At 40.6% G+C, this 57,671-nt stretch carries 47 protein-coding genes (2 of these 47 cut by a window edge); 30 read left to right on the top strand and 17 right to left on the bottom strand.

Going from position 1 to position 57,671, the window contains the following annotated elements; all coding sequences use genetic code 11:
* A protein-coding gene (locus NSTC731_RS21415) for a DEAD/DEAH box helicase (RefSeq protein WP_445626704.1) crosses the window boundary here: on the top strand, positions 1-5,426 show its 3' portion. 166 nt of this gene lie to the left of the window's left edge; only the last 5,426 of its 5,592 coding nucleotides appear in the window; its start codon lies off the left edge, out of view; the stop codon is at positions 5,424-5,426.
* Here the strand turns inward: NSTC731_RS21415 and NSTC731_RS21410 are convergent.
* The 4 genes from NSTC731_RS21410 to NSTC731_RS21395 form a co-directional block, all read right to left on the bottom strand.
* Positions 5,417-5,557, bottom strand: coding sequence for a hypothetical protein (locus tag NSTC731_RS21410; RefSeq protein WP_445626703.1), 141 nt, complete (start codon positions 5,555-5,557; stop codon positions 5,417-5,419). The genes NSTC731_RS21415 and NSTC731_RS21410 overlap by 10 nt on opposite strands.
* 66 nt (positions 5,558-5,623) lie before the next feature.
* Positions 5,624-6,133 carry a TniQ family protein gene (locus tag NSTC731_RS21405; protein ID WP_445626702.1) on the bottom strand — a complete coding sequence of 170 codons (510 nt, stop codon included), beginning with the start codon at positions 6,131-6,133 and terminating at the stop codon, positions 5,624-5,626.
* A gap of 29 nt (positions 6,134-6,162) precedes the next feature.
* On the bottom strand, positions 6,163-6,969 hold the full coding sequence (locus tag NSTC731_RS21400) for a TniB family NTP-binding protein (protein WP_445626701.1): 807 nt from the start codon (positions 6,967-6,969) through the stop codon (positions 6,163-6,165).
* A 3-nt stretch (positions 6,970-6,972) separates the two neighbouring features.
* A complete protein-coding gene (locus tag NSTC731_RS21395) occupies positions 6,973-8,934 on the bottom strand; it encodes a Mu transposase C-terminal domain-containing protein (RefSeq protein WP_445626700.1) in 1,962 nt (653 codons plus the stop codon).
* Between the two features lie 649 nt (positions 8,935-9,583).
* Here NSTC731_RS21395 and NSTC731_RS21390 point away from each other — a divergent pair.
* Positions 9,584-10,891: a recombinase family protein gene (locus NSTC731_RS21390; protein ID WP_445626699.1), complete on the top strand. Its 1,308-nt coding sequence runs from the start codon at positions 9,584-9,586 to the stop codon at positions 10,889-10,891.
* A gap of 13 nt (positions 10,892-10,904) precedes the next feature.
* Here the strand turns inward: NSTC731_RS21390 and NSTC731_RS21385 are convergent, their stop codons facing one another.
* A complete protein-coding gene (locus NSTC731_RS21385) occupies positions 10,905-12,074 on the bottom strand; it encodes a hypothetical protein (RefSeq protein WP_445626698.1) in 1,170 nt (389 codons plus the stop codon).
* 762 nt (positions 12,075-12,836) lie between these two features.
* On the opposite strand from NSTC731_RS21385, the gene NSTC731_RS21380 reads away from it, so the two are divergent.
* Both NSTC731_RS21380 and NSTC731_RS21375 read left to right on the top strand, forming a co-directional pair.
* Positions 12,837-14,453 (top strand): ArnT family glycosyltransferase, encoded by a 1,617-nt coding sequence (locus tag NSTC731_RS21380; RefSeq protein ID WP_445626697.1) that lies wholly within the window; start codon positions 12,837-12,839, stop codon positions 14,451-14,453.
* A gap of 337 nt (positions 14,454-14,790) precedes the next feature.
* Positions 14,791-15,786: a hypothetical protein gene (locus NSTC731_RS21375; protein WP_445626696.1), complete on the top strand. Its 996-nt coding sequence runs from the start codon at positions 14,791-14,793 to the stop codon at positions 15,784-15,786.
* A gap of 268 nt (positions 15,787-16,054) precedes the next feature.
* Here the strand turns inward: NSTC731_RS21375 and NSTC731_RS21370 are convergent, their stop codons facing one another.
* A complete protein-coding gene (locus tag NSTC731_RS21370; protein ID WP_322673143.1) occupies positions 16,055-16,441 on the bottom strand; it encodes a hypothetical protein in 387 nt (128 codons plus the stop codon).
* 168 nt (positions 16,442-16,609) lie between these two features.
* Between NSTC731_RS21370 and NSTC731_RS21365 the strand changes: the two genes are divergently transcribed.
* Both NSTC731_RS21365 and NSTC731_RS21360 read left to right on the top strand, forming a co-directional pair.
* Positions 16,610-16,738, top strand: coding sequence for a hypothetical protein (locus tag NSTC731_RS21365; RefSeq protein WP_445626695.1), 129 nt, complete (start codon positions 16,610-16,612; stop codon positions 16,736-16,738).
* A gap of 179 nt (positions 16,739-16,917) precedes the next feature.
* Positions 16,918-18,822 carry a chloride channel protein gene (locus NSTC731_RS21360; RefSeq protein ID WP_445626694.1) on the top strand — a complete coding sequence of 635 codons (1,905 nt, stop codon included), beginning with the start codon at positions 16,918-16,920 and terminating at the stop codon, positions 18,820-18,822.
* A 179-nt stretch (positions 18,823-19,001) separates the two neighbouring features.
* Here the strand turns inward: NSTC731_RS21360 and NSTC731_RS21355 are convergent, their stop codons facing one another.
* Positions 19,002-19,415: an AbrB family transcriptional regulator gene (locus NSTC731_RS21355; protein ID WP_322696373.1), complete on the bottom strand. Its 414-nt coding sequence runs from the start codon at positions 19,413-19,415 to the stop codon at positions 19,002-19,004.
* A 473-nt stretch (positions 19,416-19,888) separates the two neighbouring features.
* On the opposite strand from NSTC731_RS21355, the gene NSTC731_RS21350 reads away from it, so the two are divergent.
* From NSTC731_RS21350 to NSTC731_RS21335, 4 genes are all read left to right on the top strand, one after another.
* Complete coding sequence (locus NSTC731_RS21350) at positions 19,889-20,329, top strand: Rrf2 family transcriptional regulator (protein ID WP_445626693.1); 441 nt, start codon at positions 19,889-19,891, stop codon at positions 20,327-20,329.
* A 362-nt stretch (positions 20,330-20,691) separates the two neighbouring features.
* Positions 20,692-21,663 (top strand): adenosylcobinamide-phosphate synthase CbiB, encoded by a 972-nt coding sequence (gene cbiB / locus NSTC731_RS21345; RefSeq protein WP_445626692.1) that lies wholly within the window; start codon positions 20,692-20,694, stop codon positions 21,661-21,663.
* Between the two features lie 109 nt (positions 21,664-21,772).
* Positions 21,773-22,309 carry a bifunctional pyr operon transcriptional regulator/uracil phosphoribosyltransferase PyrR gene (gene pyrR / locus NSTC731_RS21340; protein ID WP_445626691.1) on the top strand — a complete coding sequence of 179 codons (537 nt, stop codon included), beginning with the start codon at positions 21,773-21,775 and terminating at the stop codon, positions 22,307-22,309.
* A 579-nt stretch (positions 22,310-22,888) separates the two neighbouring features.
* Positions 22,889-25,477 (top strand): GAF domain-containing protein, encoded by a 2,589-nt coding sequence (locus NSTC731_RS21335; RefSeq protein WP_445626690.1) that lies wholly within the window; start codon positions 22,889-22,891, stop codon positions 25,475-25,477.
* 45 nt (positions 25,478-25,522) lie between these two features.
* On the opposite strand, the gene purN is transcribed toward NSTC731_RS21335, so the two are convergent.
* Positions 25,523-26,182: a phosphoribosylglycinamide formyltransferase gene (gene purN, locus NSTC731_RS21330; RefSeq protein ID WP_445632138.1), complete on the bottom strand. Its 660-nt coding sequence runs from the start codon at positions 26,180-26,182 to the stop codon at positions 25,523-25,525.
* Positions 26,183-26,343: 161 nt separating this feature from the next.
* Between purN and NSTC731_RS21325 the strand changes: the two genes are divergently transcribed.
* The 3 genes from NSTC731_RS21325 to NSTC731_RS21315 all read left to right on the top strand — a co-directional run bounded on the left by NSTC731_RS21325 (position 26,344) and on the right by NSTC731_RS21315 (position 27,950).
* A complete protein-coding gene (locus tag NSTC731_RS21325) occupies positions 26,344-26,568 on the top strand; it encodes a ribbon-helix-helix domain-containing protein (protein ID WP_322686507.1) in 225 nt (74 codons plus the stop codon).
* The gene (locus NSTC731_RS21320; RefSeq protein WP_322686508.1) at positions 26,555-26,893 is read left to right on the top strand and encodes a type II toxin-antitoxin system PemK/MazF family toxin; all 339 of its coding nucleotides are present in this window, start codon (positions 26,555-26,557) and stop codon (positions 26,891-26,893) included. Before NSTC731_RS21325 ends, NSTC731_RS21320 begins: the two co-directional genes overlap by 14 nt.
* A gap of 175 nt (positions 26,894-27,068) precedes the next feature.
* Complete coding sequence (locus tag NSTC731_RS21315; RefSeq protein WP_445626689.1) at positions 27,069-27,950, top strand: carbohydrate ABC transporter permease; 882 nt, start codon at positions 27,069-27,071, stop codon at positions 27,948-27,950.
* Between the two features lie 97 nt (positions 27,951-28,047).
* Here the strand turns inward: NSTC731_RS21315 and NSTC731_RS21310 are convergent, their stop codons facing one another.
* A complete protein-coding gene (locus NSTC731_RS21310) occupies positions 28,048-28,614 on the bottom strand; it encodes a thermonuclease family protein (RefSeq protein WP_445626688.1) in 567 nt (188 codons plus the stop codon).
* Positions 28,615-28,792: 178 nt separating this feature from the next.
* Between NSTC731_RS21310 and NSTC731_RS21305 the strand changes: the two genes are divergently transcribed.
* Positions 28,793-29,536: a ferritin-like domain-containing protein gene (locus tag NSTC731_RS21305; protein ID WP_445626687.1), complete on the top strand. Its 744-nt coding sequence runs from the start codon at positions 28,793-28,795 to the stop codon at positions 29,534-29,536.
* A 472-nt stretch (positions 29,537-30,008) separates the two neighbouring features.
* Positions 30,009-30,368, top strand: coding sequence for a winged helix-turn-helix transcriptional regulator (locus NSTC731_RS21300; RefSeq protein ID WP_445626686.1), 360 nt, complete (start codon positions 30,009-30,011; stop codon positions 30,366-30,368).
* 305 nt (positions 30,369-30,673) lie between these two features.
* Here the strand turns inward: NSTC731_RS21300 and NSTC731_RS21295 are convergent, their stop codons facing one another.
* Genes NSTC731_RS21295 through NSTC731_RS21285 form a run of 3 tightly spaced genes read right to left on the bottom strand, consistent with a single transcriptional unit; the run spans position 30,674 to position 32,364 of the window.
* A complete protein-coding gene (locus NSTC731_RS21295) occupies positions 30,674-31,066 on the bottom strand; it encodes a salt stress protein, Slr1339 family (protein WP_445626685.1) in 393 nt (130 codons plus the stop codon).
* 27 nt (positions 31,067-31,093) lie between these two features.
* Positions 31,094-31,699: a vWA domain-containing protein gene (locus tag NSTC731_RS21290; RefSeq protein WP_104909152.1), complete on the bottom strand. Its 606-nt coding sequence runs from the start codon at positions 31,697-31,699 to the stop codon at positions 31,094-31,096.
* A gap of 59 nt (positions 31,700-31,758) precedes the next feature.
* The gene (locus NSTC731_RS21285) at positions 31,759-32,364 is read right to left on the bottom strand and encodes a vWA domain-containing protein (RefSeq protein ID WP_322686512.1); all 606 of its coding nucleotides are present in this window, start codon (positions 32,362-32,364) and stop codon (positions 31,759-31,761) included.
* 266 nt (positions 32,365-32,630) lie between these two features.
* Between NSTC731_RS21285 and NSTC731_RS21280 the strand changes: the two genes are divergently transcribed.
* The 3 genes from NSTC731_RS21280 to NSTC731_RS21270 all read left to right on the top strand — a co-directional run bounded on the left by NSTC731_RS21280 (position 32,631) and on the right by NSTC731_RS21270 (position 35,956).
* Positions 32,631-34,346, top strand: coding sequence for a ShlB/FhaC/HecB family hemolysin secretion/activation protein (locus NSTC731_RS21280; protein WP_445626684.1), 1,716 nt, complete (start codon positions 32,631-32,633; stop codon positions 34,344-34,346).
* Positions 34,347-34,618: 272 nt separating this feature from the next.
* Positions 34,619-35,455, top strand: coding sequence for a hypothetical protein (locus tag NSTC731_RS21275; RefSeq protein WP_445626683.1), 837 nt, complete (start codon positions 34,619-34,621; stop codon positions 35,453-35,455).
* A 60-nt stretch (positions 35,456-35,515) separates the two neighbouring features.
* Entirely contained in the window at positions 35,516-35,956 is a 441-nt protein-coding gene (locus tag NSTC731_RS21270) for a hypothetical protein (RefSeq protein WP_445626682.1), read from the top strand.
* A gap of 162 nt (positions 35,957-36,118) precedes the next feature.
* Here NSTC731_RS21270 and NSTC731_RS21265 read toward each other — a convergent pair whose 3' ends face one another.
* A complete protein-coding gene (locus NSTC731_RS21265; RefSeq protein ID WP_445626681.1) occupies positions 36,119-39,766 on the bottom strand; it encodes a two-partner secretion domain-containing protein in 3,648 nt (1,215 codons plus the stop codon).
* 440 nt (positions 39,767-40,206) lie between these two features.
* Between NSTC731_RS21265 and NSTC731_RS21260 the strand changes: the two genes are divergently transcribed.
* The 3 genes from NSTC731_RS21260 to NSTC731_RS21250 all read left to right on the top strand — a co-directional run bounded on the left by NSTC731_RS21260 (position 40,207) and on the right by NSTC731_RS21250 (position 44,412).
* Positions 40,207-40,512, top strand: coding sequence for a hypothetical protein (locus NSTC731_RS21260; protein WP_445626680.1), 306 nt, complete (start codon positions 40,207-40,209; stop codon positions 40,510-40,512).
* 706 nt (positions 40,513-41,218) lie between these two features.
* Positions 41,219-41,443, top strand: coding sequence for a hypothetical protein (locus NSTC731_RS21255; protein ID WP_445626679.1), 225 nt, complete (start codon positions 41,219-41,221; stop codon positions 41,441-41,443).
* A 260-nt stretch (positions 41,444-41,703) separates the two neighbouring features.
* Entirely contained in the window at positions 41,704-44,412 is a 2,709-nt protein-coding gene (locus tag NSTC731_RS21250; protein ID WP_445626678.1) for a CHAT domain-containing protein, read from the top strand.
* A 77-nt stretch (positions 44,413-44,489) separates the two neighbouring features.
* On the opposite strand, the gene NSTC731_RS21245 is transcribed toward NSTC731_RS21250, so the two are convergent.
* From NSTC731_RS21245 to NSTC731_RS21235, 3 genes are all read right to left on the bottom strand, one after another.
* A complete protein-coding gene (locus NSTC731_RS21245; RefSeq protein WP_445626677.1) occupies positions 44,490-45,245 on the bottom strand; it encodes a DUF928 domain-containing protein in 756 nt (251 codons plus the stop codon).
* Positions 45,246-45,321: 76 nt separating this feature from the next.
* Positions 45,322-47,277, bottom strand: a complete 1,956-nt coding sequence (locus tag NSTC731_RS21240; protein ID WP_445626676.1) for a CHASE2 domain-containing protein — start codon at positions 47,275-47,277, stop codon at positions 45,322-45,324.
* 13 nt (positions 47,278-47,290) lie between these two features.
* The gene (locus NSTC731_RS21235; RefSeq protein WP_445626675.1) at positions 47,291-48,046 is read right to left on the bottom strand and encodes a DNA-binding response regulator; all 756 of its coding nucleotides are present in this window, start codon (positions 48,044-48,046) and stop codon (positions 47,291-47,293) included.
* A 725-nt stretch (positions 48,047-48,771) separates the two neighbouring features.
* On the opposite strand from NSTC731_RS21235, the gene NSTC731_RS21230 reads away from it, so the two are divergent.
* From NSTC731_RS21230 to NSTC731_RS21195, 8 genes are all read left to right on the top strand, one after another.
* Positions 48,772-48,930 carry a hypothetical protein gene (locus tag NSTC731_RS21230; RefSeq protein ID WP_445626674.1) on the top strand — a complete coding sequence of 53 codons (159 nt, stop codon included), beginning with the start codon at positions 48,772-48,774 and terminating at the stop codon, positions 48,928-48,930.
* 6 nt (positions 48,931-48,936) lie between these two features.
* On the top strand, positions 48,937-50,175 hold the full coding sequence (locus tag NSTC731_RS21225; protein ID WP_445626673.1) for an acyl-CoA dehydrogenase: 1,239 nt from the start codon (positions 48,937-48,939) through the stop codon (positions 50,173-50,175).
* A gap of 216 nt (positions 50,176-50,391) precedes the next feature.
* Positions 50,392-50,817, top strand: a complete 426-nt coding sequence (locus NSTC731_RS21220) for a hypothetical protein (protein ID WP_445626672.1) — start codon at positions 50,392-50,394, stop codon at positions 50,815-50,817.
* A gap of 209 nt (positions 50,818-51,026) precedes the next feature.
* Positions 51,027-52,100: an aliphatic sulfonate ABC transporter substrate-binding protein gene (locus tag NSTC731_RS21215; protein WP_445626671.1), complete on the top strand. Its 1,074-nt coding sequence runs from the start codon at positions 51,027-51,029 to the stop codon at positions 52,098-52,100.
* Positions 52,101-52,241: 141 nt separating this feature from the next.
* The gene (locus NSTC731_RS21210; protein WP_445626670.1) at positions 52,242-53,003 is read left to right on the top strand and encodes a class II aldolase/adducin family protein; all 762 of its coding nucleotides are present in this window, start codon (positions 52,242-52,244) and stop codon (positions 53,001-53,003) included.
* A 46-nt stretch (positions 53,004-53,049) separates the two neighbouring features.
* Positions 53,050-54,081, top strand: a complete 1,032-nt coding sequence (locus NSTC731_RS21205; RefSeq protein ID WP_445626669.1) for an ABC transporter substrate-binding protein — start codon at positions 53,050-53,052, stop codon at positions 54,079-54,081.
* A gap of 61 nt (positions 54,082-54,142) precedes the next feature.
* Positions 54,143-54,382 carry a hypothetical protein gene (locus tag NSTC731_RS21200; protein ID WP_445626668.1) on the top strand — a complete coding sequence of 80 codons (240 nt, stop codon included), beginning with the start codon at positions 54,143-54,145 and terminating at the stop codon, positions 54,380-54,382.
* 245 nt (positions 54,383-54,627) lie between these two features.
* A complete protein-coding gene (locus tag NSTC731_RS21195) occupies positions 54,628-56,070 on the top strand; it encodes an NAD(P)-binding domain-containing protein (RefSeq protein ID WP_445626667.1) in 1,443 nt (480 codons plus the stop codon).
* A gap of 58 nt (positions 56,071-56,128) precedes the next feature.
* Here the strand turns inward: NSTC731_RS21195 and obgE are convergent, their stop codons facing one another.
* Positions 56,129-57,157: a GTPase ObgE gene (gene obgE, locus NSTC731_RS21190; RefSeq protein WP_445626666.1), complete on the bottom strand. Its 1,029-nt coding sequence runs from the start codon at positions 57,155-57,157 to the stop codon at positions 56,129-56,131.
* A 194-nt stretch (positions 57,158-57,351) separates the two neighbouring features.
* On the opposite strand from obgE, the gene aroA reads away from it, so the two are divergent.
* Positions 57,352-57,671, top strand: the start of a protein-coding gene (gene aroA / locus NSTC731_RS21185; protein ID WP_445626665.1) for a 3-phosphoshikimate 1-carboxyvinyltransferase. Its footprint extends 961 nt past the window's final position; 320 of the gene's 1,281 nt are visible here — the first part of the coding sequence; its start codon is at positions 57,352-57,354; its stop codon lies off the right edge, out of view.

Raw genomic sequence — 57,671 nt, 5'->3', positions numbered from 1 at the left:
ATCTACCTTCAGGTTTTACTATTGCCGAAGCCTGTCAACATTTTGGGATTAATTCAGCCGTTGCCAACTTTATTAATGGGGGTTTATTTTCTCCCCAGCGCCAAATTTATCAGCATCAGTTTCAGGCTTGGGAACTATCTCGGCAAGGACGAGCAGTAGTCATTACATCAGGTACGGGTTCGGGAAAAACCGAATGTTACTTAATTCCCATTTTTGCTTATCTAGCCGAAGAAGCACTTGGGGATTTAACCCCAGGATTACCCGCATGGGGCTCCTCAAATGGTACTTCACAAAAATGGTGGAGGCAACTAAGACAACAATGGGTTTCTCAACGACAGCATGAATCTCCAGAAAGACCATCTGCTGTCCGCGCTTTATTACTTTACCCACTCAACGCACTTATTGAAGACCAATTAACTCGCATTCGTAGAGCTTGCGATAACCCGCATGTTCAACAGTGGCGGGAAGACAATATGAATGGAAATCGGTTTTGGTTTGGGCGATATAACGGAGCGACACCTGTAGCGGGATTACGCATGAAAGATGGGAATGTTAATTCTCAAAAGCAGGGAAAGCTTAAAAAACAGCTTTTAAAAATGGATAATGAGTGGTCAGATCAAGTTTCTGATGAGGAACTCATTTACTATTTTCAAAATCCTGATGGTTCTGAAATGTGGTCTCGTTGGGATATGCAGGATAAAGCTCCCGATATCCTAATTACCAACTACAGTATGTTAAATATTATGCTGATGCGTAGTGTTGAAAATGACATATTTGAACAAACCAAGCAATGGTTGGAGCAAGATCGGCAGCATCATGTTTTCCACCTTGTCATAGATGAACTTCACACATACCGAGGAACACCCGGAACCGAGGTTGGCTATCTTTTGCGGGCTTTACTCAATCGGATTGGCTTGGAGCCGGATTCGCCACAATTACGAATTATCGCTACTAGTGCATCTATTAGTGACGACGATGACGAAAGTCTCGATTATCTCGAACAATTTTTTGGACGCGATCGCAATACATTTTCGATTCTTCCTGGGGAACAACAAAATTTCCCGACCTCAGAACATCAGCCAAACCCACTAGAACCTTACAAAGAGACATTTGCACAAATCGACAACATCCTTAACCAAAGCCAAAATAATGATGAGGATGCGGTTATTGAGGAAGCAGCAACAACGTTAGCGAATACGCTTCATCTTCCTAACGTAGATGCTCCACCAAGGCAAGTTTTAACTGAGGGCTTAAATCACATCCAAGCGTTTGGGGCTGTACAAACCTCAGCCAGCCAATATCCATTGACAGTCAAAGAATTGGCAGAAGCAGTTTTTGGCGATGTGTCGTTAAGCGGACAAGCTGCGGCTCGCGGATTAGCTCGAACTATTGTTTTAGCAAGAAACTCTGATAATGAAGCCCTTCTCCCCCTACGTTCGCACTACTTTTTCCATAATGCAGGCAGGATTTGGGCTTGTGTAAATCCTAATTGCTCCGGGCGATCGGGGGTAACTCCATCAGGAGAACAAACACCGCCTGTTGGTAAGCTCTTCTTAGATCCTAAACCAAAATGCGATCGCTGTAATTCGAGAGTTATTGAGCTTCTTTACTGCCAATCATGTGGCGAAGTATTTCTTGGTGGGTTTAAACGTGAAGATCAGGATTCATCAAATGCTTGGTATTTATCTCCAGATTACCCTTATCTTGAAAACGTTCCAGATAAGGCAGCATCGTTAAGCCGCACCTTCGGGGAATTTTTGGTATTTTGGCCTGCAAACGGAAGGCCATTAATAAAACAAACCCACACTCGTATTCCACGATGGCAGTGGCAGGAAAAGGAGAAGGTTTATGAATGGAGACCTGCGTTACTCAATCATCTCTTAGGACGTTTAACATTACCTGCTTCTCCAAATACTGCTTCAAGTGGTTCTACTGCTGGCTATGTTTTTATAGCACCAAAAAATGAGGCAAACGCTTTTCCATCAAAATGTCCTCATTGTGAAGCTGACTGGCGTGGTAGGCGAGTCAGTTCTTCGATTCGTGACCTTGGCTCTGGTTTTCAACGAGTAGTACAAGTATTATCTGATGCTTTAATGCGGCAGATGTCACCCGAAATAGGTCGGAAACTGGTTTTATTTTCAGATAGCCGTCAAGATGCTGCCAAACTATCTACAGGTATTAAACGCGATCATTATCTTGATACAGTCCGTCAAATTGCTTACGAAAGGCTTCTGCGTCAAGCACAGGAATCAGAAACACAGTATTTGCAGGCTCAAACTCAGTATGAACTAGCTTTGGAGTTTTTTAGCTTACAAAGCCAGTTGATACAACAAAACCAAGCCAATATTGACATGGCTCGGTTACAACACTTATATACTTTACTGTCTCCGGGAACGTTAAGTAGCATTGCAGCTTATGTAATTAGTGGTAGTACAGGAAATCCACCTCTAGCATTAACACCTGCAACACCTCCTAGAGGCTTTATTTCGCTTCCATTTAATTCTTTGTTGAATGCTGTTAGAGAAGGTTTACTTTCAATTGGTTTAAACCCTGGTGGTTCAAGTCCTTCCTTAGCAAAATATAAATTTTCTAATAATGATGAGCGTTCGTGGACTGATTTAGTTGATTGGAATTCAACGCCAAGATGTTACCTAGATTTACAGCCCACACAACGAGATGCAATGAGACAAATTGAAACCGCTTTATTAGAGTCGGTTGTAAAAGCTGTCTTATTTGCTAGTGGCGCTCGTGATTTCGAGTCTCTCAAGCTTGGTTTTTTGTGGATTGACGATTCTCCACCTTCTAGCTTAGAAGAGCAAGTTGCTGCTTCTGTCATCCGGCTTTTGGCACAAAGAAGACGTTGGAACGGCTCAGGTTATCCCGGACAAGATAACCCTCCTGGTTACATTAATCAGTACCTTAACCGCGTGGCTGAAATCAGGGGCTACAATCTAGAAGAATTAGAGCAAGCAACTTTAAACATCATTAATTCAGTTTTAGACCAATGGCGAGTTGTTCCCCAATCTTTACAGGTTCTTAGTCCACGTCCTAACGAAAATAACCAAATAGATATTTACGCCTGCGGGCAATGCGGACGAATTCACCTACATGCTTCAGGAGGAATCTGTACCAGTTGTAACAGTCCTTTACCGAACATTCCAGGTACTTACAACTTAAGTGATGATTTGGAAGATTGCGATTATTATGAATATTTAGCACGTTCTAACGAACCAATATTTTCGCTTAATTCTGAAGAACTCACAGGTCAAACTGATCCTGGTGTTCGACGTGTGCGACAACGCCTTTTCCAAGATGTTTTTAAACCATCCGAACAACCCGATCCTTCTAGAATTAACCTCTTAAGTGTCACAACCACTATGGAGGCTGGAGTTGACATTGGTTCACTTCAAGCTATCGGTATGGCAAATATGCCTCCAATCCGTTTTAATTATCAGCAACGCGTGGGAAGGGCTGGTCGTCGTCGCGGTTTAGGTATGTCTGTTGCTTTAACATTATGCCGTGGGCGTAGTCATGATGATTACTATTTTGAACGTCCCCGACTTATTACTGCCGAACCTCCACCAAAACCTTACGTTGACGTTAGGCGTGAAGAAATTGCCAAGCGAGTTATAAACAAAGAAATTCTCTATAGAGCATTTCAAAATGTCCTTCTTGAATACACGGGAGATAATGTTCACGGTGAATTTGGTCAAATCTGGCAATGGTTACAACATAGACCAATCATTGAAGAATGGATACAAAATCACCCATCAGAAATTGAAGAAATATGTGAAGTAATTTTACGCCGTACTTCAATAAATGAAGCAGAAATGGTTGATTACATCTGTAATAAACTGCTACAAGATATTGATGCAGTTGTTGATGACTCTACGGACTTTCAACACTTAGCCTTAAGTCAGCGTTTAGCATCGCGTGGCATTCTTCCCATGTTTGGATTTCCTACCCGCAGCCGTTATCTGTACCATGAACGCCCAACAATGCAAGCAGGGGAATGGCCTCCAAAAACAGGTGTTGTGGAGAGAGAATTAGATATTGCAATTAGTCAATTCGCTCCAGGTGCCCAAACTGTAAAAGATGATATGCTCCTTACCGCAGTAGGAATTATCGATCCTATCCCTTCGGGGAATAAAACTGTATTCCAAGCAAATCCCTTGGGGCAAGGTGTCCGTGTTGGTGTTTGTCGCCAATGTCAAGCTTTAGTCGACGAGAATCCGTTAGAAGAAAGGGGTTGCCCTTATTGCTCGGCTCCTAGAGATGAAAAGGGATACCGAACGGTTGATATTAGCGAACCACCAGGATTTAATACATGGTGGGCAATTAACGCCGAGTATAATGGAGCGTTTGAATTTACTCCACGGGCACTCAAGACACGTTTGGGTACACCTTCTGAGGAATATAGTTTTGAAACTCGTCAAAACTTTGATATTAGATGTATTCCACAAGCTTTGGTTTATCGCATTAATGATAACAACGGCAAAGACTTTGAATTTTTCAAAGTCTCTAACCAGCACATTTGGATAACTAGGGAAGCATTTGAACAAGCTTTGTTGGATTTATCACGAGAAGAACGTGATAGGGTTACTGAGCCTGTTAACGATCCCTCTGTCCAACCGATTGTTAGAGCTTTGGCTGCCATTTCTACAACCGATATATTAATTGCAGGCATCCCCAGTGGCGGTTTCGGACTCAATTTAAATCCAGCACTAGCGGAAGCAAGAGCTGCTTGGTACTCATTTGGTTTTCTTATTAGGCGGGCTGCTGCTGTCAGCTTAGATGTTGCAGAATCTGAGCTTGATGTTGGTATTCAGCCCTTTACAGACCTTAGCAGCCCTTTTGCCCCACCATCCGCTCGGATATTTTTGTCTGATAGCCTAGAAAATGGAGCGGGTTATAGCTCACATTTAGCGGAGCCAGAGCGTTTTGAAAACCTCCTGCATTTTATTCTCGGTGACGAACATTCTTCAAGTCAAACTTTTGCTGTTCCATTACTTTCTACCGCACATCAAGAAGAATGTTCTACATCTTGCCATCGATGTTTGCGGGAGTTTGGTAATATGGCTTACCACTCAATTTTAGACTGGCGGCTTGGTTACGATATGGTGCGTCTTGCACTAAATCCCAATGCACAAATTGATTTAAATTATGATTACTGGGTGGATTTGGTATCCAATACAGCTAATTCCTACTTCTCAGGGCTGGGTTTGGAGCAAACGACTTTCGGTAGTTTATTAGCAGGTATCGATAATTTTAATAGCGAAGCCATAATCCTCATACATCCTCTTTGGGACATAAACCCTGAAAATTTACGACCAGAAATCGTGCAAGGCTACACAGAAGCACAGGAACAAGGCTTAACTCCCAAGTTAAAATCAATTTTTACCGCTATTCGCTTCCCCTATGAATGATGTTTGCTTGGTTCGGTGCTAAAGATTGTTTGAGCGATCGCCATTATTAATACAGGAAAATACCGATAGGGCGATCCGCTCAACTTTTGGGTGACACAATAGAAAATAATTAGCCCAGGAACCCAGTTCACAGCGAGGCTGTCGCGTAAGCATTTCCAAGAGAAAGTATCGTTTTCAAAAAACTACAGTAGCCAAATTTAACAACTCTTTTGACGTTTCGCCATCGTCGCAAATGGTAAAAAACAATGTGGACACTCCCCTTGCACCCAATCTGCTGGAATCGGGAAAGGTGTCTCGCAGTTAGTGCATTTTGTGAGTAAGCGTAATTGATGGCGATCGCACTTCATTTTTTCCTTATACTGCCACTCAATGCGGTGACAAGGAACTTCTGCGTAGCAAGCAGCACATAATTTAATTGGCCGGGGCTTCATTGTGATACCCTTTAAGGGCAAAGTTTGCGTGATTTTTTCAACTTCCACTTCAACAAACTTTGCTAATGCCTCTAATTCTTGTTGAGTCGGGAATGGATTGAGGTAAAGTTTTTTCCATCTTGTTACTATCGCACCGACTCCTGCTTCCTTACCAATTTGATACCCAGTAAGCAAATTAGCCCTTTCAAAGCGACCTAAAAAGTGACTTATACTTTCCCCTGGTAATGGTTCAACTGTATTTATCCAAGCTTCAAAATTATAGATTTCGTTTGACATCTGAGTTTATAATTTTGACGATGTATATTTTAGCTTGCTACTAATGAATAATCTCCTTCAATACTCTCTAAAAGTGATTTATCTATTTTGTTAACGCCAGATTCTAATGCTTTAACTGCTGCATCTCTAAGAATTTGATCTAATAATCTAATTTGACCATCTGTTTTTCCCTGTAAAAGAGTTATGATTTCCTGATTATTAGCTAAATTCGATGGCTCAGGTAGTCTCAGAATTTGCTGTTCCCAAATCTTTACCGTTTTTGTAAAGTTGGCTCCTAAAAGTTTTTCAAAACTAAAGTAAGATGCAAAACGCCCAGCAACCTGCTCATCTTTACTAATTAAAGTGTCCAGTCTACTACTAGTCCCTACCAATATAGGGACAATTTTCACTTTATCAAATAAGTCTCTAACATCTGGCAGTGTTTTAAATTGAAGACGATGAGCTTCATCAATAATCAATATTTCTACTTTACATTGTTTAATAAAATACCATGCTCTTTCTCTTAGCTGACTTTCATTGCCACCTTTTGCCTTAAATTTTAGAGTTTCAATAATATTTTTAAATAAAAGCGATGGACTACAAGAACTACCTGTTAACTCTACATACAATACAGGAATAACTGGATTTTGGTTTGGGGTTTTTACGGCTCTATTTTGGTAGGTATAAAAAAGAGAAGCTGTAGTTTTGCCCAGTCCTGACTCTCCGACTGCTCTACCAGGTTTTCCTAACTTTCGCCTTTCATCTAACCAAGCACTGAATCTTTTCACTTGTTCAATGTTTAAAATATCTGGATGTCTAAGTCGTTCGATTTCTAGCTGTATTTCTTCGTTTGTCATAGTTTACAACCCTAGCTCTTCACGCAATAGTTTTAAATCCACTTTTTCTATTGGCTCATCTGCTTCAGGTTTAGTAATTAATATCTCAACCTGTTCATTTTTTTCCTTTTCATATCTTTGTGGTATTGGCTCTGTCCTTTCTTGTTCAGAACGGCGGCGTTCAGCTTTAGTCTTACTTTTTTTATGTTTTAAAAAGTTTCTACGTCTAATGGCCTCTTCTAAAATCGAAATATTATTGATGCCTTTACCACTAGTTTCTACTTTTTTCCGTGCATATTTAACTTCCTCAACTGACAGCCTTTCTGCTTCTAAACCAACAGCATAAGCACGGGCTAAAAATATTTCTTTATTATTTTTGCGACCATACACTAACATCATAGTGATGTCTCTGGGGTCAAATCTTAAGATAACTTTTTCGCCTGCGTAAGCTCCCAAATTCTCTCCCCTGTAACGAAGACCAGAAAAATTTAGATAGCCATTGTCATATATAACCCGTTCTGCTGCCTTCATTAAGCAAATGTCAAGTTCTCTATCATTCAGCAAAGTAGGAGACATTTGCAGTCCTTTTTCCCAACGCTCAATCCGACTTTGCTTTGGAGTTAGAGGGTTGGCTTGACTTCGGGCATCAGGCTTTTGGTTATAGCTATCGACGATGTAACCAATAATTAGTTTTTCTAGTTCAGGAAGACTTATACAAGCTTTTTCTTCAGCTCCCTCTGGACGGTCTTTAACGCTTGACCCCGTGTAACCTGGCATTTCAGCAAGCAGCCCACTAATGGTTCTAAAAGGTCGTTCTACAATGCCACCATCTGAAGGTTGGCTTCGCAGAATTGGTTCAAAATCTAATTCATTCGCAATCCATTCCACTAAATGTTTTGACCGAAAATCTTTACCACCATCTGTATAAACATATTTAGGTACACCATAAGCACTCCACTTACATCTGAGTTCATACTCCGAACCGTAGCGTTTTGGCATAATTGCATTCCGTAGCGCCAAAGCCACAACTTGAGAGCTTGGCGCGGCAAAACCTAAACGGAAACCAACTATGCAACGAGAGTAACAATCTATTACTGTTGTCAATTGAGGACGGCCTATCTCCTCACCATCCTCATCCACTAATAAGATGTCAGCTTTAGTATGGTCAATTTGCCAAACCTGATTACTGTACTTAATAGATATTTCTTGACCATCACGGGTTTTAATTATATGTTCGGAACCGTGCCATCCTGGGCTACGGCTAATGCGAGATTTATGCCTTTTCTCCTCAACTGGTTTGAGCCATCTTTCTACTGTCCTAGTGCTGGGAGGTTTTCCATACTTTGACCAATACTTAAAGCCTTCTGCCTTTTCCTTGATTTTTATCAGCTTCTTTAACTCCCAATCTAAGTCTTCTCCCCAAAATCCCTGACTTTCTAACCTTGATATTTCTACTTCTAATTCTTTTTTAGCGAATTCGTAAGCTTTAGCCGCAATCTTCTCGGCGACCTGAGTGCGAGTCATGCGATCGCTTCCTTTATTCCCTTGTTTATAAAACTTGAGACTCAAGTTATACCAATATTCACTTTTTCGCACCTGTCCTTTGTCTGCTCTGGGAACTTCCGCTAAAGCAGCCATACCTTTTTCTTCCCAAGACTTAATCAAACGTCTAACGGTTCGTTCAGATTTACCAAGCTTTTTGGCTGCTTCCTCCAACCTTTTGCCGTAAGTTAGGCGATCGCAGGGTTCACGTAAACTCCGAATGATTTCTAATTTAAGCCGTTGCTCACCTGAAAGCCTGAGTTCCGAATCCTCTAAAAATCTCTGATCCAAAAACTCAACCGATTCGTCTTCTTCGGCAGAATTGTAAGTTTCATTTACAGATATTACATCTGATGAGTCATCAAAGAGTTCTGCATCTTCATCACTCAATAGGTAAGTATCTTCTTCCAAGTCAAACTCGTTATCTACATCTAAAGCACTCATAGATGTAATTTTTTTGTGAAAAACTAGTGTACATTTATACTACTATAAAGTCGTGAAGAATTGACATTTAATTTTTCGGTAAATCAACAAAAGACATTTAATATGTCGCTTTACCGAAGAATTGACATATAATTTGTCGCAGCTAACCTAAACAGCTTCTTTAGCTATCAAATGATGAAAAGTATTGATATATAAGGATTGTTCGCTAACACAGAAGTGTGACAAATAATTTGTCGATGTGGTCAAATAATATGTCGCTCTACATGGGTACATTTATACTACTATGAAGCTGCGAAGAATTGACATTTAATTCATCGCTAAATTAAGAATTGTCATCTAATTAGTCGTAAAGCTTAAAAAAAGACGCTTAATTTGTCGCCAAAGCCGGAATTAGCTTTTTACGGGTTTAATTCCTGAAAGCCTTGATATATAATGATTCGTAGTTAAGAAAGTCTTTTGACAAATAATTTGTCGCTGTGGTCAAATAATCTGTCGCTCTACAACTTCCTTTTAATCATCCGTGTAATCTAGTAATCCGTATCAATCCGTGATTCAGACAATGGGGAAAATGTGATGAACCAAGTCGGACAACCAGAACGCTAAACTCAAAACAACTGATACCATTTCTTTGTGATGCGGCGCTAAACCTTTGAAAATAATTGCTTACTCTTACACCGATCCGCTATTAGAATCTTCTCCCGATCAAGCCGATTGGGGATGGGAGGTGGATCGGGTTTATGAAGATTTGGGCAAGCCAAACTCTTCTGAACGATCGCAATTACAACAATTATTTAGCGATTGCCAAACTGAACCAGCAGATTATCTCCTGATTCGTCGGTTGGAAGAATTGGGAGATACTGTAGAGGAAATTAGCGATCGCCTCAATCAACTCGAAGTCATGGGAATCGCAGTAATCGCCACTGAACAGCCCTACACTTCCGAAAATTACCCTCTGGGCGCTGACTTGCTGAATTTGCTACACGCAATCCAACGTCAGCAACGCAGCCGCCGCATCCGCCAAGGACACGCCCGTAATCGTCTTGAAGTTGCACCACCACCGGGCAAAGTTCCCTACGGCTATCGTAGAGGTAAGGGAAAATATACCATTGACCGCAGTACTTCACCAGTCGTAAAAGATTTTTTTGAACACTTTTTACTTTATGGTTCCCTGCGGGGTTCAGTGCGTTACTTGGCGAAAAAATACGGCAAGAAAATCTCTGTCACTACAGGAAGACGCTGGCTGACTAATCCAGTTTATCGCGGCAATACAGCTTACCAAAATGGTGAAATTATCTCCAATACCCATATTCCGATAATTTCTAAGGAAGAAGCAGCCCAAGTTGACCGACTTTTGCGCCGTAACAGCCGTTTACCATCCCGAACTGCTAGCGCACCGCGTTCTCTGGCTGGGTTGGTTGTCTGTGCTGAGTGTCAGTCGCATCTGACAGTTACCCGTGTTACTCAACGCAACCAAGATAAGGAGTATCTTTATTTACGTTCTACTAGCTGTCCCCAAAGCCCCAAGTGTAAGGCTATTCCCTATCAAGAGGTGTTGGAATATACCATTGAAACCGTTTGCCGTGATTTACCTCTGGCGGTAGCAGGAATGAATTTTCCTCAGTTGGATGCATTCAAGAATAGCTTAGGGCAAGCGATCGCTCGTCAGCAAGAAATACTTGCTCAGTTACCCGCTTTAATTGAAACTGGAATTTTAGATGCCGAAACAGCAAAGTTAAGGGCTTACAAACTTCGCACAGAAATTTCTGCACTCGAAGCAAAGTTGGCAATTCTCCCTCCAGTTAACTTGCGTTCTGTTGCTCAAGCTGTTTCGATACCACAATTTTGGTTAGATTTATCGGAAACAGAACGAAGATTTTACTTTCGAGAATTTATTAGACAAATTGAGATTGTTTGTCAGAATAAAGAATTAAAACTCCAAGTTATTTTTATTTTTTGATTTAATTGAAACACTATTTTTGAGACGGTTGATCTTTAGTATACGCAACAGGTTTTGGCCCTGCATTCCGCACATTGATAACTTTATTCAGGATATCAAACCAAAAAGGCGCACCCATAGCAATAGCAAAACCACTCACTATCCAACCGCAAATTAATTTAAAAACCTGTGAAATCCTGATGTAAATGAGATTCGATTTATTCGTATCTAATAACTCAAACTGTTGATTAATATTTTGCCATCCAATTGGTATAGAAGAATTTCCTAATAGTTTTTCAATATTTTTTCTGGCTGCTTCATCATTGATATAATCGATTCGTTGACTTGCACTTTGAGTAATAGTAGAGCGGATAACCGAATCCTCCGATAGTCTTCTAACCAAGTGGAATGTATCAGTATTAGTTAAAAAAGCGACTAATATTCCAATTAAAATAGCAACTCCTTTGGCATTTCGCTTATAAACACCGCTTGCTCGATCCATCGAGCGATCGAACCATGTTTCTACTTCATTTTTAAATTGATTTACTTCTTCGTTGAGATCGCCAATCTTTATTCTACTACGTTGAGCAATTACACTAAGGCTCTTAATTAAATTATTAGGAACTTCATCAGGTAACTCATTATTAACAAAATCTATAAATTTCTGGTCAATCTCTCCATAAATTTCTTGAATTTTTGTGTAACTTGCACTATTGGGATTATTAATACCTTTTTTAAGTTCTTTGTAAGAACTTAATATCATTTGCAAGTTAGTTTTTGTTTCTTCACTAGGATGTTTAACGTAATTAATTAGCTGAGGAATTTTTAAGGTATCTAATAAAGTTACTGCAAATGTTTCAGAAGGTAGATAGGAAGGGCCGCTTTGTTTTTCTAGCACTATTTTATCAGGTTTTTTAGTAATTTCCTGGAAATGCTTTTCTAATTTACCCTTAGCTTGTTGATTCAAAGTATTAATCAAAGGATCGTTATAAAGTTTCTGTACTAGATGCATTGCATTAATAATATCTGATTTTTCACTTTCACTACCACCTGATAAAAGTAATTCAATTGAAGTTCTTAAATGTTTAACTCTCCATTGTAATAACGTGGCAATTAGTTCTTGGATTTCCGAAGCTAGCAAGCTCAAAATCAAGTAAATAAAAACCAAACCAAGAGTAATATCTACAACTACAGGTAAATTCATTGATATCTCCAATATTTTTTAGCTATTTATTGTTATAGAAAGCGTTAAAAAAATTGTATATCATAGATATCTCAATTAAAGAGTTGCTTAATTAAAGTTAAAAAATCAAATTAGTTTATTTAGATAGTTTGACTATAGATTATTTTAATTAATAATTAGTAAATTTGCTTTATTGAAAAATAAATATATTTTTCGTAAAATTAATCTTCGGAAAATTTACAGACAATTTATTGAACTATTCAGCATATAATTTAATTGGTGTAACAATCAGTTACAAAAATTATGTACTTAGCCAGATAAACCTCGTCTACCTTGAAAACCGTAGGTAGTTTTGTAGGTTGGGTGCAGCGATAGCGTAACCCAACATAAAATTTGGTGGTAATGTTGGGTTGCGTTTCACTCCACCCAACCTACAAAAATATATTTTTTAAAAAACTCTAGGTTTCAACATAGATGAGGTTTAAAAAGTAAATAGATAAAATTTAAACTAAGCATCACCTTCAAAAGAAAATACAAGTTTATTTACGGACTATCTGACAGGTAATAAATAATTAGTTGTATTATTTTTATCATTTATTCGCTAAAATGTGATTTAAATAACCAATATAAATTTTCAAAAAATAGCGCTAATTAGAAAAAATTGAGTTAATCTTGGAAACTAGCAATTGTTAAAAACATACGTTGTTACTGGGTGGCAACATTGGAGATTCGCTAGATGTCTCTATGTAATCAAACCAGCAAGTAAAATGATTACCAGAGAATATGCAAGAAGGAAGCTTTATTTGGAGTCATCTGGAAAGACAGCATCGCACGGTTGGAAAATGGATTGATTGGGTATGGCTAATAGTATTGCTGTTGGCAGCAGTATTACTGTTTAGCATCAATCTGGGAGGATTGCCACTGCGAGATTGGGATGAAGGTACTGTGGCACAGGTTGCTCGTGAAATTTGGCACGCCCCAGCAGGTTCAATGCGTTGGCTTTACCCAACGTTAGGAGGCGAACCATATCACAACAAGCCGCCTTTGATGCATTTGCTGATAGCTTGGGCTTATTCTCTAGGAGGCGAAAATGAGTTGACAACGCGCTTACCTGGAGCAATTTTAACAGCAACATCTGTACCTTTACTGTATTGCATTGCTCGAGAGATATTTCGCCAACGTTGGGCTGCTATTTATAGCGCCTTGATTTATCTAACAATGCTACCTGTGGTGCGTCATGGGCGGCTGGCAATGTTGGATGGGGCGATTGTAAGTTTTTTGATGGTGATGATGTTGTGCGTGTTGCGATCGCGCCGAGATTTACGTTATTGTCTTGGTGTTGGCATTAGCTTTGGGTTTATTTGTTTAACTCAAGGACTGCTAGGCGTATTACTCGGTGCGATCGCAATTGTATTTCTATTTTGGGATACGCCACGATTGCTCACTTGTTACTATCTCTGGATCGCAATCTTAATTGGCATTCTACCTGTAGCTGGTTGGTATGGTGCGCAACTAATTCACTATGGTTATACTTTCGCTCAAATTGGTATTGCCAATCCATCACTAGGCCGAGGCTCTGTTGTAGAAGGTAATTCTGAACCACCTTGGTACTATGTAATTGAACTTCTCAAATACACATGGCCGTGGTTATTATTCTTACCACAAACTGTCCGCTTAACCTGGGAAAATCGCAACCTTAGCTGGGCAAAACTAGTAATGGCGTGGAGTGGGGTTTATCTACTGGTAATTTCCTTGATGATTACCAAAGTTCCCTGGTATCTATTCCCGATTTACCCTAGTTTAGCTTTAGCTTTTGGTATCCAGTTATCAGATACGGAAAATTCGCCTTTACTATCATCTTATCCCCGTGCTTGGGTTGCTGGTTTGGCAATACTTGCTGTGGCTGCTTCTGCTGGTAGTATTTATTTCAGTTCGGGTACAACACCAAAAACAGACTTACAACTGATTTTTGCCGCCGTAGCTTTAACTATGACTTTAGCAGCTATTTTGGCAGAACGAGGTGACGGACAATTTCTGAAAATTTTGTTTTGGGGAAGTTATATTTCGCTGCTGCTGTTAATGAAATCTAACTACTGGGTTTGGGAATTATCTGAAGCTTATCCAGTTAAACCAGTAGCCGCCATGATTGTCCGGGCAAATCCAGCCACGAGGAAGATTTACACATCTTTTCCTTACCATCGTCCCTCGTTGGATTATTATAGCGATCGCACCATCATTCCCGCTTCTGTTGGTGAACTAGAATATTATTGGCACTACAACGGCCAACCCTACTTCCTGCTGAATCTATCTGATTTCAACAATCTTCAACTAGAGTCGATGAAGCTAATTGACCAAGCTGAAGGTTGGAAATTAGTCACAAAAGATATCAATAGATTGTAAGTATGGGGCATTGGGGAAGAGGCAGAGGGGCAGGGGGAAGGGTGCAGAGGGGAAAGACTTACTGCAACTTCTCCCCTGCTCCCTGCTCCCTGCTCCTCTGCTCCTCTGCTCCCCTGCTTGTCTCCTTATCAGGAAAAAATCAGATCGTTGCCCAAAAGGTAACGATCATCTTATAGCGATCGCGTTCTTCCAAAAAGTGTAAAAAACCTGCGACTTACTTTGAAGAAATGATAAACTGCGTAATTTTGCGGTTTTGCTGGCGAGATTGATTTCTCTATGCTTGAAATATTTATTACGAAATATTTCATTCATTAAATTTAGCAATTGGGTGTTTATAGTGCCGCAAAATCTTTCATCGTTACCAGAACCAATCAGAAGGATTGAGACAGAAGCAAATCAACCATTTTCAGAAGCGTGGGCGAAGAAGTATTTGCGAAATTTAGCTGAACAGGATAATCGCATCGAGGTTCTGAAAGTCAGTGAAATTGCAAATGAGGTTGCAAAAACGTTAACGCAGGCACTGCGAACCACAAGTCTTCAAGCGTGGGGAAGAACAGAAGCGCTTTTGTCTCAAGAGGTGATTCGGCATCAAATTGACCCTGAATTAATCGATCCGTGGGAAGTTGCAAAAGATACCCACCAGATTTATCAAACTGCCCTCTCAGCCTATGCTGAACAGATTTCCCCAGCAAAGTTTTCTACATGGATTGCTAGGGATTTGGGGAAAATTCGACACAAATACACAGTAGACGATCCTAGAGTAATTGGGTTCATTAGTATGCAGTTTCACTACAGCGGACAAATACTACTGAACTTAACACCACCAGTGCAGCAAGCATCGCTGAGGGATTACTTCAAAGTGATTGACGATCATCTCTATATGCCGCTCCAGCGTGCTTACCAGGCAGCAGCAGAATATGCTTACGACGCGCCACCATTACAAGCTGTCCAGCAACTTTTGCCCTTGTGCAGCGAGATTGCGACCAAGATTGCAGAACGAGTGATGCAGATGTATCCCAATTATCAATGCCATACAGGTCGCTTAAGCGATACTAACATTAACATTTCTAGTGTCCGTGATATAGAGATGTTCCAGGTATATCTATGGGTTTGTATTTTGGAGAACAACATTAGTGCTATACAACAAGAGCTATTTCCCTTGTGTGTCATGTTATATCCTCGATTAAAGGTGCGCTGGGAATTGGTGCGGCAATTAATTTACTTGCTCGGTACTGAAATCCGCTCTCGTTTGCAACCAGAACAGGCTGCTTATTTTTTCGTTTACTATGAGTCGTTGCAGGCAATGTTTTCACCCCAAGTTTTGCCGGACTAGTAAATCTTAGATTTTGTAGTGTCCCGATTCTCAAATCGATATGATAATTAGATAAGCATAAATAAACAATAGTTTGTAGTTAGCACTTTAGTGCTGAAAATAGGTATCTTGGGTACTAAAGTACTTACTTAATCAGCGATCGCTCTGGAAGCGGACATAATATAAAACCGCGTCCTATTTGGGGCAAGAAGACACGGTTTGCTCGAAGTATTTAGTTATAATATTACAAAAATCAAAGTAGAATTTGATTTATACCAAAGCAATCGATTTACTGGGATTTGTTTCCTGGTTCATTAACTTTCTCTGTTGTGGGAAGAATTTGGCGGTCGTAACTTGTCTTTTCTTGGGTCAGAGCGATCGCACCAAAGAAAATCGCACTACCTACAGCCAAGGCTACCATCGGACGCTTGAGTAGGATAAAATCTCTGAGAATCCTCGCTAAAGGTCGGCTTTGACGACGTAGCGATGAAGACATCATCAATTGTCTCCAAGTAAACGGATCGCGGACATAATGACCACTTTGGCAAACTACTAGCCTTTCCTGGCAATAGGGACAGCAAAACAAACCCATGCGTGTTTTAACTGGTTTTGGCGTGGCATTTCTTTGGCAAATTGGGCAAGTAACATAATGATTATCAAAAGTGTGTATATTCATTTACCTCATCCGCCTAGTCCATTTACTCGCTCTATAACAATAGCTATATTGAATTGGGGTCAATGTCCGATCTGACATCAGGCATCAATCATACATACATTCTATTACTACCAAGGATGCCTCAATAGTCGCAACACGAGTATAGCTAGATTTAAACAAGGATGACTCATGGTTAATGTTTACGGATATGTCCACCCAATCGAAAAAACTTTGTTGTCTCTAGAAAAAATAGTGTTGGTGCTCGTTCGCACTCTATTAGCCGCAGCTACGCCCAACTTAGGCATTGCTGACCCCTAAATAATAATTCTCTCTCATTTAACCGTTCTCCCCACACAAATTTTGCACAATGACATTTTTCGCTAAAGCTTTGTAAGTTAAGCAAATAAAGTCTACTTGTCCGGTTGCTAAATAATGGCTCACAATGATAAATAACAGATAAAAATTTAAATTTTTTCTTACATTTACCCCGCCTCTCAATGACTCTCTTGCCTCCCACTCAACTGAGGAAGGTAACGGAACAACCTGCCTTTCCTACACCTTCCGCTCGTTTAGCTCACTTAATTAATCGTTTTCAACCATCCCCAGAAACAGTTGTGCTGTTTTTAGCCATGCTCATTGGCGGTGGTACTGGTATGGGTGTAGTCACCTTTCACTATTTAATCCAGTTGGTTCACCAGTTGATGCTGGAAAATTTAATGGGTCAAATTGGGGCCTGGGGTGCATGGACTTTAGCCTGCGTTCCCACCCTTGGCGGATTAATTGTTGGCTTGATGCGCTGGCGTACTCAAGACTTTGGGCCTGGACTTTCATCTCTCATCGCCGCTTCTCAGGGAACAGAGATTAAGCGACCACTAAGACCAGTTACCAAAATGCTGGCTGCATCTGTTACTTTGGGGAGCGGTGCTTCTTTGGGGCCAGAAGGGCCGAGTGTCGAAATTGGCGCAAATTTTGGGATGTTGTTATCTGTGATCCTAAATGTATCTCAGGAACGACAACGTTTGCTGTTGGGTGCTGGCGCGGCGGCGGGGCTGGCGGCGGGATTTAATGCTCCCATCGCTGGAGTATTTTTTGCTCTAGAGGTGGTGATGGGAGCGACATCTTTTGCTACTTCTGCTGTCAGTGTGGTACTCTTAGCTGCGGTGGTAGCAGCATTAATTGCCCAAATTGGTTTGGGGGCCCAACCTGCTTTTGATTTACCTGTTTACCAGGTTCGCAGTCCTTTGGAATTACCTCTTTACCTTGGCTTAGGTTTAGGGGCCAGCCTAGTTTCTCTGGCTTATACTCAATTAATTCGTTTGGCAAAAGCTTGCTTTGCTGGGAAGGTTCCAGGTTTTGCCTTTTTGGGACGAATTCCTGAGCCGATTCATCCAATTATTGGCGGTGCGATTATTGGCGCTGTTGCTTTACACTTTCCGCAAATTCTAGGCGTTGGTTATGAAACTGTAGAAGCAATGCTTCAAGATGTGGAGTTTCCACTCTATTTATTGGTGGCGTTGTTGGTGGTGAAATTATTGATGACTGCAATTAGTGCAGGTAGTGGTTTCATTGGTGGTTTGTTCGCACCAGCAATGTTTTTAGGTGCTTCTTTTGGATCGGCTTACGCCAAAATGTTGGCTGTAGCATTCCCGACAATTTGCGATCAAATGGCGGCTCCCCCAGCTTATGCAATGGTGGGAATGGCAGCAGTATTAGCTGCTAGTGTGAGAGCGCCGTTAACGGCTATTTTAATGCTGTTTGAATTAACCCGCGACTATCGAATTGTTTTACCGTTGATGGCAGCTGTGGGTTTAAGTGTTTGGCTAGTAGAAAGGATTAAACCAACTTTTAACTCTAACTCTAATCTACAACAAATTGGTCTTTCGGAATTGAAAGATGAACAATCGGAAATTGTGCAGCAAATTTTGGTAGAAGATGCCATGTACCCTTGTCCCAAAAAGTTACCTGCAACTTTGGGAGTATTAGATGCTGCTGTGGAAATGACCCGCGATCGCGTTCGTAGTGCTTTAGTATTCGATCAAGCAGAGCAATTAGTTGGTATACTTTCTTTGGAAGATATTAACCGTGCCCTTGCTATTTGGCAAACATATCCAAATCCCCTAACCGAAATTCCCGATAATTTATCTAGTCAAACCCTCATAGACATTTGTACTACTGAAATTCTCTATGCATGGCAAGATGAACTTTTATCTGAGGCTTTAGACCGGATGAGTCTTCGAGGTCTACATCAATTACCAGTGGTAGCACGAGACAAACCCGATCGCATTTTGGGTTTATTAGAAAAAGAGCAAATTGCATTAACCTGTAATTTAGCAGTTACGCGCAAGGCACTTCGCCACTATTTACCAGTCTTACCTACTACAGATATAGTCATTAGTCATTAGTCATTGGTCATTGGTCATTAGTCATTAGTCATTATTTTTCACAAAGGACGCTTGACTAATGACTGTTTATAGTCATTGTTTTTCACAAAAGACAAATACTTCTCTACGAGAGGCTGCGCCAACGGCTTCGCTCAGTACAAGTGACAAATGACAAAGGAGAATTGACTAATGACCATTTATTAAGCCGTGGCTTCTATGGCTTCATCATCTTCACGATCTTCTGGATCTACCTGTCTCAGACGAATGTGCTTTTTGCCTAAAGTGATCAGAAACTCATCTCCTGGTTGAAGATTCATCTGTTTTGTATAAGCTGAACCTATCAGTAAGTTACCATTCGATTGCACACTAATTCTATAGCTAGCACTACGTCCACCACGCCCATTAGCACTGGGTGTACTGTCTAACTGAATGCCTTCAGCATCAATTAGGGCATTTAAGAACTTCATCATATTGACGCGCTCTATACCATTTTTGGTAACGGTATAGTAGCCGCACTTCTTAGCTTTGTCTTCTTTGCTCTCGTTCTCTAGCTCTTTGACTTTTTTGAGCAGTTCTTCGCCGAGTAAGGGTTCAATTTTTTTCTGTTTAGGCATCAACTTAGGTCGAAAATGAATGTTTGAAGTGTTTGAATCGATTTTATTTTAGCTGAGGTTGAGCTAACAGGAACATAATCCTTTAGTTTTTATCTCAACCTAGCCAAGTATATTACACTCAGATGCACAATTGTTATGCCATTACCAATATTGGCAAGACAATCTATTTTAGAAAATGCTGGCAATGCTGATAACTTAACTATATATATAGTTTGTGAATTACTGCTAGACCATATAAGTTTTAAGTTTTCTAAACTAACCTCAAGAGGTTTTCTATTTCTGAAGGATGAGAACTGAGTCACAAAATGATAAGCAAAACTGATCCTTAGTGATTGGTCAATGGTAATTAGTCATTGGTTATTTAGAAACGACAAACTAAAGAAGTCTCAGAGTCGGAAGCCGACCATCAGAATTTCTTTTCAGGGAGATGCAGTGCCAACAAAGACAAAGGACAAACAACAAAACTTGCCAAAATGAAATTAACTACCAGAGGACACTATAGTGTAAAGGCGTTGCTAGATTTAAGTTTACAGCCAAGATATGGGCCTGCATCTGTGAGAGCGATCGCAAAACGCCAAGATATCCCCGCTCCTTACCTCGAAAAACTACTAATAGAAATGCGTCGTGCGTCAATAGTTAAATCAATTCGTGGTAGCATCGGCGGATATCAATTGGCAAGAGAGCCTGCACAAATATCTATAGGAGAAATTTTAGAAGCTGTTGGCGAGACTAGCCATTTACCTCATCACACCCCAGCACCGACACAAGCTGAAGATTGGGTAACGTTTAGCCTCTGGCACAGACTCAACCAAAAGCTCAAAGAAGCTTTATACAGTATTACCCTGGCAGACCTTTATTACGATGCTCGCAGTCGGCAAGCTTCCCTTGGAGAAGAAGCTAGTTTTGTGGTTTAGTCAAGAGCAAAGCAAAGACGCTCCGCCTCCGGTCAATAGTCAACCAATTTTAGATTTTGGATTTGCGATAGTGTCGGCGGCAAGCGAGTCCGCGTACCCTTACAGGGAAGCAAGCTAGCAAGAGCGTCTCGTAGAGAGCGTCTTTTGGATTAACCTCGCCGACAACTTGTACTGAGCGTAGTCGAAGTAGGGGACAAGGCTTGAAGATTTTGGATTTTGGATTTTGAATTTATTCCGCTTGACTTCTCTACGAGACGCTACGCGAACGGGCGGGGCATGAACCGAAACAATCTAAAATCTAAAATCTAAAATCACTAGGTCTAAATATTGACCCTTGACTTTGAACCTAAGACTTGTGACTTATGACTAATAATATCTATATCTTAATAATTGCAGCATTTTTAGATTACTTAATTGGCGATCCTTGGGATTGGCCTCATCCAGTGCAAATTATGGGGTGGGTAATTTCTCGCCTGACCAAGTTTTTTCTCCACTTCTGTCAAAATTCTCTAACACAACGCCTAGCTGGAATTGTACTAGGCATTATCTTGATAATTGGTAGCGGTCTTGTTGGCTTTTTGATGATTCAAATTGCCAGATGGGTTCATCCACTTTTAGGAATTGCCATAGATAGCATTCTTTTGGCTAGTTGTTTTGCTGGCAAAAGTTTGCGAGTAGCAGCGGAGGCTGTTTTACAACCTTTAACAGTCGGAGATTTAGAGAAGGCTCGAAAGATTTTAAGTAATTACGTTGGTCGAGATACCCAAAACCTCTCACAAGCAGAAATTTACCGAGCTGTTTTAGAAACGGTTGCAGAAAATGCCACCGATGGGGTAACGGCTCCGCTTTTTTATGCAATTGTTGGTGTCTTTATACCAGTTGTGGGGCCAACTCCTTTAGCTTTAGCATATAAAGCCAGCAGTACCCTTGATTCAATGGTGGGCTATCGGGAAGCACCCTATACTTATTTAGGGTGGTTTTGTGCGCGGTTAGAAGATTATTTGACTTGGCTACCTTGTCGGTTAACAGTCGTGACTGTGGCGCTGCTATCAGGTAAACCGATGCATATTTGGCAAATTTGTCGTCGGGATGCAATTAAAGATCCTAGTCCCAATTCTGGCTGGAGTGAGTGTGCCTATGCTGCATTTTTAGGTGTGCAGATGGGGGGTACAAATTGGTATCGGGGGATAGCTAAGTACAAACCACTGCTAGGAGATGCTCTTTATGCCATTACTGCAACTTCTATTCAGAATGCTTTACAGCTGACTCGATATTGTTTTTTGCTATGGTTAGGGATAGCGATCGCAATATTCGTAATGTTCCCAAATAGGTAATGAGAAATATAAAGTTAGGAGTTAGAGACGCGATTAACCCAAGTCTTTCCAGGAGTTAAGAATAAAAACTCCTAACTCTTAACTTATCACTCCTAACTTATCACTCATTATGTCTGCCAAAGTAGTTGAAATTCTCTCATCAGAAGAAATCCGTCGTACCTTGACTCGTCTTGCTTCTCAAATTGTCGAAAGGACGCGTGATTTGTCTCAACTGGTGCTTCTTGGTATTTATACCAGGGGTGCGTTATTAGCCGAATTATTGGCGCGTCAGATTGAGACGCTAGAAGGTGTAGCAGTGTCAGTGGGTGCTTTGGACATTACATTTTATCGAGATGACCTCGACAAAATTGGATTGCGGACTCCAACGAAAAGCGAAATTCCTTTCGATCTTACGGGGAAAACGGTTGTACTGGTGGATGATGTGATTTTCAAAGGACGGACGATTCGCGCGGCTTTGAACGCAGTCAACGATTACGGTAGGCCAGAGGTGATTCGTTTAGCTGTGTTAGTAGACAGAGGCCATCGAGAATTGCCAATTCACCCAGATTTTATTGGCAAGAGGTTGCCTACAGCTAAAGAAGAAATTGTCAAAGTTTACTTACAAAATAGTGATGGACGAGATGCAGTAGAGTTGATTGCAGATTAGGCTATAGAGGGCAGGGGGCAGGGAGATGTGGTTCGACTGCGCTCACCAACCGAGAGTGAGGGAGTGAGGGAGTGAGGGAGTGAGGGGACAAGGAGATAAACAAAACTCCTAACTCTTGTACAGACGCGATTAATCGCGTCTCTACTGTTAACTCCTAACTCCTAACTCAGCACTGGCTCAACGCCCCGCTATCCATGTACAGCACTCTCGATCTGATCTACTTGAAAACTGCTGTCAGTAATCAAGCAAAAAGGATACTACGGGTAAAGGCAACTGTGAGAAGTCTGTAAACCTTGTTAAAAAATAAAGATTGTTTGGTTGCCTTGCCAGCAAACTACAACTCCTAATGAGAAAATAAGGCATTACAACCAAGCGATCGCGATAAAATTGTTGACAAACCTGTTAATCAGACCCAATTTTTTTGAATTTTAAGCAAACAAAAGCATTATGGGACATGACCTAGAACATTAGTGCCTTAAAATACTCCTGAAAGCCAGTCCTTGTTTTATAAGTTTTATGTAGAATTTGGTGGTGAGGTTATTTACTTGATTCTCACTTGCAGCAATCCAGGTTTCATTTATGAGTCAGTCTTTTTCTCAAAACCAAGCAAGACGAAATCGTCAACAGAGACTCTGGCAACAAAAATGGAGTTTAAAGACTAAAGCAATAATTTGGGCACTAAGTATCAGTGTCCTTCCTGTAGTTGCAATTGGAACAGCTACTTACAACTATGGGATTAATTTAATTAACATACAAACTCCGCAAATCAGACAAGAGAATACAGAAAGTTCAACAGAAACTGAACTTGCTCTACAAAGACAATTGTCACTCTTGTTAACTGGTATGGGGGTGACAGCAATTGTAGCAGGTGCGATCGCTGTTTTTGTGACGAATCGAGTTATGAGTCGAGTCAGCAAGGCAGCTACAATTTCTAATAATATTAAAAAGAGGCTACGTCCAGACAGCGAGTTTACTCAAGTCTTCATCGCTAGCCAAGATGAATTAGTGATGTTAGAGAGAAACATTACCTTATTCACAGACCTGCTTTCGGTTTTGGTACAAGACAAAGAAGCCGAAGCCGATTATTCCCAAATATTAATCAAAATTACCCGTTGGGTTCGAGAATCATTCAATCAAGAAGATGTTCTCAAAACTACCTCAGAAGAAATTCGTAAAGCTTTAAGCATCGATCGCGTTACCATCTTTTGCTTCGACTCCAACTATAATGGAACTGGAACCTTTATCGCCGAATCAGTAGCACCTGGTTTACCAAAAATATTAGGGTTTACAGTCTTCGATCCTGGATTTGAGGCAGGGTATATAGACAAATATCAGAATGGTAAGATCCATGCTATTGATAATATCCATCAAGCCGATCTCAGTGATGCTGATATTGAGTTCCTGGAGCAATTTGCTGTCAAATCTAATTTAGTAGCACCTATTCTCAAAGGCAAACAGCTATTCGGTTTGTTGATTGCACATCAATGTTCTAGAATTCGCTCTTGGCAACAATCTGAGATTGATTTGTTCTCTCAGATAGCCATGCAAGTAGGATTTGCCCTTGACTACGGCAACCTTCTACAAAAAGTAGATACTAAGGCAGATAAAGCTCAAGTATTTATCGAAATTACCCGCAGCATTCGCCAATCGCTCAACGAAGAGGATGTCCTCAAAACGACGGTGGAAGAGGTTCGCAAAGCTCTAAGTACCGATCGAGTACTGGTTTATACCTTTTACCCTAATTGGTCTGGAATTATAATTGCCGAATCAGTGGTTCCAGGTTATCCCAAAGTTTTGCGGTCTGAAATTCAAGACATCTGTTTCGGTCAGGGTTATGTAGAAAAGTATCAGTCTGGTCGCGTTGTAGCCACAAACAACATTTATGAAGCAGGTTTGGCTGATTGTCACATTAGCCTGCTCGAATCCTTTGCTGTGAAAGCAAATTTGGTCGCCCCAATTCTCAAAGATGAACAATTATTTGGCTTATTAATTGCCCATCAATGCTCCAGACCCCGTGATTGGCAACAATCTGAGATTGATTTATTTGCTCAAATAGCGATGCAAGTCGGGTTTGCTCTCGACCATGCAAGACTCCTGCAACGAATCGAGGCTGAGGGTGTGCAAAGTCAGTTGTTAGCAGATACTATCGGCATTATTCGCCAATCACTCAACGAAGAGGATGTCCTCAAAACCACTGTGGAAGAGGTTCGCAAAGCTCTGAGTGCTGACCGAGTGATGGTTTATAGCTTTGATGGTAATTGGTCGGGAACAGTGATTGCTGAATCAGTTGTTCTCACCTACCCAAAAGTTTTACGAGCTGAAATCCAAGACCCATGTTTCGGTCAAGGCTATGTAGAAGAGTATCAGTCTGGTCGCGTTCTGGCAATTAACAACATTTATGAAGCAGGTTTAGCTGATTGTCACATTCACCTGCTCGAATCCTTTGCTGTGAAAGCAAATTTAGTAGCCCCCATTATTAAAGATGAACAGCTATTTGGCTTGTTAATTGCACATCAATGCTCCAGACCCCGCGATTGGCAACAAACTGAGATTGATTTATTTGGTCAGATAGCGATGCAAGTAGGATTTGCTCTCGACCATGCAAGACTCCTGCAAAGAATCGAAGCAGAAAGGATGCGAAGTCAGTTACTAGTGGATATTATCCGCAGCATTCGCCAATCCCTCAAGGAAGAGGATATCATCAAAACTACTGTGGAAGAGGTTCGCAAAGCACTTAGTACTGACCGAGTTTTGATTTATAGCTTTTACGCTAATTGGTTCGGAATTATTATTGCTGAATCAGTGGTTCCAGGTTATCCCAAAGTTTTGCGGTCTAAAATTCACGACCCCTGTTTTACTGAAAGCTATGTAGAAAAGTACCAATCTGGTCGCGTTGTCGCAATCAACAACATTTATGAGTCTAGTTTGACTGATTGTCACATTAAACTGCTCGAATCTTTTGGTGTGAAAGCAAATTTAGTAGCACCAATTATTAAAGATGAGCAGCTATTTGGCTTGTTAATTGCACATCAGTGTTCTGAACCCCGCGATTGGCAACAATCTGAGATTGATTTATTTGGTCAGATAGCGATGCAAGTAGGATTTACTCTCGATCATGCTAGGCTCTTACAAGCGTATCAAACTGCTGAAGCTAACTCTGAGGAATAGTAGGGGCGCGCAGCTAGCTGTGCGCCTGAATTGATACATGTATTTTTACGTTACGCTTAGTGTAACTTTTGACGAAGCTGCTAGAGCGATCGCTAATGGTAAAATTCGATGTTCCTGAATTTGAATCCTGGCGTGGAGTGTTTCTGCTGTATCATCCGGCAGTACTGGTACTGCGGCTTGCATTAATATTGGGCCGCTATCCATTTCTAAGCAAGCTATATGCACTGTACAACCAGTAATTTTTACCCCAGATGCCAAGGCTTGTTCTACAGCATGGATTCCTTTGAAACTAGGTAACAAACTAGGATGGATATTGATAATCTTCTCAGGAAAAGCATCAATGAAAACTGACGTTAATAGTCGCATCCACCCTGCCAAAATCACCCATTCTACATCGTAGTGCCGCAATGTCTGCACAATTTTTTCGTCAAACTCTTCTCGGTTTTGATAGTTGCGGTGATTTAATAAAACAGTTTCTACACCTCTATTCGCTGCTCTGACGGCTGCTCTCGCCGAGGGGTTATTGTAAATTAAAACTTGAATTTGGGCATTTAGCCGCCCATCTTCGATAGCTTGGGCAACTACATCAAAATTGCTGCCATTTCCAGAAGCCATAATTCCCAGCTTTAAAGGGGCGAATTGTTGGCAATCATCGCTAATGTTGGGAGAAATTAAGCTCTGGGTAGAATCAATGCAAAGAGTCATAACAGCTAGGAGGGTTAATTTATAGATGCCAAAAATATATACAAAAATATATACTAAGTCGTGGTTGGATAATGATGCAGTAAGTAGCAGCATCGATTTACTGACTTGAGATTAAGCTAGGATATTAGTAGGAATTATTTTTGCTACTAATTGGTAGGAAGATGAATGTAGAAAAACTCTCTATTTCCTTGCCACCGTCTTTAGTGGAGTTTGTCGAAAATTACAAGCTCAATAAAGGCTGTAAATCTCGTTCTCAAGTAATTGAAGAAGCATTAGAATTGCTGCGAAACCGAGAATTAGAGGCAGCTTACCGAGAAGCATCTGCTGAAGTTGATAACGATTGGGATGTGACAGTGGCAGATGGTTTAACAGATGAAACGTGGTGATATTTATTACGCAAATCTTAGTCCGGTGATGGGTTCAGAAATGGGTAAACGTCGTCCAGTGCTAATTGTCAGTAATAATATAAGTAATAGTGCTGCTACCACTGTGACAATTTTACCGCTTACTTCTAATGTGAGCCGTGTTTATCCCTTTGAAGTTCTGCTTAATCCAGAGGTTAGTGGTTTAACAAAGTCTTCTAAAGTACAGGCGCAGCAAGTGCGAACAATTTCTAAGCAACGAATTACTGGTGAAGTATTAGGTAGTTTAAACGAAGAGATGATGGTACTAATTGATGCGGCGTTAAAATTGCATTTGGGATTGGTTTGAGTTTGCAGAAAAATAGCGATGTTTAAGTAAAGACTCTAAGTAGAGATAATTATGAACCAAGAGCAAACCCCAAGCGTAGGCGTAGCCCGTCGTAGACATCGCTAATGTTGGGAGAAATTAAGCTCAGGGTAGAATCAAGGCAAAGAGTGATAACAGCTAGAAAGGTTAATTATAGATGCCAAAAATATATACTAAGTCGTGGTTGGATAATGATACAGTAGCCGCGTGGATTTTTCTCACACCAGCATTAATTTTGCTGGATGTTTTTATCATTTGGCCGATCGCTTATTTGTTCTATCTCAGTTTCACTGCTGGTAGTTTCACTTTAAAAGGTATTTATTGGGTAGGCTTAAAAAACTATTGGCGCTTGCTACTCAACCCCGACTTCTTGCAAGTTCTAGGTAACACCTTCTATTTTACTGTTGCCACCATCATTCCTAGTTTAGTTATCTCCTTAGCATTGGCAATACTATTAAACCGCTCCATTCCCTTGCGGGGCATCCTGCGAAGTACTTATTTTTTACCCTCAATTATTTCAATTGTGGCAGCGGGTTTGGGGTTTCGCTGGCTGTTTCAGACATCAGGGCCAGTTAACGGACTTTTAGATTTTTTTGGCATTTCAGAAATACCTTGGCTAGGAGACACATTTTGGGCAATGCCAGTAATTATTTTAATGAGTATTTGGAAACAACTGGGTTTCAATATGGTAGTTTTTTTAGCAGGGTTACAAGCAATTCCTCCCAGTCGTTATGAAGCAGCAGACTTAGATGGAGCAAATGCTTGGCAACAATTTTGGTATATTACTTTACCCGGATTGCGCCCGACTATAATATTTGCAGTCATTACTACCGCAATTTTTACATTGCGGAGTTTTGAGCAAGTTTTTGTGATGACTGGCGGTGGACCACTAAATTCAACTAATCTGCTGGTTTACTACATTTACCAAGAGGCTTTTGGTCAATTTGATTTTGGTTATGCAGCAGCAGGAGCGACTGTATTATTAGCAGTGACGCTGGTACTAGTTTATTTGCAACTGCAAACTTGGGGAGAAGAGTAGGGGAGGCAGGGGAGCAGGGGAGGCAGAGGAGCAGGGGAGGCAGGGGGGAATGAAAGGAAGTTGCTAAGTTATTGCGCAAATATGCAATGCCGAGTTTCTACTTCTTATATAGACTGCGATATTCCCAAGGATTTATAAATTTAGTATCGCTCCAAACGCCGAGCCGTTGCTCCTTAGCCTTAGCTTCGGCTTGTTGAACTAAATCTTTACTAGGACACTTGTTTAAATAGGGACGATAGACTTTTGCTAAACCTTCTTGCAACAATACCTGTTGCACAAAAGTACCATTTTTTAAACGGACTTCGGCAATTTTGCGTCCATAACGATCGCTATCGGTGATATTCAAAGTCACGCGCGAGCCTCCTTGTTGCACCAGTTGTTGCACCCGTTCTTGGGCTTTTACACCCCAAGTAAATTGATTGCGATCGCTAGTACGTTTACTCTGCTTTTCTTTGTTTGTATGGGCTATCTCTGGCGCGTCTACACAAGCAAAGCGGACTGTCAGATTTTTACCATCAGCATCTTTTACTACTAAAGTATCGCCATCACTGACTCGCTCAACTGGTTCTCCAGAATTCCCGATAAAGCGATCGCAGCCCATCAAATTTAAAATTATGATAGTTGCACAAAGCCAAAATCGCACTGGTTTAATTAATTTCTCCATCCAAAATTACCAAATTATCTCTGTGGGATGATACTAACAAAATGAAAAGATATATTTGTTAACTGTTGAGATACTCCCACAGGCAATTCAAAATGATAAAACCCTCTGGCGGCAAAGGAATAGAAAATGCGGATTAGTATAAGAATTGTAACCTTCCAATTGTCGGCGGGAATTTCTGATGAACTTCTTGACTAACCTTCTGCATCTAGCTGGTTCAGGTGTCTTTGCCTATTACTCTGCTGCTCAAATTCGTGATTCTAAAACCCGTCCCAACATCCTTGCGGGGTTTCAGTTGGCGGAATCTGGCTCTGTGCCATTTTTATCCGCACTTAGCGATCGCGCAGCTGCTGAAGGCGATACATGGCTAGCCGAAAAACTAGCAAAACATGCATCAGATGAAACTAGGCATGGTCAAATTTTTGCCCACGCTTTACAACAGCTGAATAAACAAGTTATAGATTTTAAGCGTCAACCCCAAACTACATCTACAAAAAAATCACAACAGCGTAGTCCCTTTTTCGCAGCATTCTATGAGGGCTACACCCAAGAACAGCTAAAACCAGCTGTAATTGACTGGGATATGTTTATGGGTAGCACATATATTCTGGAGTTAGATGCTAGTAAAGACTTTGCGCGAATGGCGAAAGTATTACCTGACAACGAGCCAACCGCTCGTAACTTGAAGTTAGGAATGCTAAGTATTGCTCAAGATGAAACTGGACATGCTGCTTATCTCTACGAAGCGATGATGCGCCGGATGTCTGCAACTGAAGTGCAAAACCTCGTAGATATGTGGCGAACCCGCAAGGTGAATGCTTTGTTGGCAATGGTTGGCGGTATCCTTGAGCGTAACGGCGAAACGCGATCGCTAGTCCAAGATAGTGCGCCATCGGAAATTGATTCTGAGTTGGTAGCTACGTAACTATAGATATCTTGAGTAGACCTGCCTTGAAAATAGGGAATAGGGAACAGGGAACAGGAAGAAGTATTTTCATTGTTCATTGTGAGTTCCACTCATGGAGTCTCTTGCAAAAGTTCCTAACACCCCACCCCCAACCCCTCCCTGAAGCTTTAGGACTACCGTGTACACACAAGTTGAATTACCCCCCTTAATCCCCCCGATATTTTGGGGGAAATAAGATTTCCGGTTCCCTCCCCAATACATACAGGGAGGGTTAGGGTGGGGTAAAACCTTGGCCATCTGACGAGGAACTGAGAAAGAAATTTGCAATTATTTAACAACAGGCAAAGCAGGAACAAGTCTAGCCTTGTGAAAACTTTTCATATTCCCGCAGCTGCTACACTAATTATGAAAGACATAAAACAAGTAATAATCAGATAACTAGCGGTAATACCGAGCAAACCTTCCTTCTGGTTATTCCTATAAAAAAACTATGAAAGCTGAAGCAGAAAACCATCTCAGGCTGACTTGTGAAGTAGAAACTACCCTAAAAGTGATTGGCGGACGCTGGAAGGTTTTGATTATTAGAGAATTAATGACTGATGTCAAACGCTTTGGTGAACTGCAACGGGCTTTACCTGGAGTTACGCAAAAGATGCTAACCCAGCAACTCAGAGAAATGGAGGAAGACGGTATTATTCATCGAGAAGTTTATCCCCAAATTCCACCCAAGGTAGAATATTCACTAACGCCTTTAGGAGAAACTTTGCAACCAATTCTCTATGCTATGCATGAATGGGCTGTCCAGCATTTAGCTAGAACAAATCACCATAATATTGATTATAGTGAATAAACAATAATTGCTAACTTAACTTTGATATGTATGGTAATTTATGGCTTTCGTAACTCACCATTTGAGGTTGTCGGTGCGTTACGCTAATGCGGTACAGCCAACACATCTTCTAATACCAATTCAATTAATGATTGCAATATATCATTGGGTAAAGACGCGATTCATCGCGTCTCTACAAATGGTCTATTTGTCGGATTCGTTTTTCAAATTGGTAGAATTATTTGCGCTTACTTTCATTAAATTTGCTAATTTTCAATTTTAGCGAGCAGATTTATCTATGGGGTTTTAAATTTTGAATTTTAAGTTTATTCATTGCTTTTTAAATATTCAATCGCTGCCTCTAATTTTGAAGGGTAACTTTCAGCAAACCTTTCAAACCAAAGTCCTTCGGATGAAAGTGGATCTACTTTGGATAACCATTCTTTTGCTTGCACTTTCAAAGCCTCTAGTAGTTTGGCTTTGAGTTGTTCTTGTCGAATCCTTTCTTGTTCTAGTTCTTGCTGTTTTTTTAATTCAATAGCAGCATCCTCTTGGGCAAAATCAGCCTGAACTTCTGCTAAAAGTTTATCCATGAAAGATGCCGACTTGGGCAATGGTGGAATAAACGATTTGGCTGTGGCTGATTTTGATTGCGGTTGGGGTTGTACTTCTTTGTATTCAGTTTCGAGTTGGGCTAACAGCTTATCAAGGGAATCCATTTTTGCAATTCCTAAAAAATAGTATAGCTAGTCATTAATAGCATTGAGTAGCACTTCTGATAGACTCAAATCTTCCATGTCTTCCATAGTAATGGTGTCACAGATATCAAACTTAGCACCAGCACTTTGGAGTTCATCATCTAAGACTTTGAGAAAGCGGGTAGCTTGTTGATCTGTGCCAACTTGAATAAAAGAAATAGCTAATTCTTCATCTCGATCGATGCGGCGAGAAGCTTCAATAATTACCCTCATGACTGCTTTGCGATCGTCCGGCTCACCATCAGTAACTACTAAAATTGTTTCACCATTTGGTTTGGTTTGACCGGCTGCTTTGCGTTGAAGGTAATCATCAGTTGCATGTTTTAACACACCTGCTAAGTCAGTTGTACCAGAGGGATCGTTCTCTCGAAAAATTTGTGACACCTTGCTGGATGTGACATTTTCGTATCGCTTAAATTTGCCAGAAAATACATAGATAGTAATGCCATCTGGGTCAAATTGCTCACATTTACTAGCTAAAGCTAAAGTTGATTCTTGGGCTGCAACCCATCTAGTTCTACCACCCTTTTGATCTTGGGTTGCCATACTACCGCTTTTGTCAATAATCAAGGTATAATCACGATTTTCTAGCATTATTCGGTTCTCCAATTAAGAATTAATAGTTACTGAACTATGGGCGATCGCCAAACATATTAGTCAGTTATGGCGTTCGTCAATACATCTACAAGACTCATTTCTTCTAAGTCGTCTAAAGTGACGGTATCGCAAATATCAAATTTAGCGCCAACACTTTGTAACTGGTCATCCAAGGCTTTGAGGAATTTAGTTGCTTGGGCATCTGAACCTACTTGAATAATCGAAATTCCTAATTCTTCATCACGTTCCATTTGGCGAGTAGCATGAATGATGACTTCAAACACAGCTTTGCGATCGTCTGGTTCACCATCGGTGATCACTAAAATTGTCTCTCCGTTTGGCTTGGTTTTACCAGCTGCTTTGCGTTGAAAGTAGTTATTCAGGGCATCCTGGAGTACACCAGCTAAATTTGTTGTGCCAGCAGGGTCATTTTCGAGAAATATCTGGGCGACTTTGGCTGAGGTGACATCATCGTAGCGTTTAAATCTACCAGAAAACACGTAAACGGTGATGCCATCGGGGTCAAACTGTTCGGCCTTTCTGGCCAAAGCAAGAGTAGACTCTTGAGCGATTTCCCATCTACTTCTACCACCCACTTGGTCGGGTGTAGACATACTACCGCTTTTATCAATGATTAAGGTATAGTCGCGATCGCTCATCATAATCTTCCTTTGATTGTTACCCTGTGGTTCTAGTCTAATCTACGAATTTGACGATACCGCAAGCATTTTAAGGTTTTGTATCAATTGTGCTACTCCCAAAAGCCACGCCATTGCTTATCCCAGTTGCGTAAGTCTTGGTAAAAACTGGTGAAGTTCGAGTAAGAAGAGTAAAATTTATACTTAATCAGCCTCGCCACTGATATTATGTTCGTCAACCCCAAATAACCATTGAAATTAAAATTAAAAAAGTAATTCAAAAAACAAAAATGAATTTATATCTCCGAGTTAAAACTATTGTTTTAATATTTTTTTCATGCATTAATAATCACCATCCAATATTTGCCCAATCTACACCTCCATCAGGTGTAACTATTCCTCCTAATACTCCCGGTAAAGTCGAACAAACAATTCCCCAATCGACCCCATCACCAATTTACACTCCCCCATCTCCTAGTAATCCCATTCTATCTCCAAATTCAACTGAGAATCCATTGGATATAATTCCTACAAGTGAAAGCTTTTTTGTGAAAGAAATTCAAATTATCGGCAATACTGTTTTAAAAGAAGAAATCACTACATTAAAACAATCGCTAGAAAATAAATACATTCGGTTCGAGCAGTTGTTAGAATTGCGATCGCAAATTACCCAACGCTACATCAAAAAAGGTTACATCACCAGTGGGGCATTTCTCCTTAACAACCAAAATCTTAACAGTGGTATAGTTAAAATCCAAATAGTCGAAGGGGAATTGGAAGCTATAGAAATAAGCGGACTGCAAAGGCTTCAAGAAGGATATGTGCGTTCTCGAATTGCTCGCGCTACGCAGATACCCCTCAATCAGAAACGACTTCAACAAGCATTGCAATTATTACAAATTGACCCTTTAATTGCACAGGTTAAAGTCGAACTGACAGCTGGAAGTACTCCAGGGCGCAATATTTTACGCTTGCAACTCAAGGAAGCACCTGCATTTCACGCTGGAATGGAAGTTGCTAATAGCCAATCTTCCAGCATCGGTTCTGAACAAGGAAGTGTATTCATCGAACATGAAAACTTACTGGGTTTTGGTGATAGATTCTACGCTGAATATGGAATTACTAAAGGGTTAAACCTCTACGATTTCAGCTACAATGTTCCTTTTAACGCTTTAGATGGAACAATTGGTGTCCGTTATAAAAACAGTGATAGTAAAATTATTGAAGACGACTTTCGTGATTTAAATATTCGCAGCGAAAGTCGTACCCTTTCATTTAATATTCGTCAACCGTTACAGCGTACTCCCAATAGCGAATTTGCCCTTGGTTTAGCATTTGATTTACGTCGCAGTCAGACATTCTTACTTAATGATATCCCCTTCTCATTTTCTGAAGGCCCCAAAGAAGGAGAATCGAAAGTTACAGCAATTCGGTTTTCTCAGGATTGGTTGCAGCGAGATGCAAATAGGGTTTTAGCTGCGCGATCGCAATTTAATATAGGTATAGGTGCATTCGACGCAACAGTAAATGATACAGGCACAGACGGGCGATTTTTCACTTGGTTGGGGCAATTTCAATGGGTGCAAAAATTATCTCCTCGCACGATTATACTAGCAAAAATTGACGCGCAATTAACTGGTGACTCTCTACTTTCTTTAGAAAAATTTAGCATTGGCGGAGTTGAAACAGTTCGCGGATATAACCAGAATCAAGTCGTTACTGACAATGGGATAATTGCCTCTATTGAAGCTCGTATTCCCCTGACATCTAACACTAATACCCTACAGTTAGTACCATTTTTCGATTTTGGTACTGGGTGGAATAATCGTATGAGTAATCCTAGTCCTCAAACCCTTACAAGCTTGGGTTTAGGCTTGCGATGGCAACCATTTCAAGGCTTAAATTTACGCGCAGACTACGGAATTCCACTATTTGGAGTCGATAATAAAGGTGACTCTCTGCAAGATAATGGATTTAATTTTTCATTGCGCTATCAACCTTTTTAAGTATTTTAAATTTTCAAAAACTTGCCCAACTATTTATCGCTATTAAATATTGATGTGCATAAAGTTGCAGTTAAAGTAGTAAAGTTATGCACATCAATAAGCAGAAATTGTGCATGAATTTATTTGCCGATAACTGTAATCTACAAGTAAAGCAAAAACAATTGAGTTGCTAATTAAATTACTCAAATCAAAAAGAAACAAATGTCAACTCAAACAAGCCATTCTGTAATTTAGAGATATTACTGTTTATCAGTATCGCTAAGTGCGATCGCATGTTTTCAAAACGCACATTTACTAGATTTTTGCATGGTGCAATCGCTTGTGTTCAAGAATTAGAAAACAATCATTGGAGTCAAAATATGATTTCTGTTCAACGATTTTTCCCAATCGTCATGTTTAGCTTTAGTTTTTTTACTGCATTTGTCCTATTTGGCATTCTAGTAAATAATAGCCTTACGAATGAAGTACAACTTTTCGATGGTATTCTGCTGTCCGTTATTAGTTGCCTATCATTTTTAGTTGGAAAATGGTTGAGTAGCAAGATTGAAACTGGTGATTCTCTATCTGAGAAACCTATGGACGAGAATCTTGCACAATCAGTCCTAAATATTTGGATAATTGCTGGAGTAGCAGCATTGTATATCAGCTTTAATACTCACAAAAATTTAGCAGATTTTGTATTGCTAGAAGTAGTTTTATTTTCTCTAGTTCTATGGAAAACTTCAGCCAATGAATTGAAGTTGACTGACAATAATCTTAAAGTAATCAAGAGTGAGCTAGAAGCAACTGAGAACAAGCTGAAAGCGAACGAGAATGAGTTAGAAGTAACTAAGAGTAAGTTGAAAGCTACTGAGACTGAACTAAAAACAATTAAGAGTAAGTTGAAAGTGACTGAGACAGAACTGAAAACAACCGAAAGTAAGTTGAAAGCTACTGAGGCGGAATTAAAAACATCTGAGAATGAACTAAAAACAACCGAGAGTAATTTGAAAGCTGCTAAGGCTGAATTAAAAACAACTGAGAGTAATCTGAAAGCTACTGAGGCGGAATTGAATGCAGCAAAGGAACAACTAAAAGAAGCTAGTCTCGATAAAGAATACAGCCTCTAGAAGTATATTTTCAGCAAACTAATTGCAAGCTTGAATGAAAATAGATAGGAACTCAACACAATGGAAAATTTAACCGATTTCGTTAATATGTCCCTACATTGGCTGGTCAGTGCGTTGGAAAGTATATTGAGTTGGAGTATTATTTGTGTACAGGCGATCGCTTCTATAGTTTACTTTCTATATATTGTTGTAGTGAGAGTAGCGATCGCAGCATATTACTGGTTAATTACTTCCTTACAGTGGCTATTCAATGGCATTGCTACATTCTGTCACTGGCTGATCGCATCTTTGGGAATTGCGGAAAATGGGCTTCCATATATTTTAGGTCTGATAATAGTTGCGATGATAATTATGCTTTCCCAACTCAAAGGTAAGATGGCCTACTTACAATCGGAGAACGATCAACTTAAAGCAGATAGACAGGAACAAAAAGCACAACAAAATAGAAAAGCTATAATCGACGGTGCTATAAAGCTTATAGATTGGTTTGTACGACAATAGTACGAAGACAAACACAATGAAACTCGAAGAGATTAGCTTTGGGCGGTTACTGCCAACTAATTTTACGTAATAATAAAATCCTTGCAGAGACGTTATATGTAACGTTTCTGCATCCTAATTCTTACTTCGATTTAGTAACGTTTATAGTAGGATGATACTTTATCAATTATTTTGACATTCTCGACTCATTACTAATTGACCATTTGAGAGTCGATATACACCAGTTGGTTCAATAATTGGATCGCCTTTTTTCCAAGGACGCGATGTATTTTCATTATTGACACCGCGCACTCTATCTGTAGAATAGTTGGACATTAATATATCACCGGGACGGTTAGGTAAAGCACCTCCACCTGTAATGATGAAGCTATTTTCTTGTTTTTTATTGACGCGGGCTACGCAGCTATTAGCAATGAGCGCGTTGGTGTCAATCGCATTTGTGGGGAGTTCGGTGAGGCTATTTTGAATTGAACTGTTGTCGGGCGAGTTAACATTAACAGTTCCTGATAAGCCGACCCCAGAAGTGGCTGTGATGTATTTTGAGACATCACTGGGTTGAGTACCGACAAATACGCCTTGGGCGTTGATTTGAACTCGACCACCACGAGAATTATCTGAGTTAGCGCTAATACGGCTATTTTCGAGGGCGATTAATAAATCAGTATCGATGTTAATGTTACCACCAATGACGTTTTCGCCTGTGGCCTCGGTAGTAATGCTGCTGTTGCGACGGAGGGTTAAATTTTGGGTGTTGAGGTTGATAGTTGCTTGTTCACGGTTGGGGTCTTTATTTGGGCTGCGGGTGTTAGCGTTGATGGAAGCTTTGTTGTCGAGACGGATGGTATTGGTGTCTAGGGTCATAATACCTGCGTTACCCGTTCCTTTAGCATTGGCTAACACCTCTGCACCATTCCTTACAATTAATTGGGGAGTTTTAACTACCATATCTCCTGCATTTCCAGTTGAATTTGGCTCGGCAGAAGCGATTAAACCACTGGGAAAAATATTATTGCCAGACCTACCGATTAATTCAATTTGACGTGAAGCATTTACAGTTAAATTTCCCGATTTTCCCGCACCAAATGTACCATTAAATACCTGTGCCCCATCTCGTGCTAGCAAATTTTGGGTATTGACGACAATATTTCCTGCATCTCCCGTGGAATTGACATAAGAAGCTGCTACTAAGCCACTTACAGAATTCGGGTTACTAAGGGATGCGCCAATCAATTGTATACTATTGTTTGCATTGACTGTTAAATTTCCTGCTCTACCCGTACCAAGTGTTCCAGTAAATACCCTTGCTCCATCGCGCACGAGTAAATCTTGGGTTTTGACCGTTAAACTTCCTGCATCTCCCGTTATACCAGCTTGAGCAGAAGCTCCCAAACCACTGAGAATGCGACCATCAGCAGATGTACCAATTAGTTGTACTTTGTTTGCAGCATTAACAGTTAAATTACCGCCTTTACCTCTACCGTATGTACTAGCGTCAATTTGTGCCCCATCACGCACAAGCAAATCTGGAGTATTAATTGTCAAATCTCCTGCATCTCCAGTTGAATTTCTTGTTGAACTACTCAATCCACTCAAAGTTTGACCATTTGGTGATGTACCGATCGCTTCAACTTTTTCGGAAGCATTGACAATCAAATCTCCTCCTTTACCAGCACCTTGTGTTGCACTAACAACAATTCCTCCATTGCGAACTAGTAAGTTTCGAGTATTAATTGTCAAGTCTCCTGCATCTCCACTCGAATTTTGGCTTGCACCAGTATTCAAGCTACTGATAAAACCATTCCCTGATGTCCCTATTACTTCTACTGCATTACTTGCATTGACTATCAAATTACCTCCTCTACCTCTACCAAAAGTTGAAGTAGCAACTTGCCCTCCATTAATAAGATGGAAACTACCAGTGTTAATTTTTATATTTCCTGCACCTCCAACAAAAGCAATAGCAGAGATAATACTGGCACCTCCAATAACCTCTACGGAGTTTTTCGCATCTATACTTAACTCTCCAGCTTGACCTGACCCTCGTGCTAAGGTTGTAATTGTTGCTCCATCGCGGATACTTAATCGATCGGTATTAATTTTGAGGTTGCCAGAATTCCCAGAACCAACTGCGCTAGTGGAAACAGTACTCGAACCACTGGGGGAACCTCCAACTACTTCCATCGAATCTCCGATATTTAAAGTTAAATCTCCCCCTCGACCAGATTGAAAGCTAGCAGTGGTAATATATCCGCCATCCCTAATCCTCAATCTTGGCGTATTAATTGTTAATTTGCCACCACTCCCAGCAGCAAATGCACTAGTCGTTAATCCACTTCCTATAGTAAATTCTCCTCCAGTTTGTGGATTTATTAATGTTGCTATTCCACTCAAATTAATTGATTCTGATGCATTAACGAGTAAATCACCACTGTCGCCACCTCCAGATGAGTCAGTTCCAATTTTTCCACCATTGGAAAGTGTAAGCGATCGCGTATTTACATCAATATTTCCACTTTTGCCTTGACCATCACTAGAAGAGGAAATTGAAGCGTAATTATTTAATAAAATTGAATCATCTGCAAAAATTCTAATATTACCACCACTACCGCGATCAAGGTTTGAAGAGCTAATAAAAGTGTTATTACCATCAAGTACTAGATTTTTTGTTTTTATTTCAATATTTCCACTAGGTAAGTTGTTAACTCCACCGACTGTAGATGCCGCAGAACTACTGTTAATATTGCTTCCGTTACTTAATAAAATAGAATCTTGAACTGTCAAAGTAATTTTTCCCGCCTCTCCCTGACCAAGGTTTGCAGAACTAATTATAGATTGATTATTTAAGCTAATATTACGCGCTCCAATATTAATATCACCTGATTTTCCTGACGCATTTGATGTTCCACCAGAAACAACTAAACTATTCTCAGAAAGATTTAGATTCTCTGTATTAATGGCGATCGCACCTCCTCCACTTGTCACAGCAAACGAGTTATTTTTCAGCACAATATCCGCTTTTGATATACCTTCATAAAAGCCTAACTGCATTTGATTCCCGCTACCAATCAAATCAACAGTTCCGGTTCCTGCAACCGCACCTAATTCCAAACGATTTTCAGTTGAACCCGCTATACCACTGTCAAACGTAATATCTCCCCCAACTAAGTACAAACTTCCCGGTATGCCAATTTGAGGACTGCGGTTGATGATTTCACTGCGGGTGATTTGATTGAAAAACAATGCACTAGGATTCACCGTCAATAAACCTGGAGCTTGGGGATTTGTTGCGCTAAAATTTCCTCTCTCTCCAAATCCAATAGCATTAGCTGTAGTCGCAACAAACGAACCCTGTAAATCTAAACTTGCATCCTGACCAAAAATAATTCCATTGGGATTCATCAAGAACAAATTGGGTTTTGATTCTCCCAAAATACCCAATCTTCCCAAAATCTCGCTGCGACTTCCTCCCGTTACCCGTGCCAAAATATTCTGAATATCTGCACTGGGACTGAAAAAATAAGCTCCCCGTCCCTCGCTGACGTTAAATTCTCGGAAGCTATGAAACAGATTGATTCCACGAGTTGCACCACCAGTAATTACTTCAACTGGGAACCCGTTAAAATTAGTTACAACTTGAGAATTTTCAGATCCTAATGTGTTGTCGGGGGCGATCGCACTTTGGGCAAAAACAGGAGTTGGAACAAATGCGGCTATTCCATATAAACTCCACGCACTTACTATTTTCAAACACAGATTAAAAAATTTTTTGTCGCCCGCAGCAGTTTGATTAAAAGATTGTGTTGTTATCAATGGGGATAGTTGCACAGTAATAACTTGACGCTGTGGCGATCGCTTTATCATATGTGATGAAAATAATTAATTTGATTTGTAGTATACCGCTATTTAGAGAAGAGATTTATGATTTTCTTCTCGGAAACATTCATGACAGAAATTTTCTGCGCATTTATAAGTGCAGTTTTATGCAGTCTGCTTAGTCAAAATCTGCAATTACATGAGCAACGAGTTGAAGGATTTTTTTTGAAAATCAGTTTAATCTAAAAACTATCAGGAACGATTAATAAATCATTCTAATTTTAAATGACTTAATCGTTTTGGAATCACTCTGTTTACTTCAATTTTCTCTGGTAGCAATCCATTAGACAACTTAAATATCAAAATTGGTTGATTTTGCAGACTTGTCTTTAGTTGTTGCTAATATCTGATTTTTCTAAACATGAGGTACATTCACTATGGCTTTGCATTTTAATCATGTCAAAAAAACACTAGTTTTTTTAGCAATTATTGGGATTTCTTTTAATATGCAAATGTCCGCAAATGCACAAACTGTTACACGCGAACAACTTGATAGACTATCATTGCAAGAATTAATAATCTTGAGAAATGAACAGTTGCGACAAGCAAATATTGTAGTAGCAAATTGCTACAACAGCCCTTACATTCCCGATTCTACTTGCTACGCTATGGAGTTACAGTATACGAACTACTTTGCAAATCTAGATAATTACATTGCTCAAAGACAAGTGATTGGTCAATAGTAAAGATTCTAAAGCAGCGTGTGCTTCGCACTCATAGTTTACTACATTTTCTCAAAGTGACGAATATTCACCATGAATTCGCAATTAAATCATTGTATAGGAATCCGGTTTGATTTCTGAAAAAAATCCGTACCCTTATAATCCTCTTCTTCACTATTGCCTATTGCCTATTGCCTATTGCCTATTGCCTATTGCCTATTGCCTGTTCCCTGCCTCTACGAGTAATTTCAAAAATCAAATACTAGTCCTATAGTACTAAATGCGATCGCGCTCAAGAATTAGAAAACAGTCATTTGCATAACGCGGACGTTATCCCTTAATCAGTGAACGGTTTAGATACAACAACCCCTGTTCATCAAGTAATGAGGCAATTTTCTATGAATAAAACATACGTACCTCTAGCCATCCTTGCAGTACTCCTTGTGTGGTGGTTCTTCTTCTACAATAGACAATCAGAATTGTGCAAGACGTTTGGTTCAAATTCAGCAACTTGCGAATTGGACAGACAAAGCAATGAATGGAAGTTTCAGAAGTATTAGTAACTTTACCTTAACTGAAACAATTTCTCTTGAAATTTGAAACATATCATATCCCTTAGTCCTCCTTTTTTAGGGGAACTGAGGAAAATAATAAGTATCAACTATTTGGAGAAATGCTATGAAAGAAGAATCTAATGATTGAGATGTTGCTATTTAGGAGTAAGTGAATGCTTTACCAGTTTTTGATATGGCTTTTCGGAATGCCAATTATCGATCTAATTTTGGCTATCTTAACCATAATAGGAATAATTATTCCGCCATTACTATTGATAGCGACAACATTTGTAGTAGTATTAGGACTTGTGTATTTTCTGCTAGTTCTTTTCAGTCCAGCCTATGCGGCTCATGCAGCAATTATATTGTTGTTACAGATAGCCTCATTATTTCCCTAACACTGGTAATTCTTGAGCCGGATCTATAGCGTTGTTGATTTGAAGTATGAATCTGAGTATGGAAACGCAAAATTTCATGTTTCTGCAAAGGTTTGGATATTCTGAAAAATCCTGAATCATATATAAATTCAGCAACACCCAAAAATTTGGTATTCTGTTAAACAAGAATTAATACTGAATGAATGAGCTTGTAAACAACAAGATTCCTGACTTCTCAAAGAAGTCGGGAATCTGAGGTAGGATATTGCAGGAGTTAGGCTGTGTCAAATCGCGATCGCCAATTGAACAAGCGTCGATTTCTCGGATTTCTCTTCTTATGTAGCCTCATATTTTTTAGTTGGTTGACTCACCTACCTTTGATGGCAAATATTGCAACATCACAAAATACTGATATTAGCCAACAGGTGGAACAAGGTGTTAAAAGTTATGAAGCAGGAGATATTGGGGGTGCTATAGAGACTTGGCAGAAAGCTTTAGATACTTATAAAAAAGCTCACAATGTCCAGAATGCAGCGATTGTCAGCGAAAATCTTGCTAGGGCTTATCGGCAATTGGGTGATATAAAAGAGGCGATCGCATTCTTTAATGAAGCAATAACCCACTACAGTGCAGCTAAGGATTTGCGTCAGGTAGGACGAATGCTGACGGAAGTAGCGCAGACATACAACAACCAAGGACAAGTAAGAAAAGCAATTTCTTTATTGTGCAGTAATAAATTTGATATTAAGTCAGATAAAAAACAACCCTGCGAAGCCAATAGTGCATTACAAATTGCTCTGAAAAATAAAGATAGACATACAGAAGTTGCAGCATTAGGTATTTTAGGTGAAGCACTGCGTTTAGTAGGTAGTTATGATTTAGCGATTCAATATTTGGAATACGCAGCAAAAGTCGAAGATTCGGGATATGAAATTCTCATCAATAATAGTTTGGGAAATGTCCATATCAATTTAGGACAACTTTGGTACATACGATCAAAGTCCGCAGAACAAACTAATGGTTACAAAGCAGGAGAATTTCAACAAAATGCTCTAGTAAATTTTAATAAATCAATTAATTATTTTAATATTAGTTTAGAATTAGCACGCAAACAAAACAATTCTCTTGGGCAACTTCAAGCTTTACTTAACACAATTCAAGTTGGTTATAGAAGCCACGGTTTAAATATTATCTCTAACGCGACAATTGATAGTAAAATCCGAGAAGCTGTAAGTTTAATTGAACAAGTCCCCGATTCTTCGACAAAAGTCTACGCAGCAATTGATTTAGCTCTATTACCAAGTGATTTCACAATTACTTCTGCGATCGCCCAATGCTCGAAAACAGGTGGATTAGGTAAACTATCAAATACAGAATCTATTGATATTTTAAATAAAGCAATTACTATCAGTAAAAAAATTCAAAATTCTCGTATTGAATCATATACTTATGGTGCATTAGGACATTTCTGGGAATGTCGAGGTGATGAAGCACAAGCACTCAAGTATACCAAACAAGCACTGATAGCAGCAGACCAAAAATTAGCAGCAAAAGATGGCTTGTATTTGTGGGAATCGCAAGCAGGAAGAATATTGAAAAAGCAGAATCAGGAAAAAGAGTCACTAGAAGCATACCAAAGAGCATTTAAAACTTTAGAAGCAATTCGCAGTGATATTATGACAACTACACGTGATGTTCAATTTGACTTTCGTGATGTTGTTCAACCTTTGTACCGCGAACTAGCAGAATTTCAACTTCAGCAAATATTGCAAGCATCAGTAAAGTCAGATATATCAAAATCTGGTGTATCGGATGCTTTAGAAACAATTGATTCTCTGAAATTGGCAGAATTACAAAATTACTTCGGTAGTGATTGTATTATTAATGTACTCAATCCTCAGAGAGTAGATGAGATAGTAGATAAGAACACCGCAGTTTTGAGTTCAATTATTTTTGATGATAAGATAGCACTGCTGCTTACTTTACCACCAGGGGGAAATCAAGCGGGAAAAATGCTGACTCGTTGGGTGCAAGCAAATAATAAAATCCTCCCAAAAGAAGAATTACAAAACCAGATTAAAGCATTTCAAAAGTCGCTAATCTTAGGTCAAGCTCGTCCTGATGGCTACGATCGCACTTTAGCAAGTCAACTCTACGATTTGATAATTCATCCTTTTGGAAAAAATTTAAAAGCAGCAAATATCAAAACATTAGTGTTTGTTCAAGATGGTTTTCTACGTAGCATTCCAATGGCTGCACTTTACGACGCTCAAGCACAAGAATATTTAATCCAACAATACGCAGTTGGAACTACTCCCAGTATCCGCTTGACTGCACCCAAATCGAGCGAGCGCCCCCTAGAACAAGCTCTAATTTTGGGTTTAACGAAAGCAGCAATTATAGATAAACAAGAGTTTCAAGCATTAGACTATGCTGAAAAGGAAATTGAAGCAGTAAAACAAGTTTTTCCTAAAAGTAGATTTTTTCTTGATACAAAATTTACTCCAGAAACTCTTAAAACAGAACTAGGTAGTAAAAATATTTTCCCTGTCGTTCATATAGTCAGTCACGCACAATTTGGCACAATTCCTGAAGATACATTTATAGTCACGGGAAATAACAGTAAACTCACAATTAGCGAACTCGAAGCTGCTTTAAGTAACCTTCGCAGTCAAGCAAATGCATTAGAATTGTTAGTACTCACAGCCTGTCAAACAGCACTAGGAGACGATCGCGCTACATTGGGTTTAGCGGGAGTTGCATTACAAGTTGGTGTTAAAAGTGCAGTAGCTTCATTATGGTCAGTTCAGGATAAATCAACAGCGCTTTTAGTTGAGGAATTTTATCGTAATTTGAAAAAGCCAGGTATGACGAAAGTTGAAGCTTTACGTCAAGCACAAATTAAGATGATCGAGTTAACTGGAGAGCAATCGGTGTTTGCAAGTCCAGCATTTTGGTCGCCGTTTATTTTGATTGGTAATTGGGTTTAATTGATTAGCGATCGCCATTCCCCATGTAGAGAATTTGCAATGCAATATCTCTACAAATAACGCAATTGCCATCAATTTTATTGCTGATAAATCAGTTGTAAATTCTTGATAAACCTATTAATTGCTTCCCTATCATTAGGTTTATCTTCTACCCTTTCATTCTCAATTAGTTCCTGGATTAAATTAGAACCTAATTTACCTAATTTACCTTGACTGGAATATTTCAACGCTTCTGCAAATGCATCATACCAAAGTCCTTGCTCTGCCAGATAGGTAACTTTTTGAGTTGAATTACTAGCAGATTTAATACTTCCTTTGAATGCCAAAGGTATGTCTATAACTTGAAAATCTGCGCTTTCAAAAGCTAAACCATTGGGACAAAGCATCGAAATTCGCCAGAAATATTTTTTTCCTACCGTAAGTTCCGGTTGCGTAGAAGGAACTACAAATTTATTCACTCCTGGTAATGAATTTAATCCCTCTGCTTTCATTACTATCTGCGGTAGTTGCTTTGGTTTCACCTCAAACAACATGAAATCAACGGTACCTGCTGTTGACATAAACCACGCAAATGTAGGACGCTTGGATACAGTTTCACCCACATAAGTCTGCGGTGCTAGTAAAGTCAGAGGAATTCCTCCATCATCAGGACATCCTCGCGAACCACCACCACGAGAGTATGGGCTAGGAGGGTTACGAGTGCGAGGTTTAAATTTAGCGATCGCTTCTGGCGTAACCCACAGAAACAAGCTCAAAGTAAAAATACTTACCAGTCGCCGTTGATTAGCTTTTGCAGACAACGATTGAAACAACGAAAAATTACGAAGTTTCATAGGTATTTCTTAGTTTTTTATTTGTTGTTAATTATCAAGCTAGTAGACATGAAAAATTTAAAGCAGAACTCAGAATTTAATTCTGTATTCTGAATTCTTTCTTATTCAAATCAGGTTTTTGAGTGTTTATTTGCTGGACGTTTATAGTTAATTTCCAAATCAATTCACACAGTGTACCTCGTGGTTTTACAGTCTCGCGTTTAAAGCTGCCATTTAATTTTCTAGCAAGGTTTTGAGCCTGTTTTGTACCCTTGTTTTCGCTGTGTGCAGTTAACCCAGAACCATCATCTTTGATACAGAGTGAGTATTCACCGTCTACGCAAATCCCAGATGCTTCTATAGACTTTACTCCTCGTGCATGTTTACCCACATTACATAAACTTTCTTCTAAAAATAAGCATATTTCCCTCTTAAGTTCCATATTTAAATATTTATCATTAATTGGCTCAAATGTGCGCGTTTTTATTTTAAGAGTTTTTAAATATTCTAGATCGTAGCGTTCAAGTGTGCTGGAATATACTTCGTAAAATAAATCGTGTATCTGACGATTTAAATCTATTTTTAATCCACTTCCTAATCTTAAACTTTCATAATTAGTCAGTGCTTCTACTCTTAAATATTCACCAATTTCACGAATCTCAGAATTAAGCTTTTCAAACTGATAAATTAATTGCTCATTGGGTAGATTCTGCTTCCTTAATTGTTGTAATCCGTTGGCGAGGGTTTGCAATGGTCCATTATGAATAAGATTAAATGTATATTCAATTGTGCGCTTTTGTTGGTCATTTTTTTCACGCAACAGTTTATCATGCTGAAAAAATGCGAATGCACTTAATCCCACGCCATTCATTGCCAAAGTTAGCAAACTAGGAACCACAGGAATCCAAACTCCCCACAATAGCAAACTGATGTAACCGCTACCAGCAACGCCCAAACCCACAACTGTCACAGCCAACAGATTTTTCATAATAGATTGGGTAAAGCGTCCAATTGCGATCGGAGTAATTCCCCAAATTACTATCCATATATATTCCCAAGGTTCTGTCCAAGACTTCAACATCGGGCGATTGTTTAAAACAGCATTAACAATTTGGCTGGTTGCGTGTGCGTGGTACTCAACTCCATATATTTGTCCAGTTATTTTCCTACCAGGAATTGCTAATGTATACAAATTATCTCCGACACTGGGAGATAAATTACCAACAATAATAATCTTGTCACGCAACCAACTAGGGTCAATCTTACCTTCTGATGTCTGACCTGTTTTAATATCATTTAGTGAAAAAATGCGAAATGGCTGATTTCTCTGCCGAAAGTTGATTAATATTTGTAATTCACCTGTAATTTTTTTATCAATATATCCACCAAAGTTTGGTATTACACGGGGTAATTCAATATTACCAAACCGTATTGTATCTCGGTCTTTGGCGCCATTATCATCATTAATTCCCTGCGAATTTAGGTAAAATTGAGCAAGTTTAAAACCTAAAGAAAAACGGTCTTCTTGAAGATTGTTGGAATTGGGTGTCCATAAAATGTAGCGTCTATTTTTCCCATCATTATCGCTGTGAATATCTACTATTCCAGTCCTTTCTTGAGGAATAAAATTGGGTGCTGGAATTTGAGGTTTCTGATTTTTTTCAATACCAAATATATTAGGATGAACCTGAAAAGTTTTCACAAGTTGATTGTGACCTGGTTCAACAGGGACATTCTTGAAAAGGTCGAGTCCGATCGCACGAGGTTTGTAAGTTTCCAACTTGTTTAGTAAATATGCAATTTCACCATCAGGTATAGGATATCCTCCGGCTTTAGCAATATCGTCTTCATCAATGCCAATAATTACTACATGTTCATCAACAGGTTCGGGTGGACGCAGACGTAAAAATGTATCGAATAACATCCATTCTAGAACTTGTAGCGAACCAACCATACGAGCAAGGATAACCAGTATCAACACAATAATTCCTGGCAGTGCTGCATAGCGCCATATCTTTAATTCTGTGATAATTTCATCCCAACCTCTACGCATTTACTCTCATCTCCTAATCAATTAATCCTTCTTCACGCGCCCGGATTTCTGTTTGGATTCTCAAACTTTTTCCACCTTCTTTACAGTCTTCTGGGTATACACCAAGTACATCCTGAATCTTCGTCCAGTAATTGCGAATAGCACGTTCCGATTTATACATCCGGTCGGCAATCGGTTTATCCATTAATCCTTCGTCAAATGCTAGACGCAAAACTTGCAACCAGTCCGGTTTCAATTCAATCGCTGTTTTAATATCTTTAGTATGAGTTCCACCTTGGAGTGCTAAATTCGTGCGGATTAACATTTCCGATTCGGGCAAATTTTTATCTGCGATCGCAAATCCCCCCTGATGATTGTCGATTTCATGTTTGATCCGCACTAAAGCTTTAACATAACTGCTTTGTACCAAAAAATTCTGCTCTGGATATTGTTTGAGTAGCTGCTTGATCAGTTCAATTCCAGTATCAGTAGTCGCAGTCATTCCCTCACTCACAGGAATCGATAAATCGACCACAATCAAATTCAAAGGTGCTTTTTCCTGCTCTTTATCTTCCTGTTTTACTTGTATTTGAGCTATTTTTTCTAAAGCATCTCGTGCAGTTTTCACCTGAAGAAATTCTGTGTCTGGATATTGTCGCTTCAGTACATCGAGGGTCCCAGTTAAAATCATTTGATGGTCATCGACAACCAATATTTTTTGGGATTTGAAGTTTTGAGACTCTAATTGTATTTGGTTTTTTGCTAACTTATTCACACCAATTTCAACCATAAATTTTATACTCCTACTTTAAAAATTTCAGTGGATTATTCTGTGTAACTAGTAAATGAAAAAAGGGTTTAATATCCCTGACTCTATAGACGGTATACAATTAAGCGTGGTCTAAAACCATACTCAATTGATTCTGACCTGGGCAACGGAAACGTCTCCGGCTTTGCTCCTGAATTCAGAATAACTGAATTCTTCTTTATCTCAATAGCTTATCGGAGATAAACTTAACAGCGTATGCACAAAAGTGCATTTTTTACTAAGATTATTCAGATAATAAATCCTGGAGACGACACCTAACTTTGACTTTCGCCATTTGTACCGCCTTTCTTTCATCTCGACATTAGACATAAGTCGGGAAAAGGGGAAAGGGGAAAGGGAAAAGGTTCTACAAAAGTCCCTTTCCCCTTTAACCAAAACCTTTTCCCCAAGAGTGCAAAAAGCACTTTTGCCAAGAGGTCTATTGCACGCTCATTTAATCGGCGGTAAGCGAAGCCATGCCGTCAGGCTTATCGCCTAACTCACAATTTGCAAAATTTTTCTCCCACCAGTTCAGCATTGCTCCTTCGAGTCGGATAAAAATTGTCCTTGAAGAAGTTCATAAATTTGGCATAAAACATATTGACAACTTGAGGAAAATTTGGGAGTATCAATCTACGGTAAACAGGTAGTTTTTTAGTATTTTATAAGATTTAAATACATCTAAAACCCTTACAGAGGAATGGTTTTTGTCGAGTGCAGTCGGTGGCTTGAATATGTTACCAGATGTAATCGCCTCAAGGCTGGAAACATTCTTCAATTTTGCAGTGCTAAAGTCGCGTCACCTAGAAATAGCAATTGCCTCACCACTCACCAACATAGATTTTCCACAGGATATTCGGAGATAGAAACTAATGATTAAGAGTCCAGAGAAACTTGCAGATACGACAATTCAGTTTTCGGCTCCGGTGAGAGCAAACTCGCCGGAACTCCAGCAGCTTTTTGATTTTATTGCTTTGGGAGCAAGTGAGCGCGATCGCGATCGCATCCTTCCTTATAATGTGGTTGAATTGATCCGGCGTTCCAGATTAGGCGCATTGCGAATCCCCGTAGCTGAAGGTGGTGGCGGTAGCACCGCACGCGAACTATTCGAGGTCGTAATTCGCTTAGGGGATGCCGATCCGAACGTCGCTCACATTGTGCGGAATCATTTCTCTATCACAGAGCGGATTTTGCGTTCTGAACGCACCCCAAGGAATCGTCGCTGGCTCAAAGCCGTTGCTGATGGCGCGATTATTGGACTCGCTTCCACCGAACTAGAAGTCAAGCGATCTGGTGGTGGTCAAGTCGCGAATACAAAATTAACACCCGATGGCAACGGCTATCGTCTAAATGGGACGAAGTATTACAGCACTGGCAGCCTTTATGCAGACTTGATTTTTGTGCGTGTACTAGTACCTGATGGCACTAAAGCGTTTATACTGATTCCTACTAACCGCGAGGGGATTGACCTTGTGGACGACTGGGACGGCTTTGGACAAAGACTCACAGGTACGGGAACGACTACCTTCACGAATGCACGTGTAGAGGCAGATGAAGTAATTTTTGAGACAGATACAGACAAAGACAACCTACCCTACAATATCGTCCCGCAATTATTTTTAACAGCAATCAACGCCGGCATTATTCGCAGCGTTCTGCGCGATGCAACAACCCTCATCCGTACCCGAAAGAGGACTTTCTACCATGCTGTATCCGAGCAAGCCTCAGAAGACCCAATCTTGCAGCAGACTGTCGGACAGATTGCCGCCAATGCCTTTGCTGCCGAAGCAATCGTTTTGGCAGCAGCTGATGCTCTCGATCGCCTCCCTGCTGCCCAAGCTCAGGGTGAAGAGGCAGAAACGGCTGCGGCACTGGCAGCTTCTCTGAGTGCAGCCAAAGCCAAATTGATTGTCGATGATTTGGCTCTACGTTCGGCTACTTTGTTGTTTGAAGTGGGTGGGGCTTCTACAACAAAGAAAAGCTCAAACTTTGATCGTCATTGGCGCAACGCCCGTACCTTATCCTCACACAACCCAAATCATTTTAAGGCTCGTGCGATCGGCGACTACGAGATCAACGGTACACCATTGCCGCAACGCGGATTCTTCTAATTTTGTTCAGACCCCTGACTTCTAATATCGTGTCCCGTTAAAGACTTATCATTAAGATCGCAGGGGGGCAGGGGAGCAGGGGGCAGGGGGAAAGAGGGTTTCCTGGTTTTTGCACAAATGTGCGAATTATAACTAATTAGGCGGACATGATATAACTTGTAGCAATTGATCGGAAGTCGGGGATCTTGCTGGCAACCGAAACCGTTGAGAGGAACTATGAGTGCAATTGATACTACTTCTTTGAGAGCAAGTAAAGAGGCGATCGCTAATGGTAGACTTGTCCGCACTCTCCTAAATCCGCTTATTGTCGTGCGGGAAACTGAAAAAGAGGCAGAAGAATATGCTCAGGCGATTATCGATCGTGCCGATTATCAGTCAATTGCTGCACGTTCTAGCATTAGCAGCGATGCACATGCCTGGAGGGGGCATCAAAAGGGAAATCTGCGTCATGGCTTTGGTAGTGCGATCGGCGGTAATGTGCAGTTAATCGGTTTACCCAAACAAATCACCGAACAACTTTTGCAACTAAATAAAGCTGGTGTCGATGGTTTCCAGCTTGCCTTTTATGATTTTGAACCCGATCTGGATTTCTTCGGTAAGTGCGTTCTACCACTATTGAAACAGGCTGGACTTAGATTTTAAGGGGAATTGGGGGTTGAAATTTAACCTGCACTAAATTCTTATAGTCAAAGATAAAGAAATATTGATTGGATTTGAACAGCCCATTAAAAGGTGGTATTTATATCTTATACTACGGTAAGTCAGTCGATTTAGTGTAATTTAGTCCCTATCATCATAGATATGGCTGCTTAAACTCCTAAAAATTGATAATTGATATCAAGGAGTCCATTGTGGGGAATTATTTCAATGAACACCGTTTTCAGTACAAAGAAAAATGTTCTGCTAGTACAATCTTCGTAGTTGCAGTGTCTCTTCTGAGTTTGATAGCTTCTGGTTGCAGTCAACAAAAAGCTATCAACGTCGTAGCAAACTCAGATTCCTCCTCAAAAACTCTCACTACCAAAACTACAGAGAAAAACAATGTGATTCGCTTGGGCTACCAAAAAGGCGGGATTATTCCCATTGCGCGTCAACGAGGTGAGTTAGAGCGTCAGTTAGCCACGCAAAATATCAAAGTTGAATGGAGTGGCCCATTTGACCGTTGTGCTACGCTTTTAAGTTCTCTCAATGGGAATCGGGCAGATATTGGTGGATGTGGTGATATTCCTTCGATTTCTGGAATCGCTGCCAGACAACCTCTTTGTATTGGCTCTGTACAGCGTCCTAGTCCAGATTCTTTGAGTAGTGCCATCTTAGTTCGTGGTGATTCTCCTATTCAAAAACCGACTGATTTAGTAGGTAAAAAAGTTGCTGTTAATCAAGGTGGTGCAGGCGAATATCTGTTATTAAAAGTTTTGGAAAAAGAAAAGATTCCTTCATATAAAGTTCAGCGAGTTTATCTATCACCGAATGATGCTGCACCTGCTCTATATCAAGGTTCTGTTGATGCGTGGGCAGTTTGGGAACCTTATATTTCCATTGCAGAATTAGAGCATAAGGCACGGAGAATTACCACTACACACCCTGCTCCTACCTACGGCATTATGATTGTTCGTACTGATGCAGCTAAAGAAAATCCTGTAGCTGTAAAAGCTGCTCTTACTGCTTTGAGTCAGGATGGTGAGTGGTTAAATCAACATACTAATGCTGCATCAGATTTTTTAGTTAAAGAGCTAAAAGTCTCTGATGCGGTAGCCAAGCAGGTGACTAAAAATCGAGGCCCAGAGTCTTACGTATTTCCTAATACTGAAGATATCGCCAAGCTTCAGAAAACAGCTGACTGGTTACTAGAGCAAAAAATTATTCCGCAACGAGTAGATATTGCGACAGCAGTGTGTCCGTTAGAAACTACCGCCGCTAGGTAGGAAAGATACAGTATTTGATCCATATCGTAAGTAATGATACTGGTAATATTTGGCGACATTATTATCATCCCCAACAAAAGAGTCTGCGGTCTTTACGCTCTGGATATTCCAATGTACTTATAAAACAAGAAAGAGAAAATCATGGCAAATTTCACTAGACCACAACCGCCAGTCTTTGAACGAGTTGAAGAAGAACGACTCTATCGCAAACAACGCCTTGCGGCTGCATTTCGGCTATTTGCTCGTTTTGGCTTTAGTGAGGGAATCGCAGGCCACATCACCGCTAGAGATCCAGAGTTTACCGACCATTTTTGGGTAAATCCCCTTGGCAAGTACTTTGGTCACATCCGAGTTTCTGACTTGATTTTGGTCGATAGAGAAGGCGAAGTTGTCAAAGGTAATGCTCCTGTCAATCGCGCCGCTTTTGCGATTCATTCCCAGGTTCATGAGGCGCGACCTGATATAGTTGCAGCTGCTCATGCTCATTCTCTGCATGGTAAATCTTGGTCAAGTCTTGGTCGCCTGCTCGATCCCCTAACTCAAGATGCTTGTGCTTTCTATCAAGACCACGCTCTATTTGATGACTATAAAGGAGTAGTTTTAGATACTTCAGAAGGTAAAAGAATTGCTGAATCTTTGGGAGATAAGAAAGCTGTCATCCTGCGGAATCATGGCTTTTTGACGGTGGGACAGACAGTAGACGAAGCTGCTTTTTGGTACATTTCTTTTGAGCGATCGGCTCAAGCCCAACTGCTTGCAGAAGCAGCTGGTAAACCACTTCCCATTGACCACGAAACAGCAACTTTTACTCATAACCAAGTAGGAACCCATTCCGGTGGTTGGTTTAGCTTTCAGCCGCTCTACGACCGAATTGTAGGCGAAGAACCAGGCTTACTAGAGTAGTTGATGGTTATTTTTCTTGATTGTCTTTTTATACCCAAAAATTAACGTGTTTACCAATTGGCTGCGGCAAAATTTTTTCTTCTCTTTGGGTTGCTTGTTAATAGCAACAACAGCTTGCTCAGAGGTTAAGTCTACCAGTCCGGCAACGATCGCTACTAATCCTAGTGCATCCCAAGTCGCACTATCGAATACAACTCAACTGCATGTTGCTAAATTTAAAGGTGGCTGGGACTTAAATTTAAAGTTAGCTAAACTAGATAATTTCCCTTACACAACTCAATTTACTGAGTTTACTGGGGGTAATTTGATGGTACAGTCAATCAATGCTGGTGCGATTGACCTGGCTTCAGCTAGTGAAATTCCGCCGATTTTTGCGATTGAATCGAAAGCATCTGTAAAAATTATTGCCACTCTCAAAGGGCCCACGGTTGGTCAAGTTGTACTCGTACCCAAAAACTCGACTGCCAAAACGATCGCTGACCTCAAAGGTAAGAAAGTGGGTTACGTTAAAGCTACAACTGCCCACTACTTCCTGATTAAGATGTTGGAAAAAGTCGGGCTAACGATGAAGGATATCAATACAATTCCTTTATCGATACCCGATGGACTAGCTGCTTTTCGTAAAGGACAGCTTGATGCTTGGGCTACCTACGGTTACTCCATCCCCCAAGCCAAAAAAGAAGGGGCGCGGGTGCTGGAATCTGCAAAAGATATTTTGAGCGGTAACTTCGTAATTATTGCTTCACCCAATACGATCGCCGATCCCCAAAAGAAAGTTGCAATCGCCGATTTTCTCTGTCGTTTGCAGAAATCCCAAACTTGGCGGGAATCTAATCTCAAGCAATGGTCGAAGAATTATGCAAATACCATTGATGTTGATGAAGGCATCGTTTATCAGGATGCCAAGGAAGGACAACAACAGCGTCGTCAAGAATTACTTCCTGTTTCTGACGAGGCTATTGCTTCTCAGCAAAAGGTTGCTGATACCTTTTTTCAAGCGGGTGTAATTTCCACAAAAGTTGATGTTAAACAACTTTGGGACAGCAGTTTTAACGAAGATATCGCCAAATGCCAATAATTGCAGCAATAAGTAAAAAGCTAAATGTCAACATCACCTTATTTTTCATCAGGGTAAAAATATGTTTCATGGAATAGAAAGAGAATTATTAAATGGAGTACCTTGGTTATTTGGGCAACAGTCTCAATTCCCACATCATCTGCAATTATTAGATGAGCAAGAACATGAGATCCGTGATATTTGGGAATTTCCACCACAAGAATCTGCCGATCGCGAGCGTGTTTTTAAGCAGGAGATAAAACAGTTTGGGATTTTTAGCAAACTAAAAAGTTTTTCTTTAAAGGCTATCGCCAATAAATAAAGATAAGCATTATCAGCTACTCAAACTAATAGAAAATTTCAACTAATTTGCAATGTGCAGTACACCTTTACCGGGGTAGCTTCTTTCAAGTATTGGGATGACATCAGCACCGCTTCGCTAACAGTCAATAATTATCTATTTGTAAAACTGAATATTAGGTACACTAATTATTAGTTACTCATGATATTATGCTTTTCAGTATCTACTAATCTCGATAAAATCTCATTTCATCTTCAAATACCGACATGACAACAACGACTGACCTCGATTTTGCTGCACGTGAGGCGTTGCGCCTACTCGGCCCCGATCCCGAAAACTGGGTGAGCGATCGCGCAGATATTGACCACAATGTGACGATAGTAGGCGGTAGTGGCAGTGGCAGCACCTTTGCATTTGCCCTGCGGCGTGTCGGCATTGGCCGCGTGACAGTCATCGATGAGGCTCTTGACGAAGCCCATGCTGGCGTGTGGCTGACGCGGGCGCGGATGAAAAAGCTACGCACACCGAAAAACCTGCCAGGGCCAGAACTGGGCATTCCGGCGCTGTCATTTCAAGCTTGGTACGAGGCGCGGCACGGTGTTGAGGCATACGCAGCCATTGACCGGATTCCACGAGTGGCGTGGGCTGAGTACCTCAGCTGGTATCGGCATTTTCTGAGCATTCCAGTTCGGTATCAGACGAAGTTGGTGCGGATTGAGCCAGACGCAGATTTCTTTCGTCTACACCTAGAAGTGAACGGTATCGCCCAAGTGGAGACCACACGTAAAATTATCTTCGCCAACGGTGTAGCTGGCACTGGTGGCCCAAACATACCGCCTGTATTGGCATCTCTGCCACGCACCTTATATGCACATACCGCCGATGAAATCGACTTCAACAATCTGCGTGGCAAAACAGTAGCAGTGCTGGGTGCTGCGGCCTCAGCCTTTGATGCGGCAGGAGTGGCACTTGAATCAGGCGCTAAAGCAGTACATTTGTTCGCACGACGGTCAGCGATCGCATCTGTAGCAGTGAATCGCGTGCGAGGTTATCCTGGCGCTTACTATAACTATCCGCAACTACCTGATGCAGCTCGCTGGTTCCAAGCTTGGCGCTTTCATCAAGTTGGCTCTACGCCACCACCAGATGCAATCGAGCGGGTAATAGCGTTCTCTAACTTCCACCTGCATCTATCCGCACCGTGGAAATCTGCTCATAACCAGGGGGATCGCATCGTCGCTCAGGTAAATGATGATGTTTTCGAGTTTGATTTTGCGATCGCTGGTACTGGCTACTTTGTTGACCCGACAAAGCGCCCGGAACTCGCCGAATTTGCACATCATATCGCACTTTGGCGCGATCGCTATGAAGCCCCAGCCGACCAATGTGACGAGCGACTCAGCACCCACCCTTACCTTGGCAGCGCCCATGAATACCAAGAGAAAGTACCTGGCAATGCCCCGTACCTGAAAAATATCCATGTGTTCAATCCTGCTGGCTTCGTAAGCTTCGGTCTGCCCATCGGCGACGTACCCAGCATCCGACGCGATGTGCCAGCAGTAGTGGCAGGCATCAGTCATGACTTGTTCTTCGCTGACTGGTCATTACACGAAGCCCGGATCGCTAGCGGCAACATTTCGCCGGACTTCGACACGTTATTGTATGCAGACGCGGTATGGCAACAGCAAGCCAAGGTGGCAGTCAGCTAAATTTGCGTAGCGTTTATAATTCATATCAAAGTAGTAATTACGAATTACAAATTACAAATTATCTAAATGCTTCCACTTCTTCAGGAACCTTCATTTGGTCGAGAATTCCCCAGATTTCTTGTAACATCGGCTCTAACCCGGTGCGAGTAACTGCTGAAATCACAAAAACCGGCGCGTAGGAAAGATGATTAAGTTGGGTGGCCAACGCCTCCAAATCGACAGTTTCGCGATCGACTGCATCAATTTTATTCAGCGCCAAAATTTGCGGACGTTCTGCTAAACCCCGTCCATAAGCTTGTAATTCTTCCTTAATTGTGTAGTAGTCTCTAACCACATCATCACTAGTAGCATCAATTAAGTGAAGTAGCACCCGCGTGCGCTCAATATGGCGCAAGAAATCGTGCCCCAGTCCTGCACCTTGAGACGCGCCCTCGATTAGTCCGGGAATGTCGGCGAAAACAGTACCATCGCCTGTAGGTTTTTGCACTACACCCAAATTTGGGATCAGGGTAGTGAAGGGGTAGTCTGCGATTTTCGGACGTGCTGCTGATAAAGATGAAATTAAAGTGGATTTACCAGCATTTGGTAAGCCAATAATCCCCACTTCTGCCAAAAGTTTCAACTCTAGGCGCAGCTGCTTTATTTCTCCTGGTAATCCTGGGAGGGCATATTCTGGGGCGCGGTTACGGTTGCTCAAGAAATGCTGATTTCCCAGTCCGCCTTTACCACCTTGGGCAATCAGCAAAGTCTGCTTAGGTTCAATTAAATCCCCTAGCAGTTCGCCAGTTTCAGCATCATAAATGGTTGTACCGCAGGGAACCTCAATAATTAAATCCTTTCCGGCTGCCCCAGTGCAGTTATTTGGCCCGCCACGAGTACCCTTTTCTGCCTGGAAGCGATGGTTGTATCTAAAGTCCAACAAAGTTTGTAGGTTTTGTTCGGCAACGAAAAATACCGAACCACCTCTTCCCCCATTACCACCAGAGGGACCGCCAGCCGGCACGTATTTCTCTCGCCGGAAAGCGACAATCCCATCGCCGCCTTTACCAGCTTCAACTTCAATTTTTGCTTGATCGATAAATTGCATCTTTCTAGAGTCCTGTTAGCGGATAGCTGGCGTTGAGCCAGTGCTGAGTTATAGGCGAGTTATAAATTATAAGTTTTAAAATCTTATTCCTCACTACTTTACTTGTAACTCACACTCCCTACTCCCCTGCTCCTTTTGCTCAAGATATGGGAATATTATAAAGTTGTAGCTAACTGCCTACGTAGAGGTTTAAAGTGGATACCATTGCAATTCCTGCTCTAAATCGGCCAGTGGATGCCACGGTAGAAATTCCTGGTTCTAAAAGTCTTACCAATCGGGCGTTGCTTGTCGCAGCTTTGGCGCAAGGTGACTCCATTTTAGAAAATGCCTTATTTAGTGAAGACAGCGAGTATTTTGCTAAATGCGTAGAGCAATTGGGCATTCCCATTACTTTGAATCCTCAACTGGCACAAATTCAAGTGGCGGGAAGGGGAGGCGAAATTCCAGCTAAACAGGCAGATTTATTTGTGGGTTTGGCAGGTACAGCAGCACGGTTTATTTCGGCGCTGGTGGC

The sequence above is a fragment of the Nostoc sp. DSM 114167 genome, from assembly GCF_052692655.1.
Note: the sequence above shows the minus strand (reverse complement) of the source record. Positions and strands in the feature narration are given on the sequence as shown.

What these genes read in the sequence shown, in the direction of transcription:
- NSTC731_RS21405 (WP_445626702.1), bottom strand. Translation starts at nt 6,133, where the DNA reads ATGTCAAACGAAATCTATAATTTTGAAGCTTGGATAAATACAGTTGAA.
- NSTC731_RS21400 (WP_445626701.1), bottom strand. Translation starts at nt 6,969, where the DNA reads ATGACAAACGAAGAAATACAGCTAGAAATCGAACGACTTAGACATCCA.
- NSTC731_RS21395 (WP_445626700.1), bottom strand. Translation starts at nt 8,934, where the DNA reads ATGAGTGCTTTAGATGTAGATAACGAGTTTGACTTGGAAGAAGATACT.
- NSTC731_RS21385 (WP_445626698.1), bottom strand. Translation starts at nt 12,074, where the DNA reads ATGAATTTACCTGTAGTTGTAGATATTACTCTTGGTTTGGTTTTTATT.
- NSTC731_RS21380 (WP_445626697.1), top strand. Translation starts at nt 12,837, where the DNA reads ATGCAAGAAGGAAGCTTTATTTGGAGTCATCTGGAAAGACAGCATCGC.
- NSTC731_RS21370 (WP_322673143.1), bottom strand. Translation starts at nt 16,441, where the DNA reads ATGAATATACACACTTTTGATAATCATTATGTTACTTGCCCAATTTGC.
- NSTC731_RS21365 (WP_445626695.1), top strand. Translation starts at nt 16,610, where the DNA reads ATGGTTAATGTTTACGGATATGTCCACCCAATCGAAAAAACTTTGTTG.
- NSTC731_RS21360 (WP_445626694.1), top strand. Translation starts at nt 16,918, where the DNA reads ATGACTCTCTTGCCTCCCACTCAACTGAGGAAGGTAACGGAACAACCT.
- NSTC731_RS21355 (WP_322696373.1), bottom strand. Translation starts at nt 19,415, where the DNA reads ATGCCTAAACAGAAAAAAATTGAACCCTTACTCGGCGAAGAACTGCTC.
- NSTC731_RS21350 (WP_445626693.1), top strand. Translation starts at nt 19,889, where the DNA reads ATGAAATTAACTACCAGAGGACACTATAGTGTAAAGGCGTTGCTAGAT.
- cbiB (WP_445626692.1), top strand. Translation starts at nt 20,692, where the DNA reads ATGACTAATAATATCTATATCTTAATAATTGCAGCATTTTTAGATTAC.
- pyrR (WP_445626691.1), top strand. Translation starts at nt 21,773, where the DNA reads ATGTCTGCCAAAGTAGTTGAAATTCTCTCATCAGAAGAAATCCGTCGT.
- NSTC731_RS21335 (WP_445626690.1), top strand. Translation starts at nt 22,889, where the DNA reads ATGAGTCAGTCTTTTTCTCAAAACCAAGCAAGACGAAATCGTCAACAG.
- purN (WP_445632138.1), bottom strand. Translation starts at nt 26,182, where the DNA reads ATGACTCTTTGCATTGATTCTACCCAGAGCTTAATTTCTCCCAACATT.
- NSTC731_RS21325 (WP_322686507.1), top strand. Translation starts at nt 26,344, where the DNA reads ATGAATGTAGAAAAACTCTCTATTTCCTTGCCACCGTCTTTAGTGGAG.
- NSTC731_RS21320 (WP_322686508.1), top strand. Translation starts at nt 26,555, where the DNA reads ATGAAACGTGGTGATATTTATTACGCAAATCTTAGTCCGGTGATGGGT.
- NSTC731_RS21315 (WP_445626689.1), top strand. Translation starts at nt 27,069, where the DNA reads ATGCCAAAAATATATACTAAGTCGTGGTTGGATAATGATACAGTAGCC.
- NSTC731_RS21310 (WP_445626688.1), bottom strand. Translation starts at nt 28,614, where the DNA reads ATGGAGAAATTAATTAAACCAGTGCGATTTTGGCTTTGTGCAACTATC.
- NSTC731_RS21305 (WP_445626687.1), top strand. Translation starts at nt 28,793, where the DNA reads ATGAACTTCTTGACTAACCTTCTGCATCTAGCTGGTTCAGGTGTCTTT.
- NSTC731_RS21300 (WP_445626686.1), top strand. Translation starts at nt 30,009, where the DNA reads ATGAAAGCTGAAGCAGAAAACCATCTCAGGCTGACTTGTGAAGTAGAA.
- NSTC731_RS21295 (WP_445626685.1), bottom strand. Translation starts at nt 31,066, where the DNA reads ATGGATTCCCTTGATAAGCTGTTAGCCCAACTCGAAACTGAATACAAA.
- NSTC731_RS21290 (WP_104909152.1), bottom strand. Translation starts at nt 31,699, where the DNA reads ATGCTAGAAAATCGTGATTATACCTTGATTATTGACAAAAGCGGTAGT.
- NSTC731_RS21285 (WP_322686512.1), bottom strand. Translation starts at nt 32,364, where the DNA reads ATGATGAGCGATCGCGACTATACCTTAATCATTGATAAAAGCGGTAGT.
- NSTC731_RS21280 (WP_445626684.1), top strand. Translation starts at nt 32,631, where the DNA reads ATGAATTTATATCTCCGAGTTAAAACTATTGTTTTAATATTTTTTTCA.
- NSTC731_RS21275 (WP_445626683.1), top strand. Translation starts at nt 34,619, where the DNA reads ATGTTTTCAAAACGCACATTTACTAGATTTTTGCATGGTGCAATCGCT.
- NSTC731_RS21270 (WP_445626682.1), top strand. Translation starts at nt 35,516, where the DNA reads ATGGAAAATTTAACCGATTTCGTTAATATGTCCCTACATTGGCTGGTC.
- NSTC731_RS21260 (WP_445626680.1), top strand. Translation starts at nt 40,207, where the DNA reads ATGGCTTTGCATTTTAATCATGTCAAAAAAACACTAGTTTTTTTAGCA.
- NSTC731_RS21255 (WP_445626679.1), top strand. Translation starts at nt 41,219, where the DNA reads ATGCTTTACCAGTTTTTGATATGGCTTTTCGGAATGCCAATTATCGAT.
- NSTC731_RS21245 (WP_445626677.1), bottom strand. Translation starts at nt 45,245, where the DNA reads ATGAAACTTCGTAATTTTTCGTTGTTTCAATCGTTGTCTGCAAAAGCT.
- NSTC731_RS21240 (WP_445626676.1), bottom strand. Translation starts at nt 47,277, where the DNA reads ATGCGTAGAGGTTGGGATGAAATTATCACAGAATTAAAGATATGGCGC.
- NSTC731_RS21235 (WP_445626675.1), bottom strand. Translation starts at nt 48,046, where the DNA reads ATGGTTGAAATTGGTGTGAATAAGTTAGCAAAAAACCAAATACAATTA.
- NSTC731_RS21225 (WP_445626673.1), top strand. Translation starts at nt 48,937, where the DNA reads ATGATTAAGAGTCCAGAGAAACTTGCAGATACGACAATTCAGTTTTCG.
- NSTC731_RS21220 (WP_445626672.1), top strand. Translation starts at nt 50,392, where the DNA reads ATGAGTGCAATTGATACTACTTCTTTGAGAGCAAGTAAAGAGGCGATC.
- NSTC731_RS21210 (WP_445626670.1), top strand. Translation starts at nt 52,242, where the DNA reads ATGGCAAATTTCACTAGACCACAACCGCCAGTCTTTGAACGAGTTGAA.
- NSTC731_RS21200 (WP_445626668.1), top strand. Translation starts at nt 54,143, where the DNA reads ATGTTTCATGGAATAGAAAGAGAATTATTAAATGGAGTACCTTGGTTA.
- NSTC731_RS21195 (WP_445626667.1), top strand. Translation starts at nt 54,628, where the DNA reads ATGACAACAACGACTGACCTCGATTTTGCTGCACGTGAGGCGTTGCGC.
- obgE (WP_445626666.1), bottom strand. Translation starts at nt 57,157, where the DNA reads ATGCAATTTATCGATCAAGCAAAAATTGAAGTTGAAGCTGGTAAAGGC.